At 66.5% G+C, this 47,108-nt stretch carries 40 protein-coding genes, 1 tRNA gene and 1 pseudogene; 23 read left to right on the top strand and 19 right to left on the bottom strand.

Annotation, left to right across the window (positions count from 1 at the left end; translation table 11 throughout):
* From ACCC97_RS19045 to ACCC97_RS19080, 8 genes and pseudogenes are all read right to left on the bottom strand, one after another.
* Positions 1-182 (bottom strand): annotated as a pseudogene (locus ACCC97_RS19045) (hypothetical protein); the annotation flags it as partial.
* Positions 179-631 carry a hypothetical protein gene (locus tag ACCC97_RS19050; RefSeq protein ID WP_413334378.1) on the bottom strand — a complete coding sequence of 151 codons (453 nt, stop codon included), beginning with the start codon at positions 629-631 and terminating at the stop codon, positions 179-181. The pseudogene ACCC97_RS19045 and the gene ACCC97_RS19050, both read right to left, overlap by 4 nt.
* A complete protein-coding gene (locus ACCC97_RS19055; RefSeq protein ID WP_413334380.1) occupies positions 631-1,854 on the bottom strand; it encodes an AAA family ATPase in 1,224 nt (407 codons plus the stop codon). The genes ACCC97_RS19050 and ACCC97_RS19055 overlap by 1 nt, the downstream gene beginning before the upstream one ends.
* Positions 1,851-2,738 (bottom strand): toprim domain-containing protein, encoded by an 888-nt coding sequence (locus ACCC97_RS19060; RefSeq protein WP_413334382.1) that lies wholly within the window; start codon positions 2,736-2,738, stop codon positions 1,851-1,853. The genes ACCC97_RS19055 and ACCC97_RS19060 overlap by 4 nt, the downstream gene beginning before the upstream one ends.
* Positions 2,735-2,941 carry a helix-turn-helix transcriptional regulator gene (locus tag ACCC97_RS19065; protein WP_413334384.1) on the bottom strand — a complete coding sequence of 69 codons (207 nt, stop codon included), beginning with the start codon at positions 2,939-2,941 and terminating at the stop codon, positions 2,735-2,737. The genes ACCC97_RS19060 and ACCC97_RS19065 overlap by 4 nt, the downstream gene beginning before the upstream one ends.
* Before the next feature lie 102 nt (positions 2,942-3,043).
* Positions 3,044-4,057 (bottom strand): hypothetical protein, encoded by a 1,014-nt coding sequence (locus tag ACCC97_RS19070; RefSeq protein WP_413334386.1) that lies wholly within the window; start codon positions 4,055-4,057, stop codon positions 3,044-3,046.
* A 283-nt stretch (positions 4,058-4,340) separates the two neighbouring features.
* A complete protein-coding gene (locus ACCC97_RS19075) occupies positions 4,341-5,567 on the bottom strand; it encodes a tyrosine-type recombinase/integrase (protein WP_413334388.1) in 1,227 nt (408 codons plus the stop codon).
* Positions 5,568-5,742: 175 nt separating this feature from the next.
* A tRNA-Arg gene (locus ACCC97_RS19080) sits at positions 5,743-5,817 on the bottom strand.
* 229 nt (positions 5,818-6,046) lie between these two features.
* Between ACCC97_RS19080 and ACCC97_RS19085 the strand changes: the two genes are divergently transcribed.
* The 3 genes from ACCC97_RS19085 (at position 6,047) to ACCC97_RS19095 (ending at position 9,250) form a co-directional block, all read left to right on the top strand.
* Complete coding sequence (locus tag ACCC97_RS19085; protein WP_413334390.1) at positions 6,047-7,066, top strand: Bug family tripartite tricarboxylate transporter substrate binding protein; 1,020 nt, start codon at positions 6,047-6,049, stop codon at positions 7,064-7,066.
* A gap of 105 nt (positions 7,067-7,171) precedes the next feature.
* Complete coding sequence (locus ACCC97_RS19090) at positions 7,172-7,693, top strand: tripartite tricarboxylate transporter TctB family protein (RefSeq protein ID WP_413314353.1); 522 nt, start codon at positions 7,172-7,174, stop codon at positions 7,691-7,693.
* A 24-nt stretch (positions 7,694-7,717) separates the two neighbouring features.
* Entirely contained in the window at positions 7,718-9,250 is a 1,533-nt protein-coding gene (locus ACCC97_RS19095; protein WP_413334392.1) for a tripartite tricarboxylate transporter permease, read from the top strand.
* 162 nt (positions 9,251-9,412) lie between these two features.
* On the opposite strand, the gene ACCC97_RS19100 is transcribed toward ACCC97_RS19095, so the two are convergent.
* Positions 9,413-10,021 carry a Crp/Fnr family transcriptional regulator gene (locus ACCC97_RS19100; protein WP_007831044.1) on the bottom strand — a complete coding sequence of 203 codons (609 nt, stop codon included), beginning with the start codon at positions 10,019-10,021 and terminating at the stop codon, positions 9,413-9,415.
* A gap of 152 nt (positions 10,022-10,173) precedes the next feature.
* Here ACCC97_RS19100 and oxc point away from each other — a divergent pair, with 152 nt between their 5' ends.
* The 11 genes from oxc to ACCC97_RS19155 all read left to right on the top strand — a co-directional run bounded on the left by oxc (position 10,174) and on the right by ACCC97_RS19155 (position 22,434).
* Positions 10,174-12,006 (top strand): oxalyl-CoA decarboxylase, encoded by a 1,833-nt coding sequence (oxc, locus tag ACCC97_RS19105; RefSeq protein ID WP_007831045.1) that lies wholly within the window; start codon positions 10,174-10,176, stop codon positions 12,004-12,006.
* Between the two features lie 28 nt (positions 12,007-12,034).
* On the top strand, positions 12,035-13,309 hold the full coding sequence (gene frc, locus ACCC97_RS19110; protein WP_007831046.1) for a formyl-CoA transferase: 1,275 nt from the start codon (positions 12,035-12,037) through the stop codon (positions 13,307-13,309).
* 154 nt (positions 13,310-13,463) lie between these two features.
* A complete protein-coding gene (locus ACCC97_RS19115) occupies positions 13,464-13,910 on the top strand; it encodes a PAS domain-containing protein (protein WP_413314350.1) in 447 nt (148 codons plus the stop codon).
* Entirely contained in the window at positions 13,907-15,154 is a 1,248-nt protein-coding gene (frc, locus tag ACCC97_RS19120) for a formyl-CoA transferase (protein WP_007834167.1), read from the top strand. The genes ACCC97_RS19115 and frc (ACCC97_RS19120) overlap by 4 nt, the downstream gene beginning before the upstream one ends.
* 199 nt (positions 15,155-15,353) lie before the next feature.
* On the top strand, positions 15,354-15,671 hold the full coding sequence (locus ACCC97_RS19125; RefSeq protein ID WP_007834169.1) for a hypothetical protein: 318 nt from the start codon (positions 15,354-15,356) through the stop codon (positions 15,669-15,671).
* Between the two features lie 35 nt (positions 15,672-15,706).
* On the top strand, positions 15,707-16,879 hold the full coding sequence (sucC, locus tag ACCC97_RS19130) for an ADP-forming succinate--CoA ligase subunit beta (protein ID WP_007834170.1): 1,173 nt from the start codon (positions 15,707-15,709) through the stop codon (positions 16,877-16,879).
* A 326-nt stretch (positions 16,880-17,205) separates the two neighbouring features.
* Entirely contained in the window at positions 17,206-18,105 is a 900-nt protein-coding gene (gene sucD / locus ACCC97_RS19135; protein WP_413334394.1) for a succinate--CoA ligase subunit alpha, read from the top strand.
* A gap of 52 nt (positions 18,106-18,157) precedes the next feature.
* On the top strand, positions 18,158-18,934 hold the full coding sequence (locus tag ACCC97_RS19140; protein ID WP_413334396.1) for a fumarylacetoacetate hydrolase family protein: 777 nt from the start codon (positions 18,158-18,160) through the stop codon (positions 18,932-18,934).
* 52 nt (positions 18,935-18,986) lie between these two features.
* Positions 18,987-20,003, top strand: a complete 1,017-nt coding sequence (locus tag ACCC97_RS19145; protein WP_007834176.1) for a 2-dehydropantoate 2-reductase — start codon at positions 18,987-18,989, stop codon at positions 20,001-20,003.
* Positions 20,000-21,421 (top strand): pyruvate kinase, encoded by a 1,422-nt coding sequence (gene pyk / locus ACCC97_RS19150; RefSeq protein WP_413334398.1) that lies wholly within the window; start codon positions 20,000-20,002, stop codon positions 21,419-21,421. The genes ACCC97_RS19145 and pyk overlap by 4 nt, the downstream gene beginning before the upstream one ends.
* A 65-nt stretch (positions 21,422-21,486) precedes the next feature.
* Entirely contained in the window at positions 21,487-22,434 is a 948-nt protein-coding gene (locus ACCC97_RS19155; protein ID WP_007834180.1) for a LysR family transcriptional regulator, read from the top strand.
* Positions 22,435-22,476: 42 nt separating this feature from the next.
* Here ACCC97_RS19155 and ACCC97_RS19160 read toward each other — a convergent pair whose 3' ends face one another.
* Positions 22,477-22,638 carry a hypothetical protein gene (locus ACCC97_RS19160; protein ID WP_007834182.1) on the bottom strand — a complete coding sequence of 54 codons (162 nt, stop codon included), beginning with the start codon at positions 22,636-22,638 and terminating at the stop codon, positions 22,477-22,479.
* 679 nt (positions 22,639-23,317) lie between these two features.
* Between ACCC97_RS19160 and oxlT the strand changes: the two genes are divergently transcribed.
* The 6 genes from oxlT (at position 23,318) to ACCC97_RS19190 (ending at position 31,424) form a co-directional block, all read left to right on the top strand.
* Positions 23,318-24,607 (top strand): oxalate/formate MFS antiporter, encoded by a 1,290-nt coding sequence (gene oxlT / locus ACCC97_RS19165; protein WP_413334420.1) that lies wholly within the window; start codon positions 23,318-23,320, stop codon positions 24,605-24,607.
* 286 nt (positions 24,608-24,893) lie between these two features.
* Positions 24,894-25,421: a formate dehydrogenase subunit gamma gene (locus tag ACCC97_RS19170; RefSeq protein ID WP_413334400.1), complete on the top strand. Its 528-nt coding sequence runs from the start codon at positions 24,894-24,896 to the stop codon at positions 25,419-25,421.
* Positions 25,418-26,977 (top strand): formate dehydrogenase beta subunit, encoded by a 1,560-nt coding sequence (locus ACCC97_RS19175; protein ID WP_413334402.1) that lies wholly within the window; start codon positions 25,418-25,420, stop codon positions 26,975-26,977. Before ACCC97_RS19170 ends, ACCC97_RS19175 begins: the two co-directional genes overlap by 4 nt.
* Before the next feature lie 359 nt (positions 26,978-27,336).
* Positions 27,337-30,213 carry a formate dehydrogenase subunit alpha gene (gene fdhF / locus ACCC97_RS19180; RefSeq protein WP_007835018.1) on the top strand — a complete coding sequence of 959 codons (2,877 nt, stop codon included), beginning with the start codon at positions 27,337-27,339 and terminating at the stop codon, positions 30,211-30,213.
* 10 nt (positions 30,214-30,223) lie between these two features.
* Positions 30,224-31,084, top strand: coding sequence for a formate dehydrogenase accessory sulfurtransferase FdhD (fdhD, locus tag ACCC97_RS19185; RefSeq protein WP_413334422.1), 861 nt, complete (start codon positions 30,224-30,226; stop codon positions 31,082-31,084).
* A 31-nt stretch (positions 31,085-31,115) separates the two neighbouring features.
* Positions 31,116-31,424, top strand: coding sequence for a formate dehydrogenase subunit delta (locus ACCC97_RS19190; protein ID WP_007835015.1), 309 nt, complete (start codon positions 31,116-31,118; stop codon positions 31,422-31,424).
* 9 nt (positions 31,425-31,433) lie between these two features.
* Here ACCC97_RS19190 and ACCC97_RS19195 read toward each other — a convergent pair whose 3' ends face one another.
* The 6 genes from ACCC97_RS19195 to ACCC97_RS19220 form a co-directional block, all read right to left on the bottom strand.
* A complete protein-coding gene (locus tag ACCC97_RS19195) occupies positions 31,434-31,733 on the bottom strand; it encodes a hypothetical protein (protein ID WP_413334405.1) in 300 nt (99 codons plus the stop codon).
* Positions 31,734-31,831: 98 nt separating this feature from the next.
* On the bottom strand, positions 31,832-35,908 hold the full coding sequence (locus ACCC97_RS19200; RefSeq protein ID WP_413334407.1) for a translocation/assembly module TamB domain-containing protein: 4,077 nt from the start codon (positions 35,906-35,908) through the stop codon (positions 31,832-31,834).
* Positions 35,909-35,916: 8 nt separating this feature from the next.
* Positions 35,917-37,845 carry an autotransporter assembly complex protein TamA gene (locus ACCC97_RS19205; RefSeq protein ID WP_413334409.1) on the bottom strand — a complete coding sequence of 643 codons (1,929 nt, stop codon included), beginning with the start codon at positions 37,843-37,845 and terminating at the stop codon, positions 35,917-35,919.
* A gap of 62 nt (positions 37,846-37,907) precedes the next feature.
* Positions 37,908-39,095, bottom strand: a complete 1,188-nt coding sequence (locus ACCC97_RS19210) for a vWA domain-containing protein (RefSeq protein WP_007835011.1) — start codon at positions 39,093-39,095, stop codon at positions 37,908-37,910.
* A gap of 17 nt (positions 39,096-39,112) precedes the next feature.
* Positions 39,113-39,700: a GNAT family N-acetyltransferase gene (locus tag ACCC97_RS19215; RefSeq protein ID WP_007835010.1), complete on the bottom strand. Its 588-nt coding sequence runs from the start codon at positions 39,698-39,700 to the stop codon at positions 39,113-39,115.
* A 16-nt stretch (positions 39,701-39,716) separates the two neighbouring features.
* Positions 39,717-40,571: an AAA family ATPase gene (locus tag ACCC97_RS19220; protein ID WP_007835007.1), complete on the bottom strand. Its 855-nt coding sequence runs from the start codon at positions 40,569-40,571 to the stop codon at positions 39,717-39,719.
* A 160-nt stretch (positions 40,572-40,731) separates the two neighbouring features.
* On the opposite strand from ACCC97_RS19220, the gene ACCC97_RS19225 reads away from it, so the two are divergent.
* A complete protein-coding gene (locus ACCC97_RS19225; RefSeq protein WP_413334411.1) occupies positions 40,732-41,424 on the top strand; it encodes a c-type cytochrome in 693 nt (230 codons plus the stop codon).
* A 69-nt stretch (positions 41,425-41,493) separates the two neighbouring features.
* On the opposite strand, the gene pcaG is transcribed toward ACCC97_RS19225, so the two are convergent.
* Positions 41,494-42,102 (bottom strand): protocatechuate 3,4-dioxygenase subunit alpha, encoded by a 609-nt coding sequence (gene pcaG / locus ACCC97_RS19230; RefSeq protein WP_413334413.1) that lies wholly within the window; start codon positions 42,100-42,102, stop codon positions 41,494-41,496.
* A 17-nt stretch (positions 42,103-42,119) separates the two neighbouring features.
* Positions 42,120-42,845 (bottom strand): protocatechuate 3,4-dioxygenase subunit beta, encoded by a 726-nt coding sequence (gene pcaH, locus ACCC97_RS19235; protein WP_007835001.1) that lies wholly within the window; start codon positions 42,843-42,845, stop codon positions 42,120-42,122.
* Positions 42,846-42,952: 107 nt separating this feature from the next.
* Between pcaH and ACCC97_RS19240 the strand changes: the two genes are divergently transcribed.
* On the top strand, positions 42,953-43,942 hold the full coding sequence (locus tag ACCC97_RS19240; protein ID WP_042673628.1) for a LysR substrate-binding domain-containing protein: 990 nt from the start codon (positions 42,953-42,955) through the stop codon (positions 43,940-43,942).
* A 104-nt stretch (positions 43,943-44,046) separates the two neighbouring features.
* Here the strand turns inward: ACCC97_RS19240 and ACCC97_RS19245 are convergent, their stop codons facing one another.
* On the bottom strand, positions 44,047-44,481 hold the full coding sequence (locus tag ACCC97_RS19245; protein WP_413334416.1) for a DUF1841 family protein: 435 nt from the start codon (positions 44,479-44,481) through the stop codon (positions 44,047-44,049).
* A 303-nt stretch (positions 44,482-44,784) separates the two neighbouring features.
* On the opposite strand from ACCC97_RS19245, the gene ACCC97_RS19250 reads away from it, so the two are divergent.
* Positions 44,785-47,108, top strand: a 2,324-nt coding sequence (locus ACCC97_RS19250; protein WP_413334418.1) for a hypothetical protein, incomplete at its 3' end; no start/stop codon positions are given.

A 47,108-nucleotide genomic window follows, 5' to 3' on the forward strand; every position in this document is an offset into this window, starting at 1 on the left:
ACCATTGCTGCGTCGGCTTCCACCCCTGGCTCACGATTCAAGCGGCGCGGTGGCTCAGTTCTACTTCGGCGCGGACAACCTTGATTGCGAGTGAATTCTGCGAACAGCAAACGCTCCATGTGTACCGCCAGGTCGGGGATGGCGGCGCCGCCAGTGCGAGAACGATAGGTGGCAACCTTCATGGCTTACTCCTTCTGGACGATGTGCTCGATCGCGCAACATCTTGCGGTGAGCTGGTCTTCGTCGGGGCACTCCTACCCGCGATCGATGCGTCGTCTTCTTGCCACTCGCGACTGACCGATTCGCCCAATGCCGGGTAGCACCCCCGGAAATGGTCGAGCAGATCATTCCGAAGGTGCAGCGGTGTTGAGAGACAGCCCCGCTTCATGTCGGCGCGGGCGGCAAGGCCGTCGCCATAGTGATCACATACGCCCATCGCGATCTCCAAGAGTTCAGCGAGAGCATCGTGGGCCTCGGCCAGGAACATAAGCATCGCAGGTTTGTGTTCGCGCAGAAGCTGCCGAAGCTCGGCGGTCAACCCCTCGCAATGGCCGACTACCAGCTTGTCGCCGTCGCCCCGGAGGTACATGCCGGCATCGTGAACAGCGCGGTAGAGGTCGACTGGTTTCATCAAAGCACCTCCTCGGAGCATCCGCCGTTCGGCACAGCGCGGTGGGCCGCAGGGCTGCAGCCGGCTTCATCTCCCGATTCGCCGAAGGTGCCCAATTTCTGCCGAAGGTGCCCATCGTTTTGCGTGGGCACCTTCGGAGGTTTCTGGGCATCTTCGGGAAGCTCCCAGTACCAGCCTTCCTTGAGACCGCCCTTCCTGCGAACGACTCTAAGGCTGTCAGCGGCACGTCGAATCGTGTGCCAGGCATGGCCCGCTTCCGCGGCTTCGCGCATCAAGGCATTGACCGGCATCGGCGCGATCAAGCGGTCGCGCAGGAAGCTTTCGGCTTCGCCCTTCGCGGTGGCCCCGCGCCGCTGTTCGTCCGCCTCTGCCAACAACTGCCGCGCCGTGCCTGCGACCGATTGGCCCCAGGCAATGCGACTGGCGACGATGCCGGGCGAGGGCTCCACCTGCTCGATGCTGTACTCGAAGCCCCCCTCGTCCGGGCCGATGTTGGACTTCCCACGGGCAAGGACGCGTCGGTCTTCGCCGTTCTCGTTTCTGACCTTTGCGGCCACCAAGACGACGCGGGCCACCGCCGCGAAGGCAATCGACCCGACCACCCGACTCGCGGGATCGGCCCCGGCGCCAGCCTTACTGAAGTGGGTGATCCCGACCGCCGCTGCGTCAATTCGACTCGCAAGATCGACCACGGGTTGCAGAGCGCGCCGCACTTCGGTGTTCTTGTGGCTGTCTCCTCGAACAGCAGAAACGACAGGGTCGACAATCAGCAGCTTCACGCCACCGATGACTCGGGCCTGTTCTTCCAGCGCCCCCATGTCGCGGGCTGGATCAAATGATTGCACCTCGCCTTTGATCAGCGTGCCGCTGACGAAGCTGCAACGTGTGCGGTCGGCACCGGCGGCCAGCAAGCGCGGTAAGAGGGTGTCGGCGGGATCGTCCTCGCCGCTCCAGATCAACACGTTGCCCGGCTCGCACTGCGTGCCATCCGGCCAATGTCCGCCGGCCGTGACTGTTGCAGCCATCTCCATGGCGATCGTGGTCTTGCCCTCACCAGGAGCGCCAGCGAGGATGTGCAGCTTGCCCAGCGCCAGCCACCCAGGCCACAACCATCGAATCGGTTCAGGTTTCAGGTCGGCGCCGTTGATCAGTATTACCCCGTTGATCGGCTCAGGGGCTGCGGCCTCAACACTGGCTCGCACCGCTTCAAGACCGGGGCTCATACCGCTCTCCCGACCCGTACTGCCTCGACGAGCCGCTCCAAGTCGTTGAAGTCGGTGTCCTTGTCAGCCCGGGGCAGGCCCCTGAAGTTCGGCTTCGCCACTCTGCCGCCTACGGCCTGCGCCGCCAATCTCGCCGCGCTCAGACCCGGATTTCCCGGGGTTTTCCAGTCATCGTCGGCTGCGATGATGATTTCGATGGAGGGGTACTCGGCGCGCAGTGCCACCGCCACCGAAAGCAAGTTCCCGGCGCTGAAGGTGACTGCAGCAGCATCGCCCGTGGCCTCGTGAATCGTCGCACCGGTGGCATAGCCTTCGCACGTGATCAGCCGCCCCTTGGGGTGTCCGATCATGTGATAGCAGCCTCGCACCCGACCGCCGGGCATGAACCACTTGGCGCCATCGGGCGAGATGGTTTGCAGGCTGTGCAGCTCGCCCGTGGTGTCGCGAATCGGCACGAACAGATGATGGCCATCGGTTCTCACGCCGTGGGCCTCGATGCCCTTGCGCGTGAGATAGTCGTGCGACCGGACCGATTCGCACTGGGCCCACAACGCCAGGGCCTTCGATGCGGCTTCGCCTTGCTTGCGGGTAGACACGGCATCGTGCATGCGACGTGCCGCCCTGATGCGCTCGCGCTGTTCCTGCCGTTCGATGTCCGTCAGGTCATGCTCTTCCTTGGCGCACCAGTTTTGGGATTCCCCAGTGCGCCAGTTGCCGAAAGATCCGGCGGGCACACTGTCGAGGTGCAGCACATACCATCCAGCGTTGTCGCCGCACCTGCCGGAGGGACTGAAGCGGTACAGCTTGCCGTCGCCGCGGATGATGGCCGGTGGAACCAGGCCCGCCGATTCAATCGCGCTCAAGAATTGATCGACGGCGCTCATTGCGCAGCTCCTTTCGCCCGCTTCGCAATAAATTCCTCGACAGCCGCGGCATCCCACACGGTGACGGATTCGCTGAGCTTGAACGGCTTGGGGAATTGCCCCGCACGAACCCACCGCCAGACGGTTGCGGGACTGACGGGCAACAACCCGGGCTTGCCTTTGCTGGTCGCAAGCTCTGCGACCCGGATAATCCTCTGTGACATTGAACGCCCCTTAAAAATGCGCCATGGCGCGATAAGGGTCGAATGTGTTTTCTTTGGGTCCGAAGAAGGGGCAACTGCCAAACCAAATAGGCAGTTGCCTGTTCAGCTCTTACTGCCCTCCATGGAAGCTGCAACTCTCTTGAGGTGTTCTTCGGCCGTTCTTTTTGCCAAGTCGACGCCCATTGAGGCCGCCCAGCTTTCCATCGTGAGTCCGGCCTTTGAGGGCTTCGTGAGGTCGAGGCCTGCCTCTTTGCTCAACACGCCGATGATGCGGTACAAAGTATTTCGCTCGCGTTCTGCAAGTGGCTTTTCGTCGCGGCGATCTTCGGACTGTTGCTGCAGGTCGAGCAAGGCACCTGTACGAACAACGACGACTGCGTCACGCGGCAGAGACCCGGCCGGGTAGTAGTCGTTGTTGGGATGAAGTTTCCGGTCGGCAAGATACTTTTTCCGATCTTCCTGGTAGGTCGCAAGCAACCCCGCTGCCTCTCCTGGCGCTATATTGTTCTCGGCAATATGCGTTTGCAGCCGTTCAAGCGCTGCTCTTGAACCGCGCTTGAATGGGTTGCTGTCGAAGCTCTCCTGAAGTTGCCAAATTTCGCCGTCTTCTCGTTGAACGAAAGCACCGTCGAAGGTCTCCAGCGTTACGGCTGGGCCGTCCGTCAGTCGCTGGAACCAGTGTTCGACATCGAGCCGCTCGCCTCCCAACATGGGCAAGTCCCAGATGCCTTCAAGTTCCTTGACTTGATCGCCAAGGGTGAGGTAGCGCTCATCATCGAGCTTCAAGCTCACGAGGCTCGTGACCGACTTACCCTGTGCCGATTCCGGGAGAATATTGAAGCTTGCTACAAGATCAGGTGGCCAAACGACCCACTGCAAATCCGCCGGCAAGTTGCCACTTGCGATGGCCGCCCTCAGGGCTTCGTCGGTGTACCTGGAAACCCGCCCACGCCGGGCGGTGGCACGGTTCACGAAATTGACCGAGAGGCGCAAATGTCCGTCCAACCCCAACCTGAGAACATCGGCTTCAGTTACCTGCTCGCCGAACATAATCGACAGGTGGCGCGCCGCTTCCTGCAGCGTGAGCCATTCTTTAAGTTTCAAAAGTTTGCTCATTGCGTTCTTCAGGGTGCGGGTTGGCAGAACGGTCGCGCCGGAAAATGCGCCGTGCGGTTGTAGGCCCGGCCATTCGGGTCCTTCACCATGAGCCGACGCTCAATGCCTCCACTATCCGTCCGCATCCCGCTGATCGCGTCGATGGCCCCAGGCCATGATGAGGTACCGGAAGGTATCAATGCTATCTACGCGACCGCTTTGCTTGCTGCGGGCCACTCACTCGGCAAACCCAGAGCTTCGAAGCTTGGGCCGCTGACCTCGCCAGCGCACTGGCTTGGCAAAATTACTTCTTCGATTTGCGCAGCGGGATCACTTCAGCACCGATTCGCAGCTTGTCGAGATAGTCGGCCCACCGTTGCATCATGGCCCGTCGTGCTGGCAGATGCGCTGTGCGGTTGTAGGCTCGGCCATTCGGGTCCTTCACCATGTGGGCAAGCTGATGCTCAATCAGGTCGGTGCGCTCCTCCAGCACTTCGTCCATGATGGTGCGGGCCATGGCGCGGAACCCATGGGCGGTCATCACATCCTTGGCGTAGCCCATGCCGCGCAACGCCGCGTTGATGGTGTTCTCGCTCATGCAGCGCTCACCGGTGCGGATGCTGGGGAACACGTACCGGCCGTGGCCGGTGAACGGCTGCAGAGTCCGCAGAATGTCCACAGCCTGCCGTGACAACGGCACCAGGTGCTCAACCTTCATCTTCATCTTGGTGGCAGGGATGCGCCACTCGGCGGCGTCGAGGTCCATCTCGGCCCACTCCGCGGCGCGCAATTCGCCCGGGCGGACGAACACCAGCGGCGAAAGCTTCAGCCCCGCCACGGCGCAGGGATGGCCCGCATAGGCGTAAATAGAGCGCATGAGCTGGCCCGCCTGCTTGGGCTCCGTAATGGCGGCATAGTTGGCCTTCTTGACCGCCACCAGCGCCCCCCTCAGGTCGGTGGTCACGTCGCGCTCAATCACCCCCACGGCGACGGCGTAGCGGAACACCTGCGAGCAAATCTGAACGATCCGATGGGCGCTCTCGTGAATACCTCGCGCTTCCATGCGGCGGGCGACCTTGTCGAGCACGTCCTTGGCTTTGATGCTGGCAATGGGCAGCTTCCCGATGAACGGAAGCACGTCTTTCTCAAGCCAGCTCGTGACCTTGGCCTGCGTGATCGCGGCGCGCTTGCCGGAAGTCTTGGCCAGCCATTCCCGCGAAACGGCCTCAAAGGTGTTTGCGGCGGCGTCGACTTTCGCCCGCTTTTCCTCGCGCTGGGCGATGCCAGGATCAATCCCGTCTGCCAGTTGTTCGCGGGCTTTGTCGCGCCGTTGGCGAGCCTTGGCGAGCGTCACGGCGGGGTAGACGCCCAACGCCAAGGTCTTGCGTTTGCCATGGAAGCGGTAGTCGAGGCGCCAGTACTTGCCCGGCGCCTTGACCAGCAAGTACATGCCGCCGCCATCGGCATATTTGTCCCCGAGGGCTTTGCCGGTGGCCTTTACCTGGCGAACGAACGTGTCTGTCAATGCCATCGCTGCTCCTTTGACGGTATTCCGCCGCCGGTGCTCCGAAGATACCGACAAAAATGACGGTATTTCTCTGCAATGTGATGCTACGCCGTGACACGGCCCGAGGCAAAGAAAAACCCGCTACGCTGGGGAAACGTGCGGGTATTGAGGCTTCGTGAGACGCTGTGATTCGACCCCATGGTGCCTTCGACAGGAATCGAACCTGTATCTGAGTCTTAGGAGGACCCCGTTCTATCCATTGAACTACGAAGACGGATGGAGGCGCAGGAAGCTGGAAGCCCGCTGCGCGCCGCGATTTTATAGGGTTCCCGATGACGGGATGCGCTGGCCCCGCCAGCGCGGGCTTACCCCGATACGAAATCTCAGAAAAGTTGACCGCGATCAAGCCGGCGTGAATCGGTGGCGCGCACCATCGTGCCCGTTGCATCTCTGCTCAGATCCAAGAACAAAAAAGAGCGAAACACTACACAGGAGATAGCCTGATGAAGAAGTTCGCTTCGCACGTTCTGGGTCGCGCGACAGCCGTTGCCGCGGCGGTCCTGGCGCTGGCAACCGCCGCGCCTGCCCTCGCATGGGAACCCACCAAGCCGGTGGAGTTCGTGATTCCCGCCGGCACCGGCGGCGGCGCCGATCAGATGGGGCGGCTGCTGCAGGGCATCGTCATCAAGTACAAGCTGATGAAGGAGCCGCTGATCGTCGTCAACAAGTCGGGCGGCGCGGGCGCCGAGGGCTTCCTGGCGGTGAAGGAAGCCAAGGGCGATCCGCACAAGATCGTCATCTCGCTGTCGAACCTGTTCACCACGCCGATGGCCACCGGCGTGCCCTTCAACTGGAAGGACATGACGCCGGTCGCGATGCTGGCGCTCGACCAGTTCGTGCTCTGGACCAACGCGGCCGAGCCCTACAAGAACGCCGGCGAGTACGTCACGGCGGTGAAGGCCGCGGGGCCGAGCAAGTTCAAGATGGCCGGTACCGGCTCGAAGCAGGAAGATCAGATCATCACGGTCGCTCTCGAGAAGGCCACCGGCACCAAGTTCATCTACGTGCCGTTCAAGGGCGGCGGCGAGGTGGCGGTGCAGCTGGTGGGCGGCCATGTGAACTCGACGGTGAACAACCCGATCGAGGCGGTGGCGCAATGGCGCGCGGGCAAGCTGCGCGCGCTGTGCGTGTTCGACGACGAGCGCATGCCCTTCAAGGCCAAGGTCACCGACACGCAGTCGTGGAACGACATCCCCACCTGCAAGGAGGCGGGCGTGCCGACCCGATACACGATGCTGCGCGGCATCTTCATGCCGCCCGGCGTCACGCCCGACCAGCTCGCCTTCTACAAGGACCTGCTGACCAAGGTGGCCGCCACGCCCGACTGGAAGGAATACATGGAGAAGGGCGCCTTCAACCCGACCTTCATGACCGGCGACGCCTTCGCAAAGTGGCTCACCGAGGCCGAGGCCACGCACCGCACGCTGATGTCCGAGGCGGGCTTCCTCGCGAGCGCCAAGTAGGCCGCACCGGCTGCGAGCGCTGCCGCCCGAGGCCGGCTGACCGGCGGACCGCGGGCGTGCCGCATCCGTCGCTTTCTTCTCTCACACAATCACGATGGGGGCTCCATGGAGCACGACGAAACATCCGAGGGCGCGGCGCGTCCGGGCATCTCCACGCACCTGGTCGAAGCGGCAGTCGCATTGCTGCTGCTGGCGATCGGCCTGGTGGTGGTCTTCGAGGCGCGCAAGCTCGGCGCGGGCTGGACCAGCGACGGTCCCGGCGCAGGCTACTTTCCGTTCTTCATCGGCGTGATCATCACGATCTCCGGCGCCGGCATCCTCTACCAGTCGCTGCTCGGCAGGAACCGCAGCACCGTGGTCTTCGTCGACCCGGTGCAGCTCAAGCGCGTGCTGTCGGTGCTGGTGCCGGCCACGGTCTACGTGCTGGCGATCTCCGTTCTCGGCATCTACGTGGCGTCGGCGATGTATATCGCGCTGTTCATGGTGGTGCTCGGCAAGTACGCATGGACCAAGAGCGTGCTTGCCGCGCTGGCCGTCAACACGCTGTTCTTCTGCATGTTCGAGGTCTGGTTCAAGGTGCCGCTCTTCAAGGGCGCGCTCGATCCGCTTCGGTTCCTCGGCTACTGAACCCGTTCAAGGAGCACAAGCGAAATGGAAGAAATCGGCGCCCTGATACAGGGCTTCTCGGTGATCCTCACGCCGATGAACATCGGCCTGATGTTCGTCGGCATCATCCTCGGCGTGTTGATCGGCGTGCTGCCCGGGCTCGGCGGCGCCAACGGCGTGGCGATCCTGCTGCCGCTCACCTTCACGATGTCGCCGACCTCGGCGATCATCATGCTGTCGTGCATCTACTGGGGTGCGCTGTTCGGCGGTGCCATCACCTCGATCCTGTTCAACATACCGGGCGAGCCGTGGTCGGTGGCCACCACCTTCGACGGCTATCCGATGGCGCAGAACGGGCAGGCCGGCGCCGCGCTGACGACGGCCTTCACCTCGTCGTTCGTGGGCGCCTTTCTCGCGGTGGTGATGATCACCTTCCTTGCGCCGCTGGTCGCGAAGTTCGCTCTCAAGTTCGGCTCGCCCGAGTTCTTCGCGGTGTACCTGCTGACCTTCTGCAGCTTCGTCGGCATGGGCAAGGGCTCGCCCTTCAAGATCCTCGCGTCGATGGCGCTGGGCTTCGCGCTCGCCAGCGTGGGCATGGACACCGTCACCGGCCAGCTGCGCCTGACCTTCGGCCAGCCCGAGCTGATGCGCGGCTTCGACTTTTTGATCGCGGTGATCGGCCTGTTCGGCATCGGCGAGATCCTGCTGTCGATGGAAGAGGGCCTGAAGTTCTCGGGCAAGAGCGCCAAGATCGATCCGAAGGTCGTGTGGCAGACGTGGAAGCAGTTGCCCAAATACTGGGTGACCTCCATCCGCAGCTCGCTCATCGGCATCTGGATGGGCATCACGCCCGGCGGCGCGACGCCGGCCTCGTTCATGAGCTACGGCCTCGCGAAGAAGATGTCGAAGAAGGGCGCCAGGTTCGGCACCGGCGAGATGGAAGGCGTGGTCGCGCCCGAGACCGCTGCACACGCGGCCGGCACCAGCGCGCTGCTGCCGATGCTGGCACTCGGCATTCCCGGTTCGCCGACCGCAGCGGTGCTGCTGGGCGGCCTGCTGATCTGGGGCCTGCAGCCGGGGCCGCTGCTGTTCGTGGAGCAGAAGGACTTCGTCTGGGGCCTGATCGCCAGCATGTACCTCGGCAACATCGTCGGCCTGATCGTGGTGCTGAGCACCGTGCCGCTGTTCGCGTCGATCCTGCGCATTCCGTTCTCGATCATCGCGCCGGTGATCATCGTGATCTGCGCCATCGGCGCCTACACCGTGCACAACGCGATGCTCGACATCTGGTTCATGCTCGGCTTCGGCGTGGTGGGCTACCTCTTCAAGAAGCTCGACTTTCCACTGGCGCCGCTGGTGCTTGCACTGGTGCTCGGCGACAAGGCCGAGGACTCGTTCCGCCAGGCCATGCTGGTCTCGCAGGGCGACGTGATGGTGATGTTCTCGAACCCGCTGGTCGGCGGCATCACGACGCTGGCGCTGGTGCTGCTGTTCTGGCCGCTGATCTCGAAGGCGCTGGCCGTGATCAGGAAGCCGAAGAAGCCCGACGAGTTTGCGGTCGAGCGGCCGGTGGACTGACCAGCAACTTGCCTGTGATCGCGCTGACCCGGGTTGTTCGGGGCGCGCTCACACCGATGGGGTACCTTGCGCAGCGAAATAAAGGAGGAGGCCGCAGGCCGGGGGGCATTCGCGCAGGGGAGTGCCCGGTGTCATTCGCACGCACCCGGACAACCGAGAGAGCTAAATCTTCCCGCGCTTGCGAAGCCGACTAAGGGTTTCCGCCGAGAGATTCAGATAAGAAGCCAGCTCCTTGCTCGGAATCCGGTCTTCCAGTTCAGGGTGCTTGCGCATGAACCGGTGCACACGCCCGGCGGCGTCCAGAAGATGCAGCGTGATCGTGTGCGCCATGATCTCGCTCATGCCGCGCATCACGAGGAACTCGAACAGTTCCTTCGTTTCCGCATGCCGGTTCAGGAACGCGATCCATTCCTTCAGCGGCAGGCTCGCGACCCGCGCCTTCGTCACGCACACGATGCCGTAGGGCGTGGGCGTGCCCAGCCGCAGCGCGGCGTAGCTCGTCTCCATGTCGTTCTCGTCGGCGAAGCGCAGGATCATTTCCTTGCCCTCCGGGTTGCTCACCACCCGCTTGAGGATGCCGTCGAGGATGAAGTACTGCTCCATCTCGCGCACCCCCTGGTGCAGCAGGAACTCGCCCTTGTTGCCGTCCACGATGACCAAGTGGGCTTCCAGTTCGGCGCGGTCGGCTTCGCTCAGGTCCTTGAGCAGGATGTTCTGCCGGAGCTGGGCGCGAATGATGTTCTTCTCCGGATGGTTTTCCAACAACGTCATGGTCACCGTCTTGCTCGATTTCGCTGCCGGCGCCGGTCATCGGGGCCGTCGCCGTTTTCGGGAAAGTTGACCGAGGTCAACGGCCGAAAGCTTGGGCCCGAATCATAGTCGCGGCTCGGGCCTTGGCCATTCACCCATGCAGAAGGAGAGACATGTCTTCAGTCAGAACAGAGAAAGAGGCAGCCACCACGCTGGAAGATGCCCTCAAGCCCACGAAAAGCCGCGATGCTGACGGCGAAGCGGTGGTCCGCGCCTTCAAGGGTGGCGCGACCGAAGACAGCGCGCCGGCGGCCGAGACCATCGACGGCTTCCACCTGGTCATCGATGCGCTCAAGCTCAACGACATCGACACCATCTTCGGCCTGCCCGGCATCCCGATCACCGACCTCACGCGCATGGCACAGGCCGAAGGCCTGCGCGTCATCTCCTTCCGCCACGAGCAGCACGCCGGCAATGCCGCCGCCGCCGCCGGCTTCCTCACGCAGAAGCCCGGCATCTGCCTGACCGTGTCGGCCCCCGGTTTCCTCAACGGCCTGACCGCGCTGGCCAACGCCACCACCAACTGCTTCCCGATGATCCTCATCAGCGGCTCCAGCGAGCGCGAGATCGTCGACCTGCAGCAGGGCGACTACGAGGAAATGGACCAGCTCGCCATCGCCAAGCCGCTGTGCAAGGCGGCATTCCGCGTGCTGCATGCCGAGGACATCGGCGTGGGCATTGCGCGCGCCATCCGCGCGGCGCTGTCGGGCCGCCCTGGCGGCGTGTACCTCGACCTGCCGGCCAAGCTGTTCGCGCAGACCATGGACGCCGCAGCCGGCAAGAAGTCGCTGATCAAGGTGGTCGACCCCGCACCGCGCCAGATCCCCGCGCCCGACGCCGTGAAGCGCGCGCTCGACCTGCTCAAGGGCGCCAAGCGGCCGCTGATCCTGCTCGGCAAGGGCGCCGCCTACGCGCAGGCCGATGCCGACATCCGTGCGCTGGTCGAGAAGACGGGTATTCCCTATCTGCCGATGTCGATGGCCAAGGGCCTGCTGCCCGACACCCACGTGCAGTCGGCCGCGGCAGCGCGCTCCTACGTGCTGCAGGAAGCCGACGTGGTGCTGCTGGTCGGCGCGCGCCTCAACTGGCTGCTCTCGCACGGCAAGGGCAAGACCTGGGCGCAGGACAAGGGCGCCAAGAAGTTCATCCAGATCGACATCGCGCCGACCGAGATCGACAGCAACGTCGCCATCGAGGCGCCGGTGATCGGCGACATCGGCTCCTGCGTGGCCGCGCTGCTGGCCGGCATCGATGCCAAGTGGGCCAAGCCCCCGGTCGAGTGGACCGGCGCCATCGCCGAGCGCAAGGACAAGAACCTCTCGAAGATGGCTGCGACGCTGGCTGCGCGGCCCTCGCCGATGAACTTCCAGAGCGCGCTCAGCGTGATCCGCGATCAGGTGAAGGCGCGGCCCGATGCCATCGTCGTCAACGAGGGCGCCAACACGCTGGACTTCGCGCGCAGCATCGTCGACATGTACGAGCCGCGCAAGCGCCTCGACGTGGGCACCTGGGGGATCATGGGCATCGGCATGGGCTTCTCCGTGGCCGCGGCGGTGGTCACCGGCAAGCCGGTGATCGCCATCGAGGGCGACAGCGCCTTCGGCTTCAGCGGCATGGAGGTGGAAACCATCTGCCGCTACAACCTGCCGGTGTGCGTCGTCGTCTTCAACAACAACGGCGTCTACCGCGGCACCGACGTGAACCCCAGCGGCACCGCCGACGTGGCGCCCACCGTGTTCGTCAAGAACGCGCGCTACGACAAGCTGATGGAAGCCTTTGGCGGCGTGGGCGTGCACGCCACCACCGCCGACGAACTGCAGAAGGCCCTGGCCGAGGCCGTCGCCTCCGGCCGGCCGACCCTGATCAACGCCGTCATCGACGAAACCGCGGGCACGGAAAGCGGGCGCATCACGAGCCTGAACCCCAGCACGGCGAAGAAGAAGTAACTCAATTCCATCCAAGGAGATACCCCAAATGAGCAGCATCAAACCCCTCAACGGCATCAAGATCATCGACTTCACGCACGTGCAGGCCGGTCCTGCCTGCACGCAGATGCTGGCCTGGTTCGGCGCGGACGTGATCAAGGTCGAGCGCCCGGGCGCCGGCGACGTCACCCGCAGCCAGCTGCGCGACATTCCGAACGTCGACGCGCTGTACTTCACCATGCTCAACAGCAACAAGCGCTCGATCACGCTGGACACGAAGAAGCCCGAGGGCAAGATCGTGCTGGAAAAGCTGATCCGCGAATCCGACGTGCTGGTGGAAAACTTCGGCCCCGGCGCGCTGGACCGCATGGGCTTCACCTGGGAACGCCTGCAGGAGCTGAACCCGAAGATGATCGTCGCATCGGTCAAGGGCTTCAGCGAAGGCCACCACTACGAGGACCTGAAGGTGTACGAGAACGTGGCGCAGTGCGCCGGCGGCTCCGCTTCCACCACCGGCTGGTGGAAGGGCGAGAACTCCGCCCCGACGATCTCGGCCGCCGCGCTGGGCGACTCCAACACCGGCATGCACCTGGCCATCGGCATCCTGACGGCCATCATCGGCCGCCAGCAGACCGGCAAGGGCCAGAAGGTGGCCTGCTCGATGCAGGATGCCGTGCTCAACCTGTGCCGCGTCAAGATGCGCGACCAGCAGCGCCTGGACAGCGTGGGCTACCTCGAGGAATACCCGCAGTACCCGCACGAGATGGGCGCATTCGCCGACAAGGTCGTGCCGCGCGGCGGCAATGCCGGCGGCGGCGGCCAGCCCGGCTGGATCCTGAAGTGCAAGGGCTGGCAGACCGACCCCAACGCCTACATCTACTTCACGGTGCAGGGCCACGCCTGGGAGCCGATCTGCGAGGCGCTGGGCAAGCCCGAATGGAAGACCGACCCCGACTACATGACGGCCAAGGCCCGCCAGCCGCACATCGAGCAGATCTTCGCCACCATCGAGGACTTCATCAAGGACAAGACCAAGTTCGAGGCCGTGGACATCTTCCGCAAGTACGACATTCCCTGCGCCCCGGTGCTGTCGATGAAGGAACTGCTGCATGACGAGTCGCTGCGCAAGAGCGGCTCGATCGTCGAAGTTCCGCACAAGGAGCGCGGCAGCTACTGGACCATCGGCAGCCCGATCAAGTTCTCGGACCTCAAGCCCGAAGTCACCGCCTCGCCCTTGCTGGGCGAGCACACCGACCAGGTGCTGGCGGAGCTGGGCTACACCCAGCAGCAGATCGACAACCTGAAGGAATCAAAAGCCGTCTAGTTGGCTCACCCCCAGGCTTGCCCACTTCGTGTGGCAGCGCCCACCCCCTTCGAGGGGGCGACACCTGCGGCCCGGCGGAGCCGGTTCCGCGGTGTCTCTGGAAGGGCAGTGGCACTGCGGGGTTCTGGATTGAAATGAAGCGCCAGAGGTAAACATGCAAGCGAACATCGATTTCAAGCAGCTCGTCGAAGGCGCTGGCGATGCCATCATGGTGTGCGACGCGCAGGGCGCGATCACGCTGTGGAACCGTGCTGCCGAGCGCATCTTCGGGTTTACCGAGGCCGAGGCGCTCGGCCAGTCGCTCGACCTGATCATTCCCCAGCGGCAGCGCCAGCGGCACTGGGATGGCTACCACAAGACGATGGACACCGGCATCACCAAGTACGGCGCCGACCTGCTGCGCGTGCCGGCGCTGCACAAGGACGGGCACACGCTGTCGATCGCCTTCACGGTGTCGATGCTGTTCTCCGCCGATCACGAGGTCACGGGCATCGTCGCCATCGTGCGGGATGAATCCGTCCGCTTTGCGGAGGAGCGCAAATTGCGCGCCCGTCTGGTAGAAGTCGAAGCCGCGATGGTCAAAGAAGGAGACAGTCAATGAGCAAGGCACTCGAAGGCGTTCGGATCCTCGACTTCACCCACGTGCAGTCGGGCCCCACCTGCACCCAGCTGCTGGCGTGGTTCGGCGCCGACGTGATCAAGGTCGAGCGGGCAGGCGAAGGCGATGCCACGCGCGGCCAGCTGCGCGACATTCCCGGCGCGGACAGCTTGTACTTCACCATGCTGAACCACAACAAGCGCTCGATCACGCTGGACACCAAGAACCCCAAGGGCAAGGAGGTTCTCGACAGCCTGATCAAGACCTGCGACGTGCTGGTCGAGAACTTCGCGCCCGGCGCGCTCGACCGCATGGGCATCACCTGGGCCCACATCCAGAAGATCAACCCGCGCATGATCGTCGCTTCGGTCAAGGGCTTCGGGCCCGGCAAATACGAGCACTGCAAGGTCTATGAGAACGTCGCCCAATGCGCCGGCGGCGCAGCCTCGACCACCGGCTTCGAAGACGGCCCGCCGCTGGTGACCGGCGCGCAGATCGGCGACAGCGGCACTGGCCTGCACCTCGCGCTCGGCATCCTTGCCGCACTGTTCCAGCGCAACTCTTCCGGCCGCGGCCAGCAGGTGCTCGCACCGATGCAGGACGCCGTGCTCAACCTGTGCCGCGTGAAGATGCGCGACCAGCAGCGGCTGGAGCGCACCGGCACCATGCACGAATACCCGCAGTACCCCGACGGCAAGTTCGGCGACGCCGTGCCGCGCGCGGGCAATGCCTCGGGCGGCGGCCAGCCGGGCTCGATCCTCAAGTGCAAGGGCTGGGAGACCGACCCCAACGCATACATCTACTTCATCACGCAGGCGGCCGTGTGGCCTGCGGTGTGCAAGGTGATCGGCGAGGAGGGCTGGATCACCGACGAGGCCTACGCCACGCCGGCCGCGCGCCTGCTGCACCTGAAGCCGATCTTCGCGCGCATCGAGAAGTGGACCATGACCAAGGACAAGTTCGAGGCCATGGAGATCCTCAACGAGTACGACATTCCCTGCGGGCCGATCCTCTCGATGAAGGAAATCGCCGAGGACGAGTCCCTGCGCGAGACCGGCACCATCGTCGAGGTCGACCACCCGGTGCGCGGCAAGTACCTGACGGTGGGCAACCCCATCAAGATGTCCGACAGCCCGACGGTGGTGACGCGCTCGCCGCTGCTCGGCGAACACACCGAGGAAGTGCTGCGGCAGCTCGGCTACGGCGCGGACGACCTGGCGACCCTGCGGGCCGAACGCGTGATCTGAGGCGCGGCGCAGGCCCGCCAACCTGATTTGCGAGAGCGCCGCCTGCGGGTGGCGCGGAAGGCCCTTGGGCGCGTGTATTTCTGGCCTCAATCTATAACTCTTGATGAATGATTTCTATAAATTAGTTTAATTTTTATTTATTCATCACCGGTCCTACATTTGAATCCGCCGAGTCCGGCATCAATTCAAGGAGAAGGTCATGGAAAAGCATTCGCCCGTTCAAGACTGGCGCGACGAAATCGAGCGCAATGCCTATAACGCAGCATTTTTCGAATTGGGACTGCGCTGGCATTGGGACGGCGAAACCTACGACCGCCTGATGGACCTGAGCCAGAACGCCAGCGAGCGGATCGGCCATTACCTGAAGACCCATCAGCCGCACCTCCTGCGGGCGTACGACGCCGAATTCCTGGCGGTGGCCATCGAGCAGAAGAAGGAAATCCACAGAAAGCGGGAAATGGCTTCGTCGAGCTATTTCAATTGGGCTGAAAGCCACGGCGTCGAGCTTGGTGCCTGAAATAAATCAATTCAATCCAGCAGTCGATCCCGGCCATGAACATCCACGAATACCAGGGTAAAGACGTCCTGCGCCACTACGGCGTGGCAACGCCCCGCGGATTCGTCTGCCGCTCGCCCGACGAGGCGGCGGATGCGGCTACCCGGCTCGGTGGCCGGGCCTGGGTGGTCAAGGCGCAGATTCATGCGGGCGGCCGGGGCAAGGGCGGCGGCGTGAAGCCCGCATGGTCCGTCGCCGAAGTGCGGCGGCATGCGGACCAGATGCTCGGCATGACGCTGAAGACCCACCAGACCGGGCCCGAAGGCCGCGTGGTGAAGCAGCTGCTGGTCGAGGAGAGCGTCGAGATCGACAAGGAGCTGTACCTCGGCTTCGTGGTCGACCGCAATTCGCAGCGCGTGGCATTGATGGCCTCGAGCGAAGGCGGCATGGACATCGAGGAGGTGGCCGCGCGCACGCCCGGGAAGATCCACAAGCTCTTCATCGATCCGGACGCCGGCCTGCGCATTGCCGAGGCCGACGGCATCGCGCGCCGCATCGGCATCGACGAGCGTTCGGTGGTGCAGGCGCGCGTGTTCATGCAGAACCTCTACCAGGCCTTCGATGCCAGCGACGCGTCGCTGGCCGAGATCAACCCGCTGGTGCTGACCCGCGACGGCCGCGTGATGGCGCTCGACGCGAAGTTCGACTTCGACGCCAACGCCCTGTTCCGCCAGCCCGGGATCGCCGCGATGCGCGACTTCGACGAGGAAGACCCGGTGGAGGTCGAAGCCTCGAAGTTCGACCTCTCGTACATCGCGCTCGACGGCGACATCGGCTGCCTCGTCAATGGCGCCGGCCTTGCGATGGCGACGATGGACGCGATCAAGCTCTACGGCGGAATGCCCGCCAATTTTCTCGACGTGGGCGGTGGTGCGACAGCCGAAAAGGTGACCGAAGCCTTCAAGCTGATGTTGCGCAACCCGAAGCTCAAGGCCGTGCTGGTCAACATCTTCGGCGGCATCATGAAATGCGATGTCATTGCGCACGGCGTGGTTGCCGCAGCGCGCGAAACCGGGCTCACCGTGCCGCTGATCGTGCGCATGAAGGGCACCAACGAGGACCTGGGCCGGACCATCCTCGCGCAATCGGGCCTGTCGATCATCAACACCGACGACATGGCCGAGGCGGCGCAGCGGGCCATCGGGGCTGCTCGGAACTGGGAGCGCTAGGAAATGAGCTCCTGTCTTTTGATGCGATGCATTTCGGGGTGCGATCACGCCGACGGGGTGCCTTGCTCCGCGAATGTCCCCCGCCCTTCGGGCTCCTCCTTTATTTCGCTGCGCAAGGCACCCCATCGACGTGATCGTTGTTCAGGGCAGTCGTTGATCGGCGAGCACCGGCAGCATGTCCTCGTGCGCAGGGCGTCGGGTGACTCACGCAGCGAAATAAAGGAGGAGGCCGCAGGCCGGGGGACATTCGCGGAGGGAGTTATCCGATGGCCTGCGCACGCACCCCGAAACAGGAACGCAGGCAAACGCACGATGGAACCCCAGAAATGTCCATCCTGATCAACAAGCACACCCGCGTGATCACGCAGGGCATCACTGGCAAGACCGGCAGCTTCCACACGGCCCAGTGCCTCGAATACGGCAACGGCCGGCACTGCTTCGTCGCGGGCGTGAACCCGCTGAAGGCAGGCGAGTCGCTGGCCGGCATTCCGATCTTCGGCACAGTGAAAGAGGCCAAGGCCCGCACCGGCGCCACCGTCTCCGTGATCTACGTGCCACCACCTTTCGCCGCAGCGGCCATCGACGAAGCGGTCGATGCCGAGCTCGAACTCGTCATCTGCATCACCGAAGGCATTCCGGTGCGCGACATGATCCGCACGCGCCATCGCATGCAGGGCCGCAAGACGCTGCTGCTCGGCCCCAACTGTCCCGGCCTCATCACGCCGGGCGAAATCAAGATCGGCATCATGCCGGGCCACATTCACCAGCGCGGCCGCATCGGCGTGGTCTCGCGCTCGGGCACGCTCACCTACGAGGCCGCGAGCCAGCTCGCGAGCTTCGGCATCGGGCAGTCGACCGTGGTCGGCATCGGCGGCGATCCGGTCGGCGGGTTGCGGCACATCGACGTGCTGCGGATGTTCAACGACGACCCGCGCACCGACGCCGTGATCATGGTCGGCGAAATCGGCGGCGATGCCGAGGAGCAATGCGCGTACTGGATCCGCGACCACATGCGCAAGCCCGTCGTCGGCTTCATCGCGGGCGCCAGTGCGCCGCCCGGCAAGCGCATGGGCCATGCGGGCGCCATCGTTTCCGGCGGCCGCGGCACCGCGCAGGAAAAGCTCGCGGTGATGAAGGAATGCGGCATCCACGTCACGCGCAATCCGGCGGAGATGGGAAAGCTGCTCGCCTCGCTCGTGATCCCCGACTACCTGCCGTTCGACTGACTGACTGACTGACGGCCGACCCGAATCCTCCATCCAGAAAGCAGACGACAACATGCAGCAAGAACAGACGAAATGGGTCCGCTTCGAACACGCCGGCGGCATCGGTTTCGGCACGCTCGAAGGCGATGCGGTGCACGAGCGCCGGGGCGACATGTTCGGCAGTTCCGAGCCCACGGGCCGCGTGTTTGCGCTGGCGGGGCTCCAGCTGCTCACGCCCACCGAGCCGACCAAGGTGATCGCGCTGTGGAACAACTTCCATGCGCTCGGCGCCAAGCTGGGCCTGCCGGTGCCGGCGGAGCCGCTGTACCTGCTGAAGACGCCCAACTCCTACCTCGCGCCCGGCGCACCGATCCGCAAGCCGCTGTGCGACGGCAAGGTGGTGTTCGAGGGCGAGCTCGGCATCGTGATCGGCAAGACCGCCACCGCCGTCTCCGAAGCCGATGCGCTCGACCATGTGTTCGGCTACACCTGCGCCAACGACGTGACCGTGGCCGACATCCTGAACCGCGACGCCTCGTTCGCGCAGTGGGTGCGCGCCAAGGGCTTCGACACCTTCTGCCCGATGGGCCCGGTTGTGGCCACCGGCCTCGATGCCGCAACGCTCACCGTGACCACGCTGCTCAACGGCGAGGTGCGCCAGAACTATCCGATCAGCGACATGCGCTTCTCGGTGCAGCAACTCGTGAGCCTGATCTCGCAGGACATGACGCTGCACCGCGGCGACGTGATCCTCTGTGGCACATCGGTCGGCGTCGGCTCGATGAAGCCTGGCAGCCTCGTCGAGATCGAGATCGGCGGCATCGGAAAACTCAGCAACCGCTTCGGCTGACAACGCGCATGCCGAAGCGGCCGCGCAAGGAAATCAACTCTTGGGGATCGACATGAAGATTGCAATCATCGGCGCGGGCGCCATCGGCGGACTGGTCGGCGCGAAGCTCGCGCTGGCCGGCGAGGACGTGACGTTCATCGTGCGCGGCGCCAACCTCGAAGCCATCGGCAGGAACGGCATCAAGCTGGTCTCGGCCGAGGGCGAAGAACAGGTGGCGCGCAACGTCAAGGCCACCGACCGCTACGACGAGGCGGGTCCGCAGGACATCGTCGTGCTCGCCATGAAGGCCCACCAGGTCGAGGCGGTGGCGAACGACGTGCCCAAGCTGTTCGGGCCCGACACGGTGGTCGTGACGATGCAGAACGGCATCCCGTACTGGTACTTCCACCAGCACGGCGGCGCGCTCGCGGGTACGCCGGTGCGTAGCGTCGATCCCTCGGGGCTCGTCGCCACGAAGATCCCCGCGCAGCGCGTGATCGGCTGCGTGGTCTACCCGGCCTCGGAGCTGATCGCGCCCGGCGTGGTCAAGCACATCGAAGGCGACCGCTTCCCGGTCGGCGAGCTCGACGGCTCGGCGAGCGAACGCGTGAACCGCGTTGCCGCCTGCTTCACCGGCGCCGGCTTCAAGGCGCCCGTGCTCGACAACATCCGCGCCGAGATCTGGCTCAAGCTCTGGGGCAACCTGACCTTCAACCCGATCAGCAGCCTCTCGCACTCGACGCTGGTCGACATCTGCCAGTACCCGCCCTCGCGCGATCTCGCCGCTGCGATGATGCGTGAGGCGCAGGCCGTCGCGCACAAGCTCGGCATCGAGTTTCGCGTGACGCTCGAAAAGCGCATCGCGGGCGCAGAGAAGGTCGGCAAGCACAAGACCTCGATGCTGCAGGACGTGGAAGCCGGGCGCGCGCCGGAGATCGATGCGCTGGTGGGTGCCGTGGTCGAGCTGGCCCGGCTCACCGAGACCCCGACGCCGCACATCGACACGGTCTACAGCCTGGTCAAGCTGCTCGCGCGGACCATGGAAGACCAGCGCGGCCGCGTCAAGCTCCATGAAATGACGACAGCATGAGACGCACACGCAGCGCAAAGATCGTCGCCACGCTCGGCCCGGCCACCACCGACGAGCCGGCCATCCGCGCGCTGTTCGAGCGTGGCGTGGACGTGTTCCGGCTCAACTTCAGCCACGGCACGCAGCACGACCATGCGCGGCGGCTCGAAACCATTCGCCGCCTCGAGAAGGAATTCGGCCGGCCCATCGGCATCCTGCTGGACCTGCAGGGGCCGAAGCTGCGGCTGGGCACCTTCGAAGGCAGCCGCGCGCAGCTCGAGGCGGGCGCGCGCTTCCGGCTCGACATGGACAGCAAGACCAGCGGCAGCGCACGCCGCGCGCCGCTGCCGCATCCGGAAATCTTCGCCGCGCTGCAGGAAGGCACCGAGCTGCTGCTCGACGACGGCAAGCTGCGGCTGCGCGTGGACAGCCACGGCGCCGACTTTGCCGAGACCACGGTGCTGGTCGGCGGGCCGATCTCGGACCGCAAGGGCGTCAACGTGCCCAGCGTGCTGCTGCCGATCTCGCCGCTGACGCCGAAGGACCGCGACGACCTGGCCTTCGGCCTGTCGATCGGTGTCGACTGGGTTGCGCTCTCGTTCGTGCAGCGGCCCGAGGACATCGAGGAGGCGCGCGCCATCATTGGCACGCGCGCCTGGATCATGGCCAAGCTCGAGAAGCCCGCGGCCATCGAGCATCTCGACGCCATCGTCGCGCTGTGCGACGGCATCATGGTGGCGCGCGGCGATCTCGGCGTGGAGCTGCCGCCCGAGCAGGTGCCCGAGCTGCAGCGCCTGATCGTGCGCGCCTGCCGCAAGGGCGGCAAGCCGGTGGTGGTGGCGACGCAGATGCTCGAATCGATGATCGCCTCGCCGGTGCCCACGCGCGCCGAGGTGTCCGACGTCGCGACGGCCATCTACGACGGCGTCGATGCGGTGATGCTCTCGGCCGAATCGGCCTCGGGCAGGTACCCGCTCGAAGCGGTCGCGATGATGGACCGCATCATCGCGCGCGTCGAGGCCGATCCCTCGTACCGTGCGGGCATCGACGCCACGCATGACGCGGCGCTGTCGACCACGGCCGACGCGGTCTGCGCCTCGCTGCGCCAGGTGGCCGCGCTGCTCGCGCCGGCCGCCACCGTGACGTATACCTCCTCGGGCTTCACAAGCCTGCGCGCTGCGCGCGAGCGTCCGGCGGTGCCCATCCTGAGCCTCACGCCCGACACCGCCGCAGCACGCCGCATGGCGATGGTCTGGGGCGTGCATGCGGTGCTCGTCGAGGACGTGCACGATGTGGCCGAGATGATCGAGTGCGCCTGCCGCACGGCGCGCGCCGAGGGTTTTGCGAAGGCGGGCGACGACGTGGTGGTGGTGGCGGGCCTGCCCTTCGGTCAATCGGGCACGACGAACCTGCTGCACGTCGCGCGGATACCCGGCTGAGCGCGCGCCATCGGCGCATGCGCGCTGTACGATGCCGCTCGACCGCAGCCACCTGTTCTCACCCGATGAAGCATGCGACCCTGCGCCAGTTGAAGGTCTTCGAAGCCGTGGCGCGGCTGCTGAGTTTTTCGCGGGCGGCCGAGGAGCTCCACCTCACGCAGCCCGCCGTCTCCACGCAGGTGCGCAAGCTCGAGGAACACGCCGGCAACGTGCTGTTCGAGCAGTTCGGCAAGAAGATCTACCTCACGCCCGCCGGCACCGAGCTGTTGCAGATCAGCCGCGCCATCATCCAGCAGTTCGAGGCGGCCGAGAACGCGATGATGCAGTTCAAGGGCGTCTCCGGCGGCAAGCTCAACGTGGGCGTGATCAGCGCGGGCGACTACTTCTTTCCGCGCCTGCTGGTCGAGTTCGCGAGCCGGCACCAGGGCGTGACGCTGAACTTCACGGTCCACAACCGCGCGCAGCTGCTGACGCACATCGCCGAGAACCTCACCGACCTCGCGATCATGGTGCGTCCGCCGACCGATCTCGACACCGTCAACCAGCCGTTCGCTCCGCACCCCTACGTGATCGTCGCGGCGCCGGGCCATCCGCTGGTGGGCGTGAAGAAGATCCCGCTCCAGCGGCTGATGCGCGAGCCCTTCGTGGTGCGCGAGAAAGCCTCCGACACCTGGCATTCGATGGAAGACGGCTTCGGCGGCGATCTCAGCGGCATCAACATCGCGATGGAAATCCGCAGCACCGAGACCATCAAGCAGGCCGTGATCGCTGGCATGGGCGTGAGCTTCGTGTCGGCGCACACGGTGAGCCAGGAGCTGCGCGCCGGCAGCCTTTGCGTGCTCGATGTCGAGGGCTTTCCGCTGATGCTCAACTGGTACGTGGTGCACCGTCGCAGCAAGCGCCTGCCGCCGGTGGCGCAGGCCTTCAAGGACTTCCTGCTGAGTGACGGACCGTCGCTGATCGCGCAGATCGTTCCATTCGAAAGCCCCAAAGGCAAAGAGCGCGGCGAGTAACTCGCGCGCGCTCTTCGGGGAGGATCGGTTCGGTGTGGAAGCTCAACGCCGTGCAGCCGGCGAACGCTGCATCAGCGCGGCACGCGCGGCCTTGTAGAAGATCACGATGGGCATGGCGGCGATGAGGTCGCGCAGCGCATCGTTGGCGGTGGACGAAGAGGCGGGAGTGCGCAGGGCGCTGGAATTCAGGGTGGTGTGGCTCATTGAGGGCTCCAAAGGATTGAAACTGAAAGACCGAAGGGATTACCCTGAATTTTAGGGTTTACCCTAGACGAGAGCAAACGCCATTTTCGCGTTTCTTGACCTGGGTCAATTTTTTCGACGACAGGCGGGTTCCTGCACAAGCGTGCAGCGTGGCCATACGAGCGCTTCGCAAAACGGGCTTGCATCAGCGCAACGCGCATCGCGAAAGTCATTGCACGAACCGTCGAAGTTCCGCGAAGACCTTTGCGATCCAGCTGGGCAATTTTTCTTCCATGCACACCATGCCGCGGCATCGCGAGATGCATGTCGGATGCAGCGCAATGCGCGCGTGCGAAGAGGCCTCCTGCTAGGGATATCACGGGGGTCTTGCGAGTCCGCGATTCGTGTGAACTTGACTGAGGTCAAGAGTTTTTGAGTCGCTCCGACCGACAGTCATTCACGCGCAAAACCAGGTGATCTTCATGCGGTGTATCGATGTCAAGGAAGCCTCGTTGCCTGTCGATGCGTACCGATCGCGTGGCGTGTGTGGCGCATGGCGCAGCACCCCGTTTTATTTCCGCTGTTTGCACCGATCGCTCGATTGATTTATCTGCATTCGAAGTCTGTCGGACCTCACCGAAAAACCAAGGACAACACCATGAATCGGCCCACCTCAACGATCGCAGGTTCCACCCCCGCGATGTTCCCTCCATCCGAAACCCATGGCGCCACCGCGAGCCGATCCGAGGCATACCGATGGGGCCAGCTGCTGATCGGCATCGTCTGCATGGCGATGATCGCCAACCTGCAATACGGCTGGACGCTCTTCGTCAATCCGATCGCCGAGAAGCACGGCTGGAGCCGCGCCGCGATCCAGGTGGCGTTCACCATCTTCGTGCTCACCGAGACATGGCTGGTGCCGATCGAAGGCTACCTCGTCGACCGCTTCGGACCGCGTCCCGTGGTGCTGGTGGGCGGCTTGCTGTGCGGCCTCGGCTGGGTGCTCAACTCGGAGGCCGATTCGCTCACGTTGCTCTACATCGCGGCGGCCGTCGGCGGCATCGGCGCGGGCGCGGTTTACGGCACCTGTGTGGGCAATGCGCTCAAGTGGTTCCCCGATCGCCGGGGGCTTGCCGCGGGCATGACCGCCGCGGGCTTCGGCGCGGGCTCGGCGCTCACGATCATCCCGATCTCCGCGATGATCAAGTCGAGCGGCTACGAAGCGGCCTTCCTGTATTTTGGGATCGGGCAGGGACTCATCGTGTTCCTGCTCGCATGGATGCTGACCCGTGCGCCCCACCATGCCAAGGCGTCGAACAGCCGCAACGTGCAGCAGGCGGGCCGCGACTACGCGCCGGCCGAGGTGCTGCGCTCGCCCGTGTTCTGGGTCATGTACGCGATGTTCGTGATGGTGGCCGCCGGCGGCCTGATGGCCACGGCGCAGCTCGCGCCGATCGCCAAGGACTTCAAGATCATGGACGTGCCGGTCAACATCATGGGCCTGGTGCTGCCCGCGCTGACCTTCGCGCTCGCCATCGACCGCGTGCTCAACGGCCTCACGCGGCCCTTCTTCGGCTGGGTGTCCGACAAGATCGGCCGCGAGCAGACGATGTTCATCGCCTTCGCGATGGAGTCGGTCGGCATCCTGCTGCTCTACCACTACGGCCAGAACCCGATCCTCTTCGTCGTCCTGACCGGCATCGTGTTCTTCGCCTGGGGCGAGATCTACAGCCTGTTCCCCTCGACCTGCGCCGATACCTTCGGCTCGAGGTATGCGGCATCCAACGCCGGCATGCTCTACACCGCGAAGGGCACCGCCTCGCTGCTGGTGCCGCTGTCGAGCGTGCTCGCCGCCGCCACCGGCAGCTGGCAGGCCGTCTTCATCGCCGCCAGCGCGGTCAATGCGCTTGCTGCGCTGATGGCGTGGTTCGTGTTGCGGCCGATGCGCCGCAGGCACATCGAGGCGAGCCGCGCCACCACCATCGAGTAAGCCGTCGGCTCTTCCGATACACGCGGCCCTGCCATGAAGATGGCAGGGCTTTTTGCCGATGGGCCGCAGGGTTTGTGCGCATTGGCACCGCGCTTGTTTCCGCGGAAATTGACTTGCGTCAAGGCCCCTGTCACTCGATTCATCGACATTGATCCTCAAGCGGATGAGCGCGGGATTCACGTCGGATTTCATGACGGCGGCCCGTGACGAAACCACGATGAAAACAGCTCCGCCGGCAGCAAGACAACGGCGGCGCAGGCGGCAACGGACCAGACCGGACGGGATCATGAAACTACAACAGGTGCAGCAGGGACACGAGGTACCGCATCCGGCCTCAGCTCCCATCGACAAGGACAAGGAACTCGCCGCCGTGCAGCGCAGCCTGCTGCAGCATGCGGACGAACCCGGCGCGCTGCTGCCGATCCTGCACGACGTGCAGGACGCGCTGGGCTACATCCCCGCGCACACCGTGCCGGCGATTGCCGACGCACTGAACCTCTCGCGTGCGGAGGTCCATGGCGTCGTCACCTACTACCACCACTTCCGTGCCGAGCCCGCTGGCCGCCACGTGATCCAGATCTGCCGCGCCGAGGCCTGCCAGTCGATGGGTGCCGATGCGCTGCTCGCCCACGCGGAGTTGCGTCTCGGATGCAGCGCGCACGGCACCTCGAAGGACGGCGCGTTCACGCTGGAGCCCGCGTTCTGCCTCGGCCTGTGCGCCTCGTCGCCCGCGATGACGTTCGACGACCAGCCGCATGCACGCATGACACCCAGGGCATTCGACGCGCTGATCGCGCAGGACAACAACCCATGAGCACCATCACCGTCTACGTCCCGCGCGACTCGGCCGCGCTCGCAGCCGGCGCCGACCGCGTGGCGCAGCGCATCGCGAAGGAAGCCACGGCGCGCGGCATCATGCTCGAGCTCGTGCGCAACGGTTCGCGCGGCATGTTCTGGCTCGAACCGCTGGTCGAGGTGAACACACCGACCGGCCGCATCGCCTACGGGCCCGTGACGCCCGACGACGTGGCCGGCCTGTTCGACGCCGGCTTTCTCACGGGCGGCAAGCACCCGCTCGCGCTCGGCCCGACCGAAGACATTCCCTATCTCAAGAAGCAGGAGCGCCTGACCTTCGCGCGCATGGGCATCACCGACCCGGTGTCGCTGACCGACTACCAGGCCTACGAAGGCTTCGCCGGCCTGCGCCGTGCGCTGGCGCTCGCGCCCGAGGAGATCGTGCAGCAGGTGCTCGACTCGGGCCTGCGCGGGCGCGGCGGTGCTGCCTTTCCGGCCGGCATCAAGTGGAAGACGGTGCTGGGCACGGCCGCCGCGCAGAAGTACATCGTCTGCAATGCGGACGAAGGCGACTCGGGCACGTACTCCGACCGCATGACGATGGAGGGCGACCCCTTCGTGCTGATCGAGGGCATGACCATCGCGGGCCTTGCCACGGGCGCGACGCAGGGCTACATCTACGTGCGCTCCGAGTACCCGCGCGCGATCGCGGCCATGAACGAGGCCATCCGCGTCGCCGAGGCGGCGGGCTTCCTCGGTGACAACATCCTGCGTTCGGGCAAGTGCTTCTCGCTCGCGGTGCGCAAGGGCGCGGGCTCGTATGTGTGCGGCGAGGAAACGGCGCTGCTCGAAAGCCTCGAGGGCAAGCGCGGCATCGTGCGCGCCAAGCCACCGCTGCCGGCCATCGAGGGGCTGTTCGGCCAGCCCACGCTGATCAACAACGTGATCACGCTGGCCAGCGTGCCGCTGATCCTGGCGCGCGGCGCAGCTTTCTACCGCGACTACGGCGTGGGCCGTTCGCGCGGCACGCTGCCGATGCAGCTGGCCGGCAACATCAAGTACGGCGGCCTGGTCGAGAAGGCCTTCGGCGTCACGCTGCGCGAGTTGCTGTACGACTACGGTGGCGGCTCGGCGTCGGGACGGCCGATCAAGGCGGTGCAGGTGGGCGGGCCGCTGGGCGCCTACCTGCCCGAGTCGCAATGGGACCTGCCGCTCGACTACGAGGCCTATGCGGCCGTCGGCGGCACGGTGGGCCACGGCGGCATCGTGGTGCACGACGACACGGCCGACCTGTCGAAGCTCGCGCGTTATGCCATGGAGTTCTGCGCGCTCGAATCCTGCGGCAAGTGCACGCCGTGCCGCATCGGATCGACGCGCGGTGTCGAGGTGATCGACAAGATCCGCGCGGACCAGAACCGCGCACAGCAGGTGATCCTGCTGCGCGACCTGTGCGACACCATGGTCCACGGATCGCTGTGCGCCATGGGCGGCATGACGCCGTTCCCGGTGCTTTCCGCGCTCGACCACTTTCCGCAGGACTTCGGTCTTGCGGTCCCCGATCGCAAGGCTGCTTGAGATGACGCCTTGCTTTCTGATTCTTCACGGTGAAGGTTATTCGGGGCGCGATCACGCCGACGGGGTGCCTTGCTCCGCGAATGTCCCCCGGCCTGCGGCCTCCTCCTTTATTTCGCTGCGCAAGGCACCCCGCCAGCGTGATCGATCAGAGCACTTGTTGATCAGCCAGCACAAGCGCCGCGCTCATCGTGCACAGGGCGCCGGGTGCTCCCCGCAGCGAAATAAAGGAGGAGCCGAAGGCGGGGGACATTCGCAGAGGGGAGTACCCGGTGGCCTGTGCACGCGCGCCGAACGCAAATGCTCCGAACCCCAGCCCACTGAATAAAAGCCCACCGAGGCACAGAGAGAAAGCAAAAGACATGTTGGACCATCTGAAAGAAACCGACTACGGCACCCCCAAGCGCGAATCGACGCGCGAGGTCACGCTGGAAATCGACGGTACCGAAGTCACCGTGCCCGCCGGCACCTCGCTGATGCGCGCCGCGGTGGATGCCGGCATCAACGTGCCCAAGCTCTGCGCCACCGACAGCCTCGAGCCCTTCGGCTCATGCCGCCTGTGCCTCGTTGAGATCGAGGGCCGCAAGGGTTTTCCGGCCTCGTGCACCACGCCCGCCGAGGCCGGCATGAAGGTGCGCACCCAGACGCCGAAGCTGCAGGATCTGCGCAAGGGCGTGATGGAGCTCTACATCTCCGACCATCCGCTCGATTGCCTCACCTGCTCGGCCAATGGCAACTGCGAACTGCAGGACATGGCGGGCGTCACCGGCCTGCGCAACGTGCGCTACGGCTTCGACGGCGCCAACCACCTGAAGGACCAGAAGGACGAGTCCAACCCGTACTTCAGCTACGACCCCTCCAAGTGCATCGTGTGCAACCGCTGCGTGCGCGCCTGCGAGGAAACGCAGGGCACCTTCGCGCTGACCATCAGCGGCCGCGGCTTCGAGTCGCGCGTGTCGCCGGGCCAGGACGAGGCTTTCATGGATTCGGAATGCGTGAGCTGCGGCGCCTGCGTCGAAGCCTGCCCCACAGCCACGCTGCAGGAGAAGTCGGTGATCTGGCTCGGCCAGCCCGAGCACAGCGTGATTACCACCTGCGCCTACTGCGGCGTGGGCTGCGCCTTCAAGGCCGAGATGAAGGGCAACGAGGTCGTGCGCATGGTGCCCTGGAAGGACGGCAAGGCCAACGAAGGCCACTCCTGCGTCAAGGGCCGCTTCGCATGGGGCTATGCGACGCACCAGGACCGCATGCTCAAGCCGATGATCCGCAAGAACATCAGCGACCCATGGCAGGAGGTGAGCTGGGACACCGCGCTGAACTACGCCGCGGGCGAGTTCAAGCGCCTGCAGGCCAAGTACGGCAAGGACTCGATCGGCGGCATCACCTCCTCGCGCTGCACCAACGAAGAGACTTACCTCGTGCAGAAGCTGGTGCGCGCCGCCTTCGGCAACAACAACGTCGACACCTGCGCGCGCGTGTGCCATTCGCCCACGGGCTACGGCCTCAAGCAGACGCTGGGCGAATCGGCCGGCACGCAGACCTTCGCCTCGGTCGACAAGGCCGACGTCATCATGGTGATCGGCGCGAACCCGACCGACGGGCACCCGGTGTTCGCCTCGCGCATGAAGAAGCGGCTGCGCCAGGGCGCGAAGCTGATCGTGGTCGATCCGCGCCGCATCGACATCGTGAAGTCGCCGCACGTCAAGGCCGCGCACCACCTGCAGCTGCGGCCCGGCACCAACGTGGCGGTGGTCACGGCGCTGGCGCACGTCATCGTCACCGAAGGCCTGATGGCCGACGACTTCGTGGCCGAGCGCTGCGACACAGCCTCGTTCAAGGAGTGGAAGTCGTACGTCGAGCGCCCGGAGCAATCGCCCGAAGCCACCGAGCAGGCCACGGGCGTGCCCGCGGCCGAGCTGCGCGCCGCCGCGCGCCTGTTCGCCACGGCCGGTAACGGCGCCATCTACTACGGCCTGGGCGTGACCGAGCACAGCCAGGGTTCGACCACCGTGATGGGCATTGCCAACCTCGCGATGGTCACCGGCAACGTCGGCCGCGAAGGCGTGGGCGTGAACCCGCTGCGCGGCCAGAACAACGTGCAGGGCGCCTGCGACATGGGCTCGTTCCCGCACGAGCTGCCGGGCTATCGGCATGTGTCCGACAGCACCACGCGCGCCTCGTTCGAAGCCGCCTGGGGCGTGCAGATCGACCCCGAGCCGGGCCTGCGCATCCCCAACATGTTCGAGGCCGCGATCGGCGGCAGCTTCAAGGGCCTTTACTGCGAGGGCGAGGACATCGTTCAGTCCGACCCGAACACGCAGCACGTGGCGGCCGCGATGATGGGCATGGAGTGCGTGGTGGTGCAGGACATGTTCCTCAACGAAACCGCCAAGTACGCGCACGTGTTCCTGCCGGGCTCCTCGTTCCTGGAGAAGGACGGCACCTTCACCAACGCCGAGCGCCGCATCTCGCGCGTGCGCAAGGTGATGCCGCCGAAGGCCGGCTATGCCGACTGGGAAGTGACCGTGAAGCTTGCGCAGGCCCTCGGCTATCCGATGGACTACAGCAGCCCCGAAGAGATCATGGACGAGATCGCCGCGCTGACGCCGACCTTCCACGGCGTGAGCTACCAGCGCCTCGACGAACTCGGCAGCATCCAGTGGCCCTGCAACGATGCCGCGCCCGAGGGCACGCCCACCATGCACATCGACCGCTTCGTGCGCGGCAAGGGCAAGTTCATCGTCACGCAGTACGTGGCGACCGACGAGAAGGTCACGCGCAAGTTCCCGCTGCTGCTGACCACGGGGCGCATCCTCTCGCAGTACAACGTGGGCGCGCAGACCCGGCGTACCGAGAACAACCAGTGGCACAGCGAGGACCGGCTGGAGATCCATCCGCACGATGCCGAGGAGCGCGGCGTGAAGGACGGCGACTGGGTCGGCATCCAGAGCCGCGCGGGCGAGACGGTGCTGCGCGCCACGGTGTCCGGGCGGATGCAGCCCGGCGTGGTCTACACCACCTTCCACTTCCCGGAATCGGGCGCCAACGTCATCACCACCGACAACTCCGACTGGGCCACCAACTGCCCGGAGTACAAAGTGACGGCCGTGCAGGTGGCGCCGGTGATGCAGCCCTCCGCCTGGCAGCAGGAGTACAGCCGCTTCAACAAGGTCCAGCTGGACCTTGCGACGGCCGGTTCGGCGCAGGCTCCGCGCAACGAGACGATCCCCGCCAAGTAGCGCAATGGCCATGGACATCGCCACCTTGCCGGCCGCGGACGGTGCCGACACCTTCTGCGAGGGCGCGCGCCTGCTGCCCGTGCACGGCGTGCGCGGCGGCGAGGCCTATGCGGTGCAGGACTGGGTGGCCGAGGAAGTGCCGGTGGCGCTGGAGTTCAACGGCATCTCGCATGCGGTGATGCTCGCGACGCCGCTGGACCTCGAGGACTTCGCGCTCGGCTTCTCGCTCAGCGAGGGCATCCTCGACCACGCGCACGAACTCTATGCGGTGGAGACGGGCGAATCGGAGCTCGGCATCACGGTGCGCCTGCAGGTGTCGAGCGCCGCCTTCGCGCGCCTGAAGCAGAGGCGCCGCACGATCGCGGGCCGCACCGGCTGCGGCCTGTGCGGCACCGAGAGCTTGGCGCACGTCTCGCGCGAGCTGCCGGTGCTCGCCGATCCGGCGGGGCCGCTCGAACGGCAGGCGATCGCGCGGGCGATGCTGCAGGTCCAGTCGCTGCAGACGCTGCAGCAGGCCACCGGAGCGGTGCACGCCGCGGCCTGGTGCTCGGCCGATGGCGAGGTGCAGTGGCTGCGCGAGGACGTGGGCCGCCACAACGCTCTCGACAAGCTGATCGGCGCGCTCGCGAACAACGATGTCGACGCATCCGGCGGCTTCATCGCCGTGACCAGCCGCGCCAGCTTCGAGATGGTGCAGAAGACGGCGATGGCAGGCGTGCCGCTGCTGGCCGCGGTGTCCGCGCCGACCTCGTTCGCGGTGGCCACGGCCGAGCGCGCGCGGCTCACGCTGGTCGGTTTCGCGCGCAAGGACGACCTGGCGGTCTACAGCCACCCGGGGCGCCTGGCAGCGGCCGGGTACGGCGCGCACTGAAGCAGTCATCCATTCATTCCAAAGGCAGTGCATGCACGATCACGATCCGACGGCGCAACTGGTCAAGATGGCCAACCAGATCGGCACCTTCTTCCAGGCGCAATCGCCGAGCGACGCCACCATGGCCACGAACGCGATCGCCGCGCACCTGAAATCGTTCTGGGCGCCGAGCATGCGCGTGCAGCTGATCCGCGCGCTCGAAGCGGGCGCCGCCACGGGACTGCTGCCGATCGTCGCGTCCGCGGTTCGCAGCCACCGCGCGAATCTGCTGCCCGGTGGGGCGCGAGAGGCCGGCGAGGCGAGGGAGCAGTTTCCGCAGGGCGGCGGCGATGCGGGTTGAGCGCGAGGCCTAGACGCCCCAGCTGCGGCCGGCCTCGCGTTCTGCCTGCGACTTGAGCAGCGCCTCGTAGCACAGGCACAGCGGCATGGCGACGAACACCATGCCCGCGACGTAGATCACCAGGCTCATCACGGGGAACTCGTTGCCGCCCCAATGAGGGATCGACGCGGCCAGTGCCGCGAGGGCGACGGCTGCGATCACCGCATGCATCGCGCTGCGCACGAGCGTGATCCTCGCAGACGCCGGCGGGCTGGATGTCTGACGGTCCGCTGCCGGGCTGTGGTCGCCCTTGTCTCCATCGTTGTTCATCGTCGCTCCTCGGTGAAGGCGTCGGCGATTCTTGATCGCGGTTGGGGCCGGGTCAAGATCGAAGTCCCTTGCCCGGCCGCTCGCGGCAGGCTCGGCCGTCAGTCGTACTTCACCGTGTAGATCAGGTCCAGCCCGCTCGTCTGTCCCGCCTGGCCCCGCAGCGTGAGCCGGGTCGTCAGGTCGTAGAAGATGAAGAGCGTGCCGAAGGTCCCGCCGATGCTGCGTTCGTAGGTGAGGTAGAAATCCTTCGACAGCCGCTTGCCCAGCGTCACGGCCGACTCGCGCAGGTCGCCCCCGCTGCCCGGTCCCTTGAAGCCGAGCTCGTCCAGCCCGAAGCGGCTGGCCAGGCTGCCGCCGCTGCTGCTGCTGCCGATCTTGCCGATGAGCGAAAGCGCGGCCTGCTGCAGCAGCGCCGATTCGCCGCCGCTGGTGGCCGAGGCCCGGCCCAGGATCACCCACGACAGCGTCTCGGCGTCGGACAGCGCGGGCTCCGAATAGAGCTTCACGCGCGGCGATTGCGCGGTGCCGGTGATTTGCACGCCCGCGCGCTGCGACAGGTTCGGGCGGATCGCCAGGATGTCCAGCGCCGGATTGTCGAAAGGTCCGTTGAAGCGCGCGAGGCCGGTCTCCACGTCGAGCTGCTGGCCGTAGGCGCGGTATTGGCCCTTCACCGTCTTGACCTCGCCCGTGATGCGCGGCGGCGCATTGAGCCTGGTGCTGCGGATCTCCAGGTTGCCTTCGAGCCGCGTGGTGATGCCGCGGCCCTGCACGGCGAAGTCATCGCCCAGGTCGAAGTCGACGGCGATGTCCGGCGGCTTGGCGGTCTGCGGCTTGGCAGCCTGTGCGTTGGCGCTGGCGGATTCGCGCTGCGCCGCCTCGGCGGCCTCGCGGTCCTTGGCGGCGGAGCGTACGACGACGTCGCTGCCCAGGCTGGGCGCGGTCTCGTCGGGCAGGATGATGACGGCGCGGTCGGTCTTGAGCTTGCCGCGCACGCTGAACTGGCCGTTGTCGAGCTGCGCCTGCAGGTCGCCCGAGAGCGTGACCTGCCGGTCGGTGCGCACCAGCACGCGCAGCGCGCGCAGCTGGCCCTGCAGGGCCATGCGGATGCCCGAGGCCGAGCCGCTCGCCGGGCCCCAGCCGAGGTTGCCGCTGGCCGAGAGGGTGCCGCCGTCGGTGCGGGCCTCGCTGGCGGCGGTGCTGCGGTTGCCGCTCTGGCCGCCGATGCGCACGGAGCTGCCGGCGCCGCCCTTGAGCGTGAATTCGGTGATGTCGACGCGCTCGCCCGAGAGCGTGGCGCGCAGGCGGCCGTCGTGCAGGTCCAGTCCTTCGACCGGCGCGCGCAGCGCAAGCTTGTCGGCGCCCAGCGTGCCGTTCCAGCGCGGCACGGCGCGGTTGCCCGACAGCGTGGCGCTGGCGTCGAGCGTGCCCGCGATGCGCCAGCCCGGCGGCGCGAGCATCGACCACACGCCGAGGTTGGGCAGCGCGGCCTTGACGGTGCCGCCCAGCGGTGCGTCGGGGGCCCACTGCCAGCCGCCGGCGCGCTGCTGCACGCGGGTGTCGATGGCGGCGTCGATCTTGCCGGCGCGTTCGCTGTCCCAAGCGAGGACGGCGCGCACGGCGTCGCCTTCGGCATCGAGCCGCAGCTCGGCCTGGCGCAGGCCAGCCGGCGTGCTGGGCGCGTCGCCGCTCGCGGAAGCCGCGTTCATCGTGCGCTCGCTTGCGGTGCCCGTGCCGGTGCTGGTGATGCGCGTGACGAGCGCAGCCTCGCCGGCCTGCACGCGGATGTCGCCGCTCTGGCGCGCGAGGCGGGCCTTGGCGCGCAGCGTGTCGCCGGCGTCGATGTCCCAGTCGCCGTTGAACAACAGGTCGCCGCTGATGCCGTACTCGCCCAGCGTGGCGTTCGCGCCCAACGCGCCGGCCCAGGCCATCGGCAGGCCCTGCAGCTGGCCCTTCGACTGCACGCGGAACACGCGGTTGGGCGCGGCGCCGCTCTGGCTGAAGCGCAGCGGCTGCCAGTCGATGCGCACGGTGCCGGGCACGGGGCCGCGCAGCGTGGCCGCGGCGGCGGAGGCTTCGACGTCGAGGCGGGGTGATGCATTGCCGATACTGCTGCGGATGGTTGCGGTCACTTCGCGGCTCAGTTCCAGCACCCAGGGGGCACCGGGGCGGGCGCTGTCCTGCGCCTGCAGCTTCAGGCTGGCGAGCGCCGCGCGCCATTGGCCGGCGCCTGCGATGCCGCCGCTGGCGCGGGTGTCGATGGCGAACTTCTGCGTGCCGGTGGCGGCTTCGCCCTTCAGCGTGAGCGTGGCCTGCGCGAGGCTGCCGGCGAGGTCGGCGTGCAGGTCGCGCAGCTGCACGGTGGTGGTGGCGCCGCCGGGTTGCTCGGAGGGCAGGCTCAGGTCGAGCCGCGGCACGCCGAGCACGGCCTTGATGCTGGGTTCGATGCTGCCGCGCGGCGCAGGCGCGTTGGGGCTCTGCAGCCGGCGCTGGAACGTTCGCCAGCCGCCCTGCCAGCTCGCATCGAGCTTCGCGGAGCCCTTGGCGCCCGCATTCGCGAACACGGCTGAGAGCCCCGGCAGGCTCTGCACCCAGCGCTGCACGGCGTCGGCGTCGTCGATGGCGGCCCTGATCTCGCCGCCCCCCGAATCGGGCGCGATGCGGCCTTCGACCTGCGCGCTGCCGCCGGGCAGCGCGAGGGCCAGCTTGCCGCTCGCGGCCTGCTCGGCCACGCGCACCTGCAAGCGGCCGCTGACGCTGGCACGCTGGGCCTCGATGCGCAGCGTGCGCAGGTCGAGCACCTGGTCTTTCCACTGGCCCTGGGCCAGCGCGCGGTCGAGCGCGAAGCCGGGCAGGGCCTTGCTGCCGGCGCCGCCTTCGGCGCGCAGGGCGGCGTCGAAGGTGATGGTGCTTTCCTTCTGCTCGGCCTTGAGCGTGCCGCTCACGGGCGCACCCGAGAGTTCGCTGTACAGCGCGCCCGGCCGCACGCCGCGTACGGTGGCCTGGGCCTGCCAGGGCGAGGGAGCGGGGCTCCATTTGCCGGCCGCGTCGATGCGGCCGCCGCCCGCGCGCACGGTGGCTTCGGGCAGGGACCAGTTGTTGCCGTCGAAGCCGACGCGCGCCTGCACCTGTTCGAGCGGCAGCTTCTTTTTGTCCCACGGGCCGGGCACGGCGTTGCGGATGTCGGCCGAGGCCTTCCACGCGGCGGGGCCGGTGTCGGCGTCGGGCTGCAGTTCGACCATGCCGGTGAGCCGCGTCTCGGGCGCACCGGGCCACAGGCTCGATGTGTCGACGTTGCGCAGGTCGGCCTTCGCGTCGATCACTGGCTGGGGCAGCCAGGGCGCGATCTGTGCCTGCAGTTTGGCTTCCATCGGCGCATCGGCGTTCTCTTCGGCGGGCTTCAGTTCGGCAGCCACCTGCAGCCGCGCGGCCGTGCCGGCGAGCGTGCCTTTCACCGTGGCGGCAGCCAGCACGTCGATGCCGCGGTCTTCGGCCAGCGGCGCCTTCACGCGGCCGTCGAGCGCCGCGTCGATGGCCATGGGCGCGGGGCCCTGCAGTTTCACGCGGGCGCCGTAGTGGCCGTCGGCAACGTCGACGCCCTTGATCTCCAGCGCGTGCTCGGCGGCCTTGTTGTAGCTGTAGCTGCCCGACAGGTTGAGCGCCCGCAGCACGGGTGGGCCGGCCCAGCGCACTTCGTCGATGCGAAAGGGCAGTTCGACCTCGACCGGCAGCACGAGCTGCTCGAGCGGCTTGGTGGGCTCCTCGCTCGGCGGGCCGCGCTTTTCGATCAGCACCTGCTTCGCGTGCACCTCGCCGAGGTGCACCTTGCGCTGGAACAGCGGGGCCAGTGTCCAGCCGATGGTGGCGTCATTCACCTCGACGGCGATGCTCTCGCTCTGGTACTTGAGCCAGCCGATGTGGCCGCCGGTGCGCAGCGAACCGGTGACGTCGCGGCTCTCCAGGGTCTGTCCGGCCGGCAGCCGCTGCGCGGCCTGCGCGAGCGCGAAGGCGAGCGACTTGTCGGAGCCGATGTACCACCAGGTGCCGGCAGCAAGCAGCATCACGACCATCACCAGGCCGGCCACGGTCCAGGCCAGGGCACGCGCGGCGCGCCGTGCGCGCGAGCGCCGCACGGCGGGAGGCATGGGCGTCGGCGTAGGTTCGGTGTCGGTCTGCATCGGAAGCATCAGAAGGTGAAGCCGAGGCGAAAGTGCAGGCGGAACTTCTTCGAGTCCACGCCGTAGGCCAGGTCGGCCTGCACCGGCCCGACCGGGCTGCGCCAGCGCGCACCCACGCCCACGCCCACCTTGGGCTTGAGCTCGCCGGGCTTGTCGGCCACGGCGCCCGCATCGACGAACACCACGCTCTCCCAGTCGGTGAGCTTGTCGTTGTAGACGAAGGGACGCTGCCACTCCACGCTGGCCACGCCGAGGTAGCGGCCCGCAACGGTCTGGCCGTCGGCGCGCACGGTGCCGATCTGCTTGTAGCTGTAGCCGCGCACGGTGGTGTCGCCACCGGTCAGGAACATCAGCGTCGACGGGATCTGTGCGTTCTCCTTGGCTGACACCGCGCCGGCCTCGACGCGCAGCTGCAGCCGGCTGCGGCGCGCGCGCGTTTCCTTGTCCTCGGCCGCGCCCAGCGGCAGCACGCCGAGCCAGCGTGCGTAGGTGCGCGTGAAGGGCATCTGCTCGCCGGTGAGCGTGTAGCCCGCGGCCACTTCGAGCGCGAGGCCGAAGCCGCGCGAAGGCGCTGCGTTGTCGTCGAAGTAGCGCCCCGTCCAGCCCCAGTTGGCCGTCACGGCCGAGGCCGAGGGCGGCGCGTTGGTGCCGCGGTTCTGCGCGTAGTCGTACTGCAGGAAGTAGCTGCGGTCGATGTGGTCGCCCGACTTGCTGCGACCGCCGCGCAGCCGGCCGCTGTCGACCACATAGCTGCCCGACTGCTCGCTCTTGAGCTCGGCGCCCGAGAACCAGCGCCAGCCGCGGTCGTCGGGAATCGCCTTCCATTCGGTGCCCAGCGACTTGATGTCGCGGTCGACCGACAGCCGCGAGACGGCGCGCCAGCCCAGCAGCGGGATCTGGTTGTGGATGTGGTCGATCGACAGGCGCGGGCCGTTGTCGGTGGTGAAGCCCACGCCGAGTACCACCTTCTGCAGCGGCGCTTCGCGCAGCTGCGCGATGACGGGCGCGGCCAGCGGGTTGCCGCTCTCGGTGTCGAGCGTGAGGAACACCGAGTCGTAATAGCCGCTGCTGGCCAGGCGCTGCTGGGCATCGAGCAGCTTCTGCTGGTCGTAGTCGGTGCCGCTGGGCAGGCGCGCGATGCGGCGCGCGCCGTCGGGGTCGTAGCGCTGGATGCCGTTCAGCACCAGCGGGCCGAACTTGTAGGCCGGACCCGACTGGTAGGTGACGCTCAGGCGGGCCTCGCTGCGGTCGGCGTCCACTTCGGCACGGCTGATCTCGATGCTGCCGGTGGGAAAGCGGTTGGCCGTGAGGCTGCGCAGCGCGGTGGTCTTGGCGCTGTCCCAGGCTTGCTGCGTGAAGGGCTGGCCGGCGCGCAGGCCCCAGTTGGTGCGGATCGAGTCGCGCTGCGGCTCGGCGGCCGCGTCGTCGGCGATCGGGCCGCCGTAGCTGATCTGCACGTTGCTCACCTTGGTGGGCTCGCCCGGCGACACGGTGATGACGATCTCGCGCGGGGCCTTGGTGCTCTCGGGCGTCTCGTTGAGTTCGAGCGTCAGCGTGGGCGTGAAGTAGCCGAGGGTGCCGAGCAGTTCGCGGGCGTTGGACTCGGCGGCCACCATGAGGCGCGAGATCTCGGTCGCGCCGAGGTCGTCGAGCTCGCGGTAGCGCTGGATCTCGAGGTGGAGCCTGAGGTAGTCGCGCACGGCCTCGGGACCGCGCACGTCGACGGTGAAGGCGTCGCGCTTGTCGGCCTTGGCCTTGTCGTCTTTTTCCTTGTCCTCTTGTGCAGTGGCGCTGCCGCTGCGCACGAGGCCGGCCGCAGGCTTGCTTTCAGTGCTTTCCTTTTTCGGCAGCAGGCTGCAGCCTTGCAGAAGCAGGACGCCGGAAAAAAGCAAAGCCGGCCACCACGCCGGCGAGGAAGCTGAAACCACCCTGACCATGGGCGGATTCTGACAGCAAGCTCTGCCGGTTCCCGAGGGCCCCGGCGACAGGCGGTTTCGTCCTACTTCGAGAGCATGCGCATGGCCTCTTCAAGGCCGCGCAGGGTCAGGGGGTACATGCGGTTGGACATCAGCTGCTGCATCACCGCGATGCTCTGGCGGTACTGCCACACGCCCTGCGGCTCGGGGTTGATCCACGCGAACTTCGGGAAGGTGTGCGTGAGGCGCTGGATCCACTCGGCGCCGGCCTCCTCGTTGTTGTATTCGACGCTGCCGCCGGGCTGCAGGATCTCGTAGGGGCTCATGGTCGCGTCGCCGACGAAGATGAGCTTGTAGTCCTTGTTGTACTTGCGCAGGATGTCCCAGGTGGCGAACTTCTCGGAGAAGCGGCGCTTGTTGTTCTTCCACATGAAGTCGTACACGCAGTTGTGGAAGTAGAAGAACTCCAGGTGCTTGAACTCGGTCTTCACGGCCGAGAACAGCTCTTCCACGCGCTGGATGTGCTCGTCCATCGTGCCGCCCACGTCCATCAGCAGCAGCACCTTGACGTTGTTGTGGCGCTCCGGCCGCATCTTGATGTCGAGGAAGCCCGCATTGGCCGCGGTGGAGTGGATGGTGTCGTCGAGGTCCAGTTCTTCGTCGTGGCCCTCGCGCGCGAACTTGCGCAGCCGCCGCAGCGCGACCTTGATGTTGCGCGTGCCGAGTTCCTGCGTGTCGTCGTAGTCCTTGTAGGCGCGCTGGTCCCACACCTTCACGGCGCTCTTGTTCTTGCCCGCGCCGCCGATGCGGATGCCCTGCGGGTTGTACCCGCCGTGGCCGAAGGGCGAGGTGCCGCCGGTGCCGATCCACTTGCTGCCGCCCTCGTGGCGTTCCTTCTGCTCCTCGAAGCGCTTCTTGAGCGTTTCCATGAGCTCGTCCCAGCCCATCTTCTCGATCTTGGCTTTTTCTTCGGCGGTGAATTCGCGCTCGAGCGTTTTCTTGAGCCAGTCGAGCGGCACTTCCTTGGTGAAGTCGGTGAGCATCTCCACGCCCTTGAAATAGGCGGCGAAGGCGCGGTCGAACTTGTCGTAGTGCTTCTCGTCCTTCACGAGCGCGGTGCGCGAGAGGTAGTAGAAGTCGTCGATGCCGTAGGCGCCGTCGGAGTTGGGCCCCACCACGTCGGCCTGCAGGGCTTCGAGCAGCGTGAGGTATTCCTTGACCGACACCGGCAGCTTGGCTGAGCGCAGCGTGTAGAAGAAGTCGATGAGCATGGGGCGCTCCTTGTGTGTCAGCCGCGTGGCTTGTCGAGCAGGTACAGCAGCTGGGCCTTCACCTCGGGCCATTCGCCCGCGCGCAGGCTGTACATGACGGTGTCGCGGATGGTGCCGTCGCGGCGCATCGCATGGCCGCGGATCACGCCGTCTTTCTTCGCGCCGAGCCGCTCGATGGCGCGCTGCGAGGCGAAGTTGAAATTGTCGGTGCGCCAGCCCACCACGTTGCAGCCGAGTGCGTCGAAGGCATGCGTGAGCATCAGCAGCTTGCAGGTGGTGTTGACGTGCGTGCGTTGACAGCGCGCGGCGTACCACGTGTAGCCGATCTCCACGCGCTTCACGCCCGGCAGGATGTCATGGAAGCTGGTGGTGCCGAGCACGGTGCCGGTGGCCTCGTCGGTCACGGCGAAGGCGAAGCGGTCGGCGGTCTTGAGCGCGGTCTCGATGTAGGCGCGCGTGTCCTGCGGCTCGGGCACGGAGGTGACGCGCAGCTTCCACAGCTCGCCGTCCGCGGCTGCGGCGCGCAGGCCTTCTTCGTGGGCCAGCGACAACGGCACCAGCGCGATGCCGCGGGCCTTCAGCGTGGCAGGTTCGATGAACGCCATGGCGAAGCCTGTGCAGTTATCTGTTGTTGCGCTGCATGAAGACGAGCTTCTCGAAAAGCGTCACGTCCTGCTCGTTCTTGAGCAGTGCGCCCACCAGCGGCGGCACGGCGACCTTGTCGTCCTTGCTCTGCAGCGCTTCGAGTGGAATGTCCTCGGCCACCAGCAGCTTGAGCCAGTCGAGCAGCTCGGAGGTCGAGGGCTTCTTCTTCAGGCCGGGCAGGTTGCGCACGTCGTAGAAGGTCTTCATCGCGGACGTGAGCAGCTCCTGCTTGAGGCCGGGGAAGTGCACGGCGACGATGTGCTTCATCGTCTCGGCATCGGGGAACTTGATGTAGTGGAAGAAGCAGCGGCGCAGGAAGGCGTCGGGCAGTTCCTTCTCGTTGTTCGAGGTGATGAACACCACCGGCCGGTGCTTGGCGCGGATGAGTTCGCGCGTCTCGTAGCAGTAGAACTCCATGCGGTCGATTTCGCGCAGCAGGTCGTTCGGGAATTCGATGTCGGCCTTGTCGATCTCGTCGATCAGCAGCGCCACCGGCTGGTCGGCCGTGAAGGCCTGCCAGAGCACGCCCTTGACGATGTAGTTGTTGATGTCGCTCACGCGCTCGCCGCCATCGAGGTCCTTCAGCTGCGAGTCGCGCAGGCGGCTCACGGCGTCGTATTCATACAGGCCCTGCTGCGCCTTGGTGGTCGACTTGATGTGCCACTGCAGCAGCGGCAGGCCGAGCGACTGGGCCACTTCCTCGGCCAGCATGGTCTTGCCGGTGCCGGGCTCGCCCTTGACGAGCAGCGGACGCTTCAGGGTGATGGCCGCGTTGACCGCGAGCATCAGGTCTTGCGTGGCGACGTAGTTGTCTGAGCCCTGGAATTTCATGAGTGAGATGAGTGAGGCGGAGGCTGGGGTGGAGAAAAGAACACACTCGACACGCGTTGTGCAGCCTCAGGGTTGGCCTGCACAGGGTTCCGGAGGACCCCTGCATATAATCGAATGTTGATTCGAAAAACTGTACTCTCCACGAGATTGTGCGCGCAAAATGAACAAGTTGTTGACCACGATGTTTGCCCTTGCTGTCGCTTGCGTGACGCTCTCGGCACAGGCCCAGCAAGTCACTGGCAAGGCCCAGGACGGCGCAAAGAAGGTTGCGATGTGCGTGGGCTGCCACGGCATCATCGGCTACCAAGCCAGCTTCCCTGAAATCCACAAGGTGCCAATGATCGCCGGGCAGAGCGCCACCTACATCACGGCAGCGCTCACCGCGTACAAGGGCGGCGACCGCAAGCATCCCACCATGCGCGCCATCGCCGACACGCTCACCGAGCAGGACATCGCCGACGTCGCCGCCTACTACAGCCAGCTGGGCGTGAAGCAGGACGATGCACCGCCGGTCACGCTCGCCAAGACCACGCCCGAGAACATTCAGGCGCTGATCTCTCGCGACAAGGACAACAACTGCACCAAGTGCCACGGCGCCAACTTCAACACGCCGAACGACGGTACCGTGCCCAAGCTGGCCGGCCAGCATGCCGACTACCTGTTCGTTGCGCTCAAGTCCTACCGCGTGAAGAACAACCCGCACCTCGGCCGCTCCAACGCGGTGATGGGCCAGCAGGTCGAACCCAAGAAGTTCACCAACGCCGAACTCAAGACGCTGGCCAGCTACATCAGCTCGCTGCCCGGCGAACTGAAGACGGTGCCCGAGTCGCGCATTCACCACGGCGCCGAATAAGCGCTTCGAAGCCGGCAACAAAAAAACCCGCTGCGAGCGGGTTTTTTTGTGTTCGGGATTTCCCTGAGATCAGACGTCGAAGAACGCCGTCTCGTCCGTGCCCTGCATGCGGATGTCGAAGCGGTACGTCACCGCGCCGCCTTGCTCCACGCGCTCGGCGATCAGCGTGTGGCGGCGCTCGGCGGGCACGCTCTGCAGCACCGCGTCCTTCGCGTTGGCCTCGGCCTCGTCGCTGAAGTACACGCGCGTGAACGCGTGCAGCAGCAGCCCGCGCATCAGCACGATCGCGTTGATGTGCGGCGCTTCGCCGGGCGCCTGCGCGCCGGGCTTCACGGTGTGGAACACGAAGCGGTTGCCCTCGGCGGTGCCGGTGCCGACACGGCCGAAAGCGCGAAAGCCCATGGCGCGCGCTTCTTCGGGCGTCTGCGGGTAGCGGCCTTCGCCGTCGGGCTGGCTGATCTCGACCAGCGCGTCGTTGATCGGGTTGCCGTCGCCGTCGATCACGCGGCCCTCGAGGCGAATGCGCTGGCCGGCGGCGGCGTCGAGCGCCAGCACGGCGTCGAAGGGCTGGTCGAAGTCGTAGCCGTACTGCGTGGCGGTGAGGCCGTAGGCGAAGTAGGGGCCCACGGTTTGCGAGGGGGTCTGGCCGTAGTCGGCTTCCTGTGCGGTCATCAGCATGGTGTGTGTCTCCTGGCTCAGCGGTTCTCGAAGGGCGTCTCGTCGGCGCCGCGCAGCACGATGTCGAACTGGTAGCCCAGTGCGTAGCCTTCCTCGGTGATGTCGAGGCTGAAGTCGGCAATGAGGCGGTTGCGGTAGCGCTCGGGCGTGCCGGTGATCATCGGGTCGTACTGCAGCAGCGGGTCGCCGGGGAAGTACATCTGCGTGACCAGGCGGCTCGCAAAGCTCTGGCCGAACAGCGACATGTGGATGTGCTGCGGACGCCAGGCGTTCGGGTGGTTGCCCCAGGGATAGGCGCCGGGCTTGATGGTGAGGAAGCGGTAGCGGCCTTCGCTGTCGGTCAGGCAGCGGCCCGCGCCGAGGAAGTTGGGGTCCAGCGGCGCGTCGTGCTGGTCGACCTTGTGCACGTAGCGGCCGGCGGCGTTGGCCTGCCACAGCTCGACCAGCGTGTTGGCCACCGGTCGGCGTCGCTCGTCGAGCACCTGGCCGGTGAGGATCATGCGTTCGCCCAGCGGCTCGCCGTTGCGGCGCGCGTTGCGCGTGAGGTCGTGGTCGAACTCGCCGATGCTGTCGTGGCCGTACACCGGCTGCTGCAGCTCGCCGAGCGAGGCCTTGAGCGGGATCAGCGGCTTCTGGGGGCCGCGCTTCACGGTGGACTTGTAGCCCGGATAGATGTAGCTGGGATGGGCTTTCCAGTCGCGCGGGGTGAGGGTGGGCTGGGGCCCTTGGGTCTTGGTCGACATGTGCGTTGTCTCCTGCTGTCGTGGGACGAATCGGGAAGCCGCCACTTTAGAAGCGCCATCCGATGATGTAAATTGAAGAATTCTCCGTTCTCAATAACCAACAGGAATTGAAAGACTCCGCCGATCTTCGACAGGATTTCGTGCGCAGCGTGCAGCTGCGGCATCTGCGCTGCCTCGTGGCCGTGGCGCAGGAGCGCCATCTCGCGCGTGCGGCCGAGCGGCTGGCGCTGAGCCAGCCGGCGGTGTCCAAGACCCTGTCCGAGCTGGAGGCGATCGTCGGCACGCGGCTGGTCGAGCGCAGCAAGGCCGGCCGGCGCGGCGTGCAGGGGCTCACGGCGGCCGGCGAGCAACTGCTGGCGCATGCCCTGCGTGTGCTGGAGGCGCTCGACGCCAGCGCGCAGGCGGTGGCGCCAGCGTCGGGCGGGCGCATCGAGCGGCTGCGCATCGGCGCGCTGCCGAGCGTGGCGCCGGCGCTGCTGCCAGTCGCGCTGGCGCGGCTGCGCGACAGCCGGCCATCGGTGCAGATCGTGGTGAAGAGCGCCGCCAACGCCGTGCTGCTCGACGAACTGCGCGCCGGCGAGCTCGACCTGGTGGTCGGCCGCATGAGCGATCCGCGCCTGATGGGCGGCCTGAGCTTCGAGTTGCTGCACACCGAGCCGCTGGTGTTCGCCGTGCGCGCCGGCCACCCGCTCGCATCGAAGGCGGTGTCGGTGCAGGCGGTGCTGGCCTATCCGCTGGTGGTGTACGGCGAGGGCACGATCCCGCGCCACAACACCGAGAGCTTTCTGTCGGCGCGCGGCCTCGTGCTGCCGTCCAATGCATTGCAGACGCTCGACGTGGCGGTGGCGCGCGCGCTGGTGGCGGTGTCCGATGCGGTGTGGATCACGCCGCTGGGTGCCGCGCGCGGCGAGCTGGCGGACGGGCGCCTCGTGCGGCTGCGCATCGAGACCGCCGGCACCGAGGAGCCGGTCGGGCTGCTGCAGCGCAGCGATGCCGAGCCTTCGGCCCTGCGCGGCGCCATGGCCGCGCTGCTGCGCGAGGCAGCCAAGGAGCAGGGGGCGGTCCCCCCAGCGGCCCGGCGCAGGCGCGGCGGTTAGCCGGCTTTCACCAAGAACACCGCGGAACCGGCTTTGCCGGGCCGCAGGTGTTGCCCCCTGCAAGGGGGTTGGCAAAGCGACACGAAGTGCGCGAAGCCTGGGGGTTAGTCCTTCGTGGCTCGCCGCTGCACGCAGGCGACGTAGCCCTCGCCGTCCGGCGGCCTGCCCGCCCGCTGGCTCTCCCACATCATCTGGCCCAGGCAGTCCATTGCCTCGTGATGCGCATGCAGCAGCGAGCCGCGGCGCGCAGCCAGCAGCTCGACGGCCTGGCGGATGCCGCGCGGCTGGTCGATGGAGCATTGCTCGCTGATTGACAAATGCATCGACAGATGAAGGAACGGGTTTTCGCGTCCGTTCGATCCGTCGTAGACCCGTGCCACCGCCGCGTCGGCATCGGCGAGATCCTCGTGGTACTCGGGATGCTCGTCGATCCAGCTGGCGGCGATGGTCTCGAGCGCTTCCATCGGCAAGCCCTGCCGGTGCTTGGCGTACACGTCGCAGAAGAAGCGGCGCACGTCTTCCTGGGAGGGATTGAACATATCTATAGAAGAGGAAGAAAGAAAAAGAAGGAAGTGGGTCCCGCGCAAGAGCCGGTACGCAAGCCCGGAGCAAGACCTCGGATGTGCCGGACGTTCCGGGTACAGGGGGTTACGTCGTTACGTAACGAATCGCTGAATGACCTTCCTGCGGGCTGTTTCCGAACCCCATCGGCAGGCCGGCTCAAAGAAAAATTTCCATACGAATCAACAAGTTGCGGCGCCTGAAGGCGGTTTGGCAAGGGGCGAGCAAAAAGCGGCACGCTAGTTGCCCCTGAGTAGGCATCTTTTGTCACAGAGGCTGCCATGACCGCTCAACAAGCATCGACGAATTCGACCGAAGGACTTGCCGCCGCAGGCGGTGCTCCTGTGGTCATTGCCCAGGCCACCGTTACTCCGCTAGGCGCTCCTGCCATGGCGAGTTCGGCGGCGCCCGCTGCAACTGGCCCGTCCAGCATCGGCACATTATCGAATGCCACGCCGGGTGTCGCCGTGATGCGCGACGGTGTCCGCATTCCGGTCGATGGCAATCAGACACTGGTGGCCGGCGACCGCGTGATCGTCCCGCAGGACGGCCACGCCAACGTTCTCTTTCCCGGCTCGGCGACCAACAAGGCCCCGCTGGCCGGCGTGTTCACCGGCGGCACCGATGCCACCATCGGCTCGACCAAGCTGCCGGGCGGCCTCGAACAAGTGAATGTGGACGTCGCTTCGGGCGACCTGCAAGTGACCCCGCCGGACAGCGATGCGGATGCCGCTGCCCTGGCCGTGACCAAGAAGCTCGCTGCCGGCAGCGGCATCGGGCTGGGTGAATTCGCACTCGGTGCCCTGGGCGCCGCCGCACTCGGCGCCGCGCTCGGCGGCGGTGGCGGCGGCAGCGACAGCGCGGTCCCGCTGCTCCTTTCGGGCGTGGGCGACTCCGATGCGGATGCCGACGCCGATGCGGACGCTGATGCGGATGCGGACGGTGATGCCGACGCCGATGCGGATGCTGACGCGGATGCCGATGCCGATGCCGATGCGGATGCGGATGCGGATGCTGACGCGGATGCCGACGCAGACGCCGATGCCGATGCCGACGCAGACGCCGATGCAGATGCAGATGCAGATGCAGATGCAGACGCCGATGCCGATGCGGATGCCGACGCAGACGCAGACGCAGACGCAGACGGCGATCACCTGCTCGATCCGGGCGACGGCCTCGTCGATGGCGCGGTCGGCGCGGTCGACGGCACCGCTGGCCTGGGCGGCGCGCTCGCTCCCGTGGCCCCGGTGGTCGACGGCACGACCGACGTGGTCGACAGCGTGCTGGCACCGCTGCTCGGCTCCGAGTTCACCCGCAACGATCCCAACGCGCTGGACCCGGTCGACGAGGTCGTCGGCAACATCACCGACCCGCTCGGCAACAGCCTGAGTCCCATCGTGGACACCCTGCTCGGCGAGGGCGTGACCGATGCGCTGATCGGTCATCTGAACGGCCAGGTGGACTACCTGACCGACGGCCTGAACAACCTCCTTTCCAATGAAGGCCCGCTCGGTGGCCTGACCTCCAGCCTGGGCCTCGACAACCTGCTGGCTGACGGCGGCGTGGTCGGCAACACGCTCGACGGCCTGCTCGGCGACAACGGGGTGGTCGGCAACCTGCTGGCAGACGATGGCCTGGTTGGAGGCCTGCTCGGTGAAGGCAGCCTCGTCGGCGACCTGATCGGCCAGGGCAGCGCCCTCGACGGCCTGCTCGGCGGAGTGGTCGGCGACGGCGGCCCCCTGGGTGGCGTGCTCGGCAACGACGGTCTTTCCGGTGGCCTGCTCGGCGGCGTTCTGGGTGAGGATGGCGTGGTCGGAAGCCTGCTCGGCGAAGGCACGCCCCTGGGTGGTTTGCTGGGTCCGGACGGCGCCGTCGGCTCGCTGCTCGGCACGAACGGCACGCTCTCCGACGTGCTGGGCGAAGACGGCCTCGCGGGCGGCCTGCTCGGTACCACCGGCCTGCTCGGCAGCTTGCTTGGCGAAAACGGCGTGTTGGGCGGCGTGCTCGGCGAAGAAGGCCCGTTGGGCGGCGTGCTCGGCGGCGAAGGTGGTCTGCTCGGCGATGTGCTCGGCAACGGCGGCACCCCGGGCACGGGCGCTGGCCTGTTCGACCCGGCCGACGGCATGGCCGGCAACCTGGCCGATGGCCTGAACACCGGCCTGGTGGGCGAGCTTGGTCTCGGGAACACGCTTGGATCGGTGGTCGGCTTCGCGGACGGTCTGACCAACACCGCCGGCGGCCTGCTGGCTCCGGTGCTCGGCAGCAGCTTCTCGGAGAACAACCCCAACGTACTCGACCCGGTCGATGGCGTCGTGGGCGAAGTGGCGGCCAGTGCTGGTGGTCTGCTGAGCCCGCTGACCGATCAACTGCTCGGTGAGGGCACGACGACAGCGCTGCTGAACGGTGTCACGGCGCAGGTCGACTACCTGACCGACGGCGTGGCCCATCTCGTGTCCGGCGACGGCCTGCTCGGCGGCGTGACCGATGGCGGCACAGGCGGCCTGCTCGACGGCGTGCTCGGCAGCGACGGTCTTCTGGGCGGCGTCCTCGGCGGCGTGACCGATGGCGGCACAGGCGGCCTGCTCGACGGCGTGCTCGGCAGCGA

Source organism: Variovorax sp. Varisp85, from assembly GCF_047304045.1.
Taxonomy (GTDB): domain Bacteria; phylum Pseudomonadota; class Gammaproteobacteria; order Burkholderiales; family Burkholderiaceae_C; genus Variovorax.

Coding starts and splice junctions, on each gene's coding strand:
- ACCC97_RS19075 (WP_413334388.1), bottom strand. CDS start 5,567: ATGGCATTGACAGACACGTTCGTTCGCCAGGTAAAGGCCACCGGCAAA.
- pcaG (WP_413334413.1), bottom strand. CDS start 42,102: ATGCTGATGACCGCACAGGAAGCCGACTACGGCCAGACCCCCTCGCAA.
- ACCC97_RS19215 (WP_007835010.1), bottom strand. CDS start 39,700: ATGGCGTTCATCGAACCTGCCACGCTGAAGGCCCGCGGCATCGCGCTG.
- ACCC97_RS19155 (WP_007834180.1), top strand. CDS start 21,487: ATGAAGCATGCGACCCTGCGCCAGTTGAAGGTCTTCGAAGCCGTGGCG.
- ACCC97_RS19090 (WP_413314353.1), top strand. CDS start 7,172: ATGGAGCACGACGAAACATCCGAGGGCGCGGCGCGTCCGGGCATCTCC.
- frc (WP_007834167.1), top strand. CDS start 13,907: ATGAGCAAGGCACTCGAAGGCGTTCGGATCCTCGACTTCACCCACGTG.
- ACCC97_RS19175 (WP_413334402.1), top strand. CDS start 25,418: ATGAGCACCATCACCGTCTACGTCCCGCGCGACTCGGCCGCGCTCGCA.
- ACCC97_RS19125 (WP_007834169.1), top strand. CDS start 15,354: ATGGAAAAGCATTCGCCCGTTCAAGACTGGCGCGACGAAATCGAGCGC.
- sucC (WP_007834170.1), top strand. CDS start 15,707: ATGAACATCCACGAATACCAGGGTAAAGACGTCCTGCGCCACTACGGC.
- fdhD (WP_413334422.1), top strand. CDS start 30,224: ATGGACATCGCCACCTTGCCGGCCGCGGACGGTGCCGACACCTTCTGC.
- ACCC97_RS19170 (WP_413334400.1), top strand. CDS start 24,894: ATGAAACTACAACAGGTGCAGCAGGGACACGAGGTACCGCATCCGGCC.
- ACCC97_RS19050 (WP_413334378.1), bottom strand. CDS start 631: ATGAAACCAGTCGACCTCTACCGCGCTGTTCACGATGCCGGCATGTAC.
- ACCC97_RS19190 (WP_007835015.1), top strand. CDS start 31,116: ATGCACGATCACGATCCGACGGCGCAACTGGTCAAGATGGCCAACCAG.
- ACCC97_RS19055 (WP_413334380.1), bottom strand. CDS start 1,854: ATGAGCCCCGGTCTTGAAGCGGTGCGAGCCAGTGTTGAGGCCGCAGCC.
- ACCC97_RS19245 (WP_413334416.1), bottom strand. CDS start 44,481: ATGTTCAATCCCTCCCAGGAAGACGTGCGCCGCTTCTTCTGCGACGTG.
- ACCC97_RS19160 (WP_007834182.1), bottom strand. CDS start 22,638: ATGAGCCACACCACCCTGAATTCCAGCGCCCTGCGCACTCCCGCCTCT.
- fdhF (WP_007835018.1), top strand. CDS start 27,337: ATGTTGGACCATCTGAAAGAAACCGACTACGGCACCCCCAAGCGCGAA.
- pcaH (WP_007835001.1), bottom strand. CDS start 42,845: ATGTCGACCAAGACCCAAGGGCCCCAGCCCACCCTCACCCCGCGCGAC.
- sucD (WP_413334394.1), top strand. CDS start 17,206: ATGTCCATCCTGATCAACAAGCACACCCGCGTGATCACGCAGGGCATC.
- ACCC97_RS19145 (WP_007834176.1), top strand. CDS start 18,987: ATGAAGATTGCAATCATCGGCGCGGGCGCCATCGGCGGACTGGTCGGC.
- oxlT (WP_413334420.1), top strand. CDS start 23,318: ATGTTCCCTCCATCCGAAACCCATGGCGCCACCGCGAGCCGATCCGAG.
- ACCC97_RS19200 (WP_413334407.1), bottom strand. CDS start 35,908: ATGCAGACCGACACCGAACCTACGCCGACGCCCATGCCTCCCGCCGTG.
- ACCC97_RS19220 (WP_007835007.1), bottom strand. CDS start 40,571: ATGAAATTCCAGGGCTCAGACAACTACGTCGCCACGCAAGACCTGATG.
- ACCC97_RS19195 (WP_413334405.1), bottom strand. CDS start 31,733: ATGAACAACGATGGAGACAAGGGCGACCACAGCCCGGCAGCGGACCGT.
- ACCC97_RS19100 (WP_007831044.1), bottom strand. CDS start 10,021: ATGACGTTGTTGGAAAACCATCCGGAGAAGAACATCATTCGCGCCCAG.
- ACCC97_RS19065 (WP_413334384.1), bottom strand. CDS start 2,941: ATGTCACAGAGGATTATCCGGGTCGCAGAGCTTGCGACCAGCAAAGGC.
- ACCC97_RS19095 (WP_413334392.1), top strand. CDS start 7,718: ATGGAAGAAATCGGCGCCCTGATACAGGGCTTCTCGGTGATCCTCACG.
- ACCC97_RS19205 (WP_413334409.1), bottom strand. CDS start 37,845: ATGGTCAGGGTGGTTTCAGCTTCCTCGCCGGCGTGGTGGCCGGCTTTG.
- pyk (WP_413334398.1), top strand. CDS start 20,000: ATGAGACGCACACGCAGCGCAAAGATCGTCGCCACGCTCGGCCCGGCC.
- oxc (WP_007831045.1), top strand. CDS start 10,174: ATGTCTTCAGTCAGAACAGAGAAAGAGGCAGCCACCACGCTGGAAGAT.
- ACCC97_RS19085 (WP_413334390.1), top strand. CDS start 6,047: ATGAAGAAGTTCGCTTCGCACGTTCTGGGTCGCGCGACAGCCGTTGCC.
- frc (WP_007831046.1), top strand. CDS start 12,035: ATGAGCAGCATCAAACCCCTCAACGGCATCAAGATCATCGACTTCACG.
- ACCC97_RS19060 (WP_413334382.1), bottom strand. CDS start 2,738: ATGAGCGCCGTCGATCAATTCTTGAGCGCGATTGAATCGGCGGGCCTG.
- ACCC97_RS19225 (WP_413334411.1), top strand. CDS start 40,732: ATGAACAAGTTGTTGACCACGATGTTTGCCCTTGCTGTCGCTTGCGTG.
- ACCC97_RS19115 (WP_413314350.1), top strand. CDS start 13,464: ATGCAAGCGAACATCGATTTCAAGCAGCTCGTCGAAGGCGCTGGCGAT.
- ACCC97_RS19210 (WP_007835011.1), bottom strand. CDS start 39,095: ATGCTCATCGACTTCTTCTACACGCTGCGCTCAGCCAAGCTGCCGGTG.
- ACCC97_RS19070 (WP_413334386.1), bottom strand. CDS start 4,057: ATGAGCAAACTTTTGAAACTTAAAGAATGGCTCACGCTGCAGGAAGCG.
- ACCC97_RS19140 (WP_413334396.1), top strand. CDS start 18,158: ATGCAGCAAGAACAGACGAAATGGGTCCGCTTCGAACACGCCGGCGGC.